The organism is Paraburkholderia sp. BL18I3N2 (genome assembly GCF_003001875.1).
GTDB lineage: Bacteria > Pseudomonadota > Gammaproteobacteria > Burkholderiales > Burkholderiaceae > Paraburkholderia > Paraburkholderia phytofirmans.
The window spans coordinates 115,344-167,701 of the sequence record NZ_PVNC01000018.1; the positions used below are offsets into that span (position 1 = coordinate 115,344).

The following is a 52,358-nucleotide window of genomic DNA, read 5'->3' on the forward strand; positions in this document are numbered from 1 at the left end:
ATGTGTAACCATAGTAATTACATTTAGTCCGACTGTCAAACGATGTGGCGATCCAGCCGGCACGTCACTTGTCCATCTGCTTTTGCGCATCACCCGACTCGCCCGATGACGAGGAAGCCGCAGCATTCGTCGACGACGCCGAGCTTTGCACCGACCATTCCTGGAGCTTGCGCCCCGCCGATTCAAGCCCCTGCCCGGTCAGCGCCGCGGCCTTGCCGAGCTGCGCATTGGTGGCGCTCGCCGCGCTCTGCAGATTCGCTTGCGCAGTCGAAGCCAACGCGTTGGGATCGATATTGATCGTGGGCGCCGAGGCCGAGTCGAGGTTCTGCTGCGCGGCGGACTTGGTCGCGTCGACCTGCTGGCCGACGTAGCTGGCCGCCTGATCGAGCTTCTGACCGGCGACCTGGGCTGCGTCGTTGAGCTTGCCGGCGACCTGCCCGGCGGACGCGTCGTTCTTCTGACAGGCGGCGAGGCCGCCGAACACGACGGCAACGAACGCGGCACGGCGCAGCAAGGATGAACGGATGGATGAAATCATGAGTGTGTATGAGCCGCGTCGAGCGGCTTCCGCATGCGAAAACGCGCCAATGATACGCCGTTGCGCTGCACGCGCGTCTTAACCGGCATCTGGAAGCCCGTTCGCTCTCGACTGCGGCACGCGCTCAGCCTTGTGCCGGCGCTGAGTTCCGCGGAGACGAGGCGCACGCCTTCGATCGTGTCCATTGCATGATCCGTCGCGGTTCTGTCAAACGTAGTGGAGTAGACTGCGTGAGCTTATGAACGTCGATGACGTGAGCGTCAAAGAGCATTCGCTGTGTTCCGTTGATCAATTGGAGGCATACGATGGCGGCAAAGAAGATTCTGTTTCTGACCGGCGACTTCGCCGAGGATTACGAAACGATGGTGCCGTTTCAGGCGCTGCAGGCAGTCGGCCATGTGGTCGACGCGGTCTGCCCGAACAAGAAGGCGGGCGACCGGATCAAGACCGCGATTCACGATTTCGAAGGCGATCAGACTTACACTGAAAAACCCGGCCATCAATTCACGCTCAACGCCACTTTCGACGACGCCGACCCGCGCCAATACGACGCGCTGGCGATCGCCGGCGGCCGCGCGCCGGAGTATCTGCGGCTCAATCACAAGGTGATCGAGCTCGTGCGGCAATTCGCCGAAGCCGGCAAGCCGATCGCGGCCGTTTGCCACGCGGCGCAATTGCTGGCCGCCGCCGACGTGATCCGCGGCAAGCGCATTTCCGCCTACCCGGCCTGCGCCCCCGAAGTGAAGCTCGCGGGCGGTGAATACGCCGACATTCCCGTCGACGCCGCGATCACCGACGGCAATTTCGTCACCGCGCCTGCGTGGCCCGCACATCCCGAGTGGCTGCGTCAATTCCTCGTGCTGCTCGGCACGCGCATCGAACTCTGATTTGTCTGCCTGATCCATCGGCGAGCGCGTTGTCCTTCGGCAACGCGCGCTCGCTAAAACTCGCCTGAATTGAGAGTAGTCCGATAGTTCGTAGGGGAAGGCTTTCCTATAGTCGCCGGCTGACTTAGGAGAGTTTTTTCAATGGAACTGACCGACTGGATCGTCACGCTCGCCGTCGTGTTGATGGCAATTGCTTTTTTCTGCGGACGCACGCCGGCCAACTGGTCGTGCGAAAGCCGCGCGCGCCGTCTGGCGGGCACGCGCATGCTGGCTCAGGCCGCGTGTTCGGTATGGGCCGCGCTGCTGATCGCCGCGCGCGGCCTCTTTGTGCTGGACGGGCTGCCCGGTATGCGCCCGGCGCCGCTGGAAGCCCTGACGGGCGTTGCGATCCTGATAGCCTGCGGCTGCTACTGGTCGATTCGCGGCAGCAGACTGCTCAAGCCACGCCGTCTCTTTACCGCGTAACGGCTACGGCGCACTGACGCCGGGCCGCGCGTCCGCCGCCTGCGCGGCGTCGCCATCGCTTCCCCTCCTTCGATCGCGATCTTCCAGGCCGGGGCGGGCATCGCGAACGGCTTGAACACTCGTCACCGCCAGTGGCGCCGGCGTGCCGACGGCCTGCTGCGCAATCCGCGCCCCGGCTTCAGGCAGCGACAGATAGAACGTCGTGCCCACACCTTCTTTCGACTCCGCCCACACACGTCCGCCGTGCCGCTCCACCACGCGGCGCACGAGCGCGAGTCCGATGCCCTCACCCGCCGCCACGTTGCCGTGCAAGCGCTGAAACGCGTTGAATAGCCGCGGCAAGGCGACCGCCGGAATGCCCAGGCCGTTGTCCCGCACGTAAAAGATCCGCAGCGAGTGCACGCCCGGCGGTGCCGGCGTCGTGCCGATCTCGATCCGGCCTTCCCGCGACGGGTCCAGATAATTCACCGCGTTGCCGATCAGGTTCGCGAACACCTGTTCCAGCGCGGTGGGGTCGCCCCACACGGCGGGCAATTCGTCCACGCTGACCTGAGCGCGGCGCGCGCGGATCGAGCCTTGCATCGCGTCGATGACGCGCGGCACGATATCGCGCACCTCGACCTTCTGCTGCCGGTACTCCACCCGGCCGACGCGCGAGAGGCGCAACAGCGCGTCGATGATGTGCGAAGCGCGCAGCACCGCCGTCTGCAGGTAGTGCAATGCTTCGCCGATGTCCTCGTCGACCACTCGCTCGATGCGCTGCCGCGTCTGCGCCGCGAGCGACGACTCGCGCACGGCGGCGCGCAGTTCGTCGCACGAGCGAATCAGTTCCTTCGAGAAGCCTTGCAGGTTCACCAGCGGCGCACGCAGATCGTGCGACACGCTATAGACGAACATTTCGTTTTCCTGGGTCTGCTGACGCAAGTTCTCGTTGATCCGCGCCAGTTCGCCGGTGCGGCGCGCAAGATCGGCCCGGAAGCGCGCCTGGATACGCTCGGATTCAAGCAGGCGCCGGCTGGTCTCGTGCAAGGTCAGATCGAGGCGCGCAATCTCGTCGTGGCCGGGGCCGATCGGCGCCAGCGGTTCATTGCCCGCGAGGCGCCCGGCGTTGTCGGCGAGGACCGCGAGCCGGCCGCGCACGCCGCGCGTGAACAACCAGACGGCCAGCGCGACGAACAGCAAGGAGCCGAACACGGCCGCCACCACCAGGGTTTGCTGCCGCTCGCGGGCGGCGTCGGCGGCATTCGAACGCAGTGTATCGAGACGCCGCTCTTCCGCCTGGAACGCCGCGACTTGCTGACGAAAACGGTCGAGCACATCTGACGGCGCGAGCTCGCGGAAGCGCGCGAGCACGTCGCGCCGCCGGCCCGAATGCAGCATGTCCTGGATGCGATCCGACCATTGCCGGTAAGCCTGCACCGACTGACGGACCTGAACCACGCGCTCGACTTGCGCCGGATTGTCGGCGACCAGTTCGGCCAGTTGATCGATGCGCCGGTCGACGTCCACCCACACCGACACCGGCGTGGAAAAACGGGCGTCGTTGGCAAGCACCGCGCCGCGCAGCGCCACCGACTCGCCCAGCACCGGATCGAGAATCGCGCTGGTCTGGCGCAGCACGTCCTGGCCATGGATGGCCCAGCGTTCGGCCTGTGCCGCATCCGATTGCGCCTTGACCAGTCCGGACAATAGCGCCAACTCGAAGAGGGCCGGAATCGCGATCAGCAACAGGCCTTTGGTGGTCAGTCTCATGCGTGCGCATTGGGGGTCGGTGGCCCTGCAGATCATGCTCGGGGACGGCACATTATGTCGGCGATTGTGCAGGAAACAAAGAGTGCACGCCATTAACCAGGCATGCGCCGCCAGCGCGCGCGCCAAGCGTACGCAAGACGTCAGCCTTTTGAATTAAGCGTAACTAAAATCGAATAATTTGCCCCGATTTGGGTCGCGCTAGTCGCTGCGACAACTATATGCACATTAATTGTGCGATTTCGTGCGAATTCAGGTGCACACCCGACGGCCAGCGCGTTGGTCGGAATGCACGGTCGATCCCATCCGGTGCCGATTTGCACCTTGTCGGCGCGGTTTGCGCACAAGTTTGGCCCGCTTCTTGCATTCACTGCCCGCTTTTTTGGCATACGCAGGACATATCGATGGAAAGTCTGAAAACCGGCACCGACACCCTCTTTCTTCTGCTCGGTGCCGCGATGGTACTCGCCATGCACGCGGGCTTTGCGTTTCTTGAACTCGGGACGGTGCGCAAAAAGAATCAGGTCAATGCGCTGGTCAAGATTCTGGTGGACTTCTCGGTCTCGACGATCGCGTATTTCTTTATCGGCTACACCATCGCGTACGGCGTGCAGTTCTTCGGCAGCGCCGAGGAGCTGGCAGCGCACAACGGCTATGCGCTGGTGCGCTTCTTCTTCCTGCTGACGTTCGCCGCCGCGATTCCCGCGATCGTGTCCGGCGGCATCGCCGAGCGCTCGAAGTTCAACCCGCAACTCTTCGCGACGTTCGTGCTGGTCGGCTTCATCTATCCGTTCTTCGAAGGGATTGCGTGGAACAACCGGTTCGGCATCCAGGACTGGCTCGCCCACGTGTTCGGCGTGCCGTTCCACGACTTCGCCGGCTCGGTCGTGGTGCATGCGTTTGGCGGCTGGGTCGCGTTGCCGGCCGTGCTGCTGCTGGGCGCCCGTCACGGCCGCTATCACCGCGACGGCGGTATTGCCGCGCATCCGCCTTCGAATATTCCGTTCCTCGCGCTCGGCGCCTGGGTGCTGGCGGTCGGCTGGTTCGGCTTTAACGTGATGAGCGCGCAGACCATCGACAAGATCAGCGGCCTCGTCGCCGTCAATTCGCTGATGGCGATGGTCGGCGGCACGTTGACCGCGTGGCTCGCGGGCCGCAACGACCCGGGCTTCACGTACAACGGGCCGCTGGCCGGACTGGTCGCGGTCTGCGCGGGCTCCGACGTGATGCATCCGCTCGGCGCGCTGGTGACGGGCGGCATCGCCGGGGTGCTGTTCGTTTATATGTTCACCTGCGTGCAGAACCGCTGGCGCATCGACGACGTGCTGGGCGTATGGCCGCTGCACGGTTTGTGCGGCGCGTGGGGCGGCATCGCGGCAGGCATCTTCGGCTTGCGGGGGCTCGGCGGTCTGGGCGGCGTGTCGTTCGGAGCGCAACTGGTGGGCACGGTGGGCGGAATCGCGGTGGCCACGCTCGGCGGCACGCTCGTGTACGGCGCGATCCGGCTGACGGTGGGGCTGAGGCTCGATCAGGAAGACGAGTACAACGGCGCCGATCTGTCGATCCACAAGATTTCGGCGACCTCGGAGTGAGGTCCGACCGGGGCGCCGGCTGGCGTTTTCGGTGCGTGAACGGGTCGCGCCGGCGGCGGGCCGCCCAAGTTGGGTCCGGGCCGGGCGTCCTTGACACTCTCGTCGCGTGAACGTCGCGCCGGCGGCGCGCTAAGATCCATCGCCTGAATCTCGCGAGCGCCGAATGAATATACGGCCCTCCATCGGACAGCGCGCGCCGGCGCCCCGACGGCGAGCGCCCCAACCTGTCCCCACATGCACGCGCGGATGTTAGACTTCCGCGCTGGAGATGGCATTCTCCGTTAACCGCCCTCGTGGCTGATGATGCCTGCTTCGTCCGGCTGAACGCGGAGGCGGCATCGCGCTTCTTGCTCTGCCCGGTTTGTCGACACTCCGGTTTTGCCAGGCCTCCCCATGTATTGGTCCATTCTCGCCGTCGGCATCGGCGGCGCGCTCGGTTCGTTATTCCGCTGGTTTCTGGGCATTCGCCTGAACGGCGTCTTCAGCGGCTTGCCGCTCGGCACTTTCGCCGCCAATGTCATTGCCGGCTACGTCATCGGCGTCGCGGTCGCAGGCTTCGCGCGAGCGCCGCAGATCGCGCCCGAATGGCGGCTCTTCGTCATCACCGGCTTGATGGGCGGCCTGTCGACTTTCTCGACTTTTTCGGCGGAAGTGGTGCAGCGCCTGCAGGACGGGCGGCTCGGCTGGGCGGCGGGCGAAATCGTGATTCACGTGGCCGCTTCGCTTCTGATGACCGTTCTCGGCATTGCGACGGTGTCGCTGCTGTCGCGCTGAAATCGCGGCGAGCTGAAGTGCTCGAGGCGTGTGCGGCGCCGTTTCGCTTCGCCTTTGCTTCGTGAAGCTGAAGCATGTCCCTTTCGGCGTAGCACCAAGCGGTTCCTGCCGACGCGTTTCGCTTTGTGCAGCGCGCTCGCCGTGACGCAAGGCCGAGATTTCGCTACCTATCACAACGGGCCAGCCCAAACGCCAAATCGATATCCTTCATCGTTCGCGTGCGAAATCGCCAACAGGGAAAATCTCCGTTTGCGGCAATTCGATTCGGCCGACGCCCTCTCCATCATCCACTCAAGAAACAGCGGCGGTTGCAGCGCTTTTTGCCCCACGCCAGCGGGCGTCAATTCTAAGCCTACAATCAGCTTGCGATCCGACCAGGCTCGACGTAGAGTGTGCGCTCGACAAACCAGTACATGAGGTGACGGATGTTCAAGTTCCTGGCGTTATGTGTCGCATTGGGTGCCTCCGGCTCCGCCTTCGCTAAAGCCGATTGCCCGGCTCATCCGAAGAACGAGTGGATGAAGGAATCAGATGCGCGCGCCAAACTCGAAGCAGAGGGCTACAAGATCAAGAAGTTCAAGGTCGACGGCAACTGCTACGAAATCTACGGCCACAACAAAGAGGGCAAGAAGGTCGAGATCTACTACGACACCAAGACGCTTGCCGCCGTGAAGTCCGAGATCGACTAATCCCTCGTGCGCGCGATGCCCGTCAAGACCTGGGACATGGGCGTGCGGTTCACGCACTGGACCGTCGCGGGCATCGTCGTGTGGAATCTGTTTGGGCCCACGGATCAGGCGCACCGGGTACTGGGATATATCGCCGCGGGTCTGGTTGCCTGTCGTATCGCGTGGGGGTTTATCGGCACGCGGCACGCGCGATTTTCCGCCTGGTGGCCGACGCCGGCGCATCTGAAAACCTACATGCGCTCGCTGGCCGCGGGCAAGCCGCTGCATCATCTGTCGCACAATCCGCTCGGCGGGCTGATGGCCATCGCCCTCTGGCTGCTGATCCTGGCACTGGCAGCAAGCGGCTGGCTGATGCGCCTCGACGCCTTCTGGGGCGAAGACTGGCCGCATGAGCTTCACACGTATCTGTCAATCGCACTGCAAGTCTGCGTGTGCGTCCATATCCTCGCGTCCTTCGTCATGAGCATCTGGACGCGCGACAATCTGATCCGTGCGATGCTGACCGGCTATAAACGCGATTCCGCCGACAAGCGCTGACAGTTGCAGGTGCTGGCCGATGCTAGCGTCCGTCCACTTCCAGACCCACCACGAACCTCGGACCGACCCATGCACGGGTTCGCACAATCACGCTGGATCAAACTTGCGCCGACACAGCGACGGCTTTGATCGCGCAATGGTCTTTACCTTCGAGACGCCGGAGGAAACAGACACTCTCGTGAAGTTAGTCGATTCGACCACCTTCACATACGCCTTCATTGCGGAAAGGTCCAGTCGCTATTTGCGGAGTATTGCGAGTGCTCGGGCGGCCAATCGATGCTCATAGCAACGCCGGTCCCGATCATCAAAAATTCGAGCTGAAGCGCCCCTTGCATACCGTTGAGGCCGCTCGAAACTTGCGCATTGGCGAATGTTCTTTAGCGGTCTTTCGGTCTTCCGCCACCCTTCGCCCGACGCCTGAAGAGCACACCGAATCCCAGCGCGACAAGCAAGGCGATTATCAAGCCGGCGCTCATGCCCGTCGTGCCGCGCCTCTCATCCGGACCGGAAGCAGCGGAGGCGACAGCAGGTGCAGAGCTCTGCGTTTCAACCGGCTTCGGAAGCGCTACGCCAGCGGCACTCCCCTGGCGCACGAGAGAGGCCTCCGACGTCGGGGAGGCCTGAGATGCAACGGAGGGAGCGGCGTCCGAAATCGGACCGACAGGCGCTATATCAGTGGATGAAGCAACAGCTGGAGCGTGCGTGGCACTAGTATTCGCTTCGGCAGACCTGGCCAGCGCCTTCCACTTTGCGAATACCGTATCAATGCAGTGAACGTCGATGCACGCGTTCCGCGATTGCCTCCACTGAGCGACCTGTGCGGGCGAAAGTTTGCCGCTGCTCAACAGAGCCCGTTGTTGCGCGGAGATATCGTCGTATTCATTGTTCAGGATGGCGTGGTCGCATATGACGCGCTCAGCCGGTTGTCGCGTGGTTGCGCATTGAATATCGCTTGCCCATGCTCCGGTTGGACCCAAAGCCGCCATTGACAGCAGCACTGGCCAAAATCGCTTTAGATGCACCTGCCCTCCTTGAATGTCGTTGCCTTGCTAAAAGTGCGGTCGCTCGTGAATGAAATTTGCCCTTGCCGTGACAGGGTCGCGAGACGCCGACAGTGCCGCCGCAAGAGGCGGCACTCGGAGCAGCTTACCGAATCTGGCTCGCACCCGCTGTTTTCATCTCGCGGTTAAAAGAGACCTCGCCTGCTCAAGAAGAGCGTGTGACGCTGCAAATTCATTGCGTCCCGCCATTGTCAGCGCCGCTTGACCTGTGCGCGCGAACAGATCGTCGTCAGATGTCGCGACGGCATTCAGTTCGGGACCGAGACGGTCGTATCGGCGAAAGAATTCGAGCATTTGCAACGCATCCAATCGCGAATCCTTAGGACCAGCGCTGGCTAGAATCTCGGCGGCTGCAACTAGCTGTCGCGTGGCCTGGAGGAATTCAGTACGGTCCATGACACTTGCCCCATGAGTCACCGTGGTCGATGGTTCGAAGAGTTTAGCGCAAGACCTTCCGACGCTGCCGACAGCGGTGGCTTGGCGAGGCGCTCGCCGCCCCGTTGCGTCGCACACGCTCGTGGTCCCTCCAGAGGCGCAAGAGCCGCCTACACCATCACCTCCGGACTGACGATTGGCAACCTGACCAGCCCCGCGCTTCGCGCAAGTGTTGGCTTTGGCGGCAGCAGGTAAGCCGAAATGTTCGTCCGAACCCAACATTGGGTCCTGCTTTCGCGCGCTCGAACCGGCATCGACCAGGCGTGCAGCCCGGCTGGAATGGCAGCCCGGAAACTAGCACTCAGTCGGCACGATCGTTGCAACTATGGCTGCCTCAACGGAGGTTGCCATCATGTGCGTTTTGCAGGGTTTCGTTAATGCCATTCCGCTGCGTGCGTCTTCACTTGTCGCCGCCGCAGCTATCTCTATTGCGGTGCTCTGCGGCACTGGCATCGCAGCATTTGTTGGACTGCTGCCCGAGTCGGATGACGTTGCCGTCGCGGTGACCGTGACACCGTTAATCGACATGCAAGTCGACGCTTATGTGAAGCGTGTCGCAAGCGCGTATTGAACCGCCAGCCAGAAAACAGGCGAGAACGCCGCGGCCATGCACCCGTCTGCGTGCGAGCTGTCGCGACGTCGATCCCAGTCAGCTGTCAGGAGCGCAGTACGCCTTTCAAGCGCCCCAGCTCAGCGGGTCTCGTGTAAGACCGGTACAGTTCGCCGACTGTGCCGAATGCCAGGGCCGGTTTGAGAGTCGCACCGGGAAGTGCTTGAGTAATCCAGTCAAAGGCATTCATTTCACGTTGAGCAGCATGCACCGCTGCCGTAAGCACAGTGAGCGCTCGTTCCGCGGAGTGCCCACCAAGGTCGACGAAGCAGCTCTCAAACGGATGCTTCGTTATGCTCTCGACGTGTAACGCTGACTTTCGAACGTCCAAATCAACCTCCTTCGCGGATTGCCCATCCTGTATAGCAACTGAATGTGACAATACATCGCGTTGTCCCGCCAACGATTCGACGCGGCTCGCGCGAGTGTTGTGGGTGCGGCGCGGCGCGGCAACCGTTCGGGAGAATGACACGCCGTAGCGCGACGTGAACAGGCGCACACCCCTTTTCGAATCCAGTCACGAGTATTCCTCGTATATACAGTCAGCCCCACGCAATGACGCGTGGCAACTCTGGAGGAATACGCCATGAAATACAGGACTGTGTTCGTCGCTGTCACGCTGTCTGCCGATGCGAGTGCCGATGCCGAAGTAACAGGACACGCAATCGGCGTCAGGCGTTCGAATTCCGCGTAACGCTGTCATTTTCGGTGCCGGGCCACGACTCACCTGCATGCCTCGCATCGGGACGCAGCCAATATCTGCCCTGATTGCGTCGGAGTAGCTGCTTGCGATTCGCCGCTGCGCAACCAGTCAGCTTTTGGCGGCATACGAGACTTCGGCGTGGCTGACGTACGCGCCTGCATCAAAGGAGAAATACCATGGAAAAGTTGGCGACGAAACTTCTGTTCGCGCGCATCGCAGTCGTGTCACTCTGCGCGTGCGCCGCGACGCTTGCGCAGGCTGGCGGGAATGGCAACGGTGGATCTGGCGGCGGCGGTGCTCACGGTGCCGCGACCGCGGGCATGACGTATCACAGCGAGCCCGTCTCGAGCCCCTGGAACCGGGTTCCTGGCGACATGAGCAGAAGCGCGGACACGGCGCATAAAGATATGCCCGGCATGACTCCCAATTACGACACTGCGCCGGATAAAACCGTGCAATGAATGCCTGAAAGTTTGCCGGCGCGAGAAGGTTCATCGTCTGTGCGCCCGGCAACTTGTTTGCAATGACTCGCTACCTCGGGTGGTGATACAACTGCCCGTGGTCGGCTTCGCACATCGACATTTCGCGACGCTGCCGGGCCAGAAGAACGCTACTTACTGGCAACCGGAAGGCGTGATCGCCGGTTGCGCGCACCGCTTTGTTCATATCGCCAACTGCCCCGGTGTGCGCATGAAGTTTTCGATGAGCCGCAGCAAGTCCGTCTCATCCGGCCGCGTACCCCATCGGCTGTATCCCGCAACGGATGCAATGGCGAACCAGGAATGCGGCGGAAACCATTCCGCTCGCACCGTCACGCCGCCGATGATTCGTAGCCGTCCCGTATCGCTGAGAAACTCAGCGTGAATCTTTTCGCCGCCGACGGTTTTGCTGGCGATAACTGGCGTGGACCGAAGCATAAAGCCTCCTGCAATTTCTGGCTGCTAAAAGTGGATGCTCGTGAACTGGCTCTCCCGAAGAAAACGAACATAGCCGGGACGTTTGCATTCACACGCCGAGTCAGCGACGAAGACCAAGGTTTTTGATGACACTGCGCATCGATACGCAAGTTGCGTGCCGGATAGAGCAAACGCTCGATAACCGATCTTTTGCCCGATTTGCATCTGTGCTCCGTCTGGTTCGGGAGCAATTGCCTTTGTCGGATGCACGCAAGTGAGCAGCGAGGCACCCGTTCTGTGCTGAGCAGCGCGCTGCGGAAATGCAACCCAATGTGCCCGCACATCCCTCAACCACTCTATCAATGTCTGAAAAGCGACAGCGCGAGACGTGTACTCTTACGAGTGAGCCGCAACTTCGTTCGTAAAGCCGGCTCCCCGCCGATGACGAATGCCGATACACCAGCCAACGCACGGAAACCGTAGTCGAGCTGCGGCAGGTCCGAACAACTACATAGCGCCGGAGCCCGGCTCCACGGTGCGGTCTGGAGACATCAATGAGCGCAGGCTTTCAACACCCGTTTCTCGCCACCGCAAACAACATTGGGCGAGGCAAAGTCGTCAGCGCCCAGCAGGCCGTCAGACTGATTCGTCCGGGTAACACGGTGGCGACGGGCGGCTTCGTCGGCATTGGCTTCGCGGAAGAAATCGCCGTCGCGCTGGAACAACTGTTTCTCGACTCGGCCGCCGACGATAGCGACGCCCCTCGCAATCTGACGCTGGTCTACGCGGGCGGTCAGGGCGACGGCGCTCGCAAGGGCTTGAATCACTTTGCCCACCAGGGCTTGGTTCGACGGGTTATCGGAGGTCATTGGGGGCTCGTTCCGGGGCTTCAACGCCTGGCCGTCGAAGGCCACATCGAAGCGTATAACCTGCCCCAAGGCGTCATCTCCCAGCTGTTTCGCGATATCGCGGCGCATCGGCCCGGTCATTTGTCCACGGTCGGACTCGATACCTTCGTCGACCCGCGCAACGGCGGCGGCAAGCTCAACGCCCGCACAACGGAGGACCTGGTTAGCCTGGTATCGGTCAACGGCGCCGACTGCCTCCTGTACAAGACATTTCCGGTCGACGTCGCCATCGTGCGGGGCACCACTGCCGATGCAAACGGCAATGTGACGATGGAAAAGGAAGCGCTGACTCTTGAGGCCCTTGCCATCGCAATGGCCGCGCGCAACTCTGGCGGCATCGTGATCGTTCAGGTCGAGCGCATTGCCGAGTCAGGGACCCTGAATCCACGACAGGTCAAAATACCCGGGATTCTGGTCGATTGCGTTGTGGTCGCGAAACAGGAGAACCACTGGCAAACCTTCGCTGAGTCGTACAGTCCCGGTTTTGCGAGCGAGCTTCGCATTGCGACGAGTTCGATTCCAGGCATGGCACTGACAGAGCGGAAAGTCATCGCACGGCGCGCTTCGTTCGAGCTGATGGCCAATAGCGTCGTCAATCTTGGAATTGGCATGCCGGAAGGGATTGCCAGCGTCGCGAACGAAGAGAAGGTGTGCGACCTTTTCACGATGACAACCGAGCCGGGCGTCATCGGGGGTATTCCGGCCGGGGGCTTGAATTTCGGCGCGGCAACCAATACCGACGCCATCATCGACCAGCCCTACCAGTTCGACTTCTACGACGGCGGCGGTCTTGACATTGCATTTCTCGGGCTCGCGCAAGTCGACCGGGAAGGCAACCTCAATGTAAGCAAGTTCGGTCCAAAGCTCGCGGGCGCGGGCGGCTTCATCAACATCTCACAGGCGGCGAAGAAAGTGGTGTTTGTCGGAACCTTCAACGCCGGCAAACTGGACGTCAATATCAAGGACGGGCGTCTGCAAATTCTTCAGGATGGCCTTAGCCAAAAGTTCGTCGACGCGGTGGAACACCGAACCTTCGGCGGCCGTTACGCCAACGAAAGGAAGCAGCCCGTGCTCTACATTACCGAGCGATGCGTCTTTACCCTCACGCCCGACGGACTCGAACTCATCGAGATTGCACCGGGGGTCGATCTCCAGCGAGACATCCTTTCGCAGATGGGCTTCGCTCCGGTCATCAAATCGCCGCCGCGGCTAATGGACGCCCGCATTTTCGACAATAAGCCGATGGGTTTGCGAGCCATGCTGTTGAGGCTGACGCTCAGTGAGCGGTTCAGCTACGACGCCGACAAAAACATGTTGTTCATCAATTTCGAAGGGCACAAGGTCATGACCGTCGACGACGTTGAAGCAGTCAGAGCCGAGGTCGAGCGGGTCCTGTCCGGCCTCAAGGTGCGGCCCCACGCAATCGTCAACTACGACAATTTCTCCATCGCGCCCGAAGTCATCGATGCCTATTCTGAAATGGTGAATGGCCTCGTCGCCCGATATTATTCGGACGTCACGCGTTACACGACAAGCAGCTTCCTGCGCATGAAACTGGGGGACGCGCTGCAGCGGCGCAGTGTCGCTACGTACATTTACGAGAGCCCCGAGGAGGCCTCGTCTCATGAGGCACGTTAGCCCGACGGACGCGCATCGCACTTGATCCTGCGGGGAACCCGCGGCCGCATGCCGGTCCTCCTGGTTGTGTGAGCCAGTTGGCCGGAGAGCGTGACGAATCAACCCGTGTCACCGCCCGCTACCGGCAACACCGTCCCAGTGATATAACCCGCCTCGTCCGAAGCGAGGAACAGGATCGGCGCGGCCTGCTCGTCGATGCTGCCGTAGCGCTTCAGGAAGGTCGATTCGGTGACCTGCTTCACCGCTTCGCCCATCCAGATTTTTTCCTGCTCGCTATCGCCGACAGCATTACGCGGCACACGTCGCAGCGGTGCATCGGTCCCGCCCGGCGCGGTGGCGACCACGCGGATGTTGTGCTCCGCGTATTCCATCGCCAACGATTGCGTCATCGCGTTCACACCGCCCTTCGCCGCCGAATACGGAACGCGGCGGATCCCGCGCGTGGCATTCGAGGACACGTTGACGATCGTCCCGCGTCCGCGCTGTAGCAGATAAGGCAAGACCGCATGGCACGCGTACAGCGTCGGCATGAGGGAGCGCCGGATTTCTGCATCGATCTGCGCAGGCTCGAACTCGGCGAAGGGCCGCATGCGAATCGCGCCACCCACGCCATTGACCAGAATGTCGATGCCGCCAAAGGTGCGCGCGGCGAAGGCCATCGCCGACGCGGCGCCTTCGTACGTCTCGAGATCGGCGACAAACCCTGCTGTATCTGCGCCGCGCGCTTCGGCGGCGACTTCCGACACGAAGTCGGCGCGGTCCACGAACAGCACCTTGCCGCCTTCGGCGGCTGCGCGAAGCGCTACCGCGCGACCGATGCCCTGCGCGGCGCCAGTGACCACCATGACCTTGCCGGCGAATCGTTGCGTGCTCATGCGGTCCTCGGCGCTGCGTTGGGAGTGAACTTCTCGTAGTGGAAGCTGTTGGGCTTCACGCCGTTGTCGTCGAAATGCTTACGCACTGCATCGACCATCGGCGGCGGGCCGCACAGGTACACGTCCACGTCACCGTCGTTGACGGCCTCCGCCGGCATATGCTGCGTGACCCAACCCTTGCGAGGATGAGTCGATTCCGTATCGGCCACGACGGTGCTGTAAGTGAAATTCGGCAGCTTCGCCACGTAGGCTTCGATTGCATCGACCTGCACGAGGTCGAGGTCGCGCGTTACGCCGTAAATCAGATGGACTTTCTGCTGCGAATTCGTGCGAGCCAGCACCTCAAGCATCGACAGGAACGGTGCCAGGCCGGTGCCGCCGGCAAGGAACAACAACGGCCGTTCGACCGCGCGCAGATAGAAGCTGCCGAGCGGTCCGGTCAGTTCCACCTTGCTGCCTGCTTGCGCGGATTCGAGCCAGGTGCTCATCACGCCGCCAGAAATTTTCTTGATCAGAAAGCTGATTTTCGATTCGCCCGGTGCCGACGAAAAAGAATATGAACGGTGCTGACCGCTGCCAGGAACGTCGATGTTGACATACTGGCCCGGCAGGAATACGGGCGCGGCCGCCTCCACATCCAGTTCGAGCACGATGGCCGCATCGTTGTGCGCTTCGACCCTGGTTACGGTCGCGGCGAACTTGCTTTGTTCGGTCTTGCATGCAGTGGACGATGCCGGCACCGCAATGACACAATCGCTTTCCGGCACCATCTGGCAGGTAAGAACGAGACCGCCCTCCTTCTCATCCTCGCTCAGCGCATCTTCGATGTAATCGTCGCCCAGGTCGTAGCTTCCGCTCTCGGCGCGGCACTTGCAGGTGCCGCACACGCCATCCGAGCAATCCATCGGCAGATTGATTTTGGCGCGAAAGGCGGCATCGAGTACTTTCTCGCCCGCCTTGCATGTGACAAAGCGGGTCACGCCGTCTTCAAAATTCAGTGCAATGTTGTAGCTGGACATCTTGCCTCCTGTACTTCTTTATTCCGCGGTGTTTGCGCTCAAACGTGATAGACGTCGAGTACCTGGCGGATGTAGTCGTCCTTCAACACGATGCGCTTATAGCAAATCAACAGTTCATCGTTGACCTTGCGCAGAGTGACGAACATCGTGCCGAAAAACTGGTCGGTGGTTCTGTAACGGTGGCTGAGCGTGTTGAAGTTGTAGCGCACGTCCACTTCGTTCTCGCGCTCGGCCAGCACTTCCACATTGGTGACGTTGTGACTGGTTCGCGGTTCAGGCATCGAGGCACTGCTGCGCTCGGTCTTGATGCGGAACACACGGTCTTCCAGGCCGCCACGGTCCGGGTAATACATCAGCGAAATCTGACTCTCGTGGTCGTCGGTGAGCTGGTCATCGTCATCCCACGCCGGCATCCAGTACGTGACGTCCCCGGTATAACAGGCAAGCCAGTCGTCCCATTGACGGTCGTCCAGCAGGCGCGCTTCGCGGAACAGCACGGCGCAAATTTTCTGGTAATCGAAGCTCATGCCACGGCCTCCCCTTGTTCCTTCCTGAGTGCGTCGCGCATCACATGGACCCAGTACTCGTGCTGACAGACGAACAGGCCCTCGTCTTCGCTGCGCTCGCCTGAAATGAGCGGCTTAAGGCCCATATTTTTTGCATTCGCGTCGGCTCCTTCGACCCACAGCGGCGCGCCGCGTGACAGGTCGTTCCACATTGCCGTGGTGCCGGCATAGCCTGCCTGGCAGGCACGGAATTCTTCGAGGTCATCCGCGGTGCCCATGCCCGAGACGTTGAAGAAGTCTTCGTACTGGCGGATTCGCGTAGCCCGGTCGGATGCGCTCTCGCCCTTCGGCGCAAAACAGAAGATGCTGACTTCGGTCTTGTCCACGCTGATCGGACGCACGACGCGAATCTGCGTGCTGAACTGGTCCATCAGGAACACGTTCGGATACAGACAAAGATTGCGGGTCTGGTTGACGATGAAGTCCCCCTTCACCTCGCCCACACGTGCCTTGATTTCGTCGCGGTATTGATAGACGGGCCGCACTTCCGGGTTCATCGTCTTGGTCCACAGCAGGATGTGGCCGTGCTCGAATCCATACACGCCGGCTACCGACTTGCTCCAGCCGTTCGCATCGACGGCCTTGGTGCCCTCGACCTTGCGCCGGTCCATCGTCGCGGCGTAATTCCAGTGCACGGTGCTGACGTGATAGCCGTCGCAGCCGTTCTCCATCTGCATCTTCCAGTTGCCGTCGTAGATATACGAGGAATTGCCGCGCAACACTTCCAGCCCGTCCGGGGCCTGGTCGACGATCTGGTCGATGATGACCCTCGTCTCGCCGAGGTAGACCTCGAGTGGAATCGCGTCCGCGTTGAGCGTGCCGAACAGGAAGCCGCGATAGCTCTGGAAACGTGCGACTTTTTTCAGGTCATGCGAGCCATTGGTATTGAATTGAATCGGATATTCGGTGGTCTTCACGTCTTTGACTTTCAGCAGCTTGCCGGTGTTGGCAAAGCTCCAGCCGTGGAAAGGACACGTGAAAGTGCCTTTATTGCCGTGCTTTTTACGGCACAGCATCGCGCCTTTGTGTGCGCAGGCATTGATGACCGCGTGCAGTTCGCCGCTTTTGTCGCGAGTGACCACGACAGGCTGGCGGCCGATCCAGGTGGTGTAGTAGTCGTTGTTATTGGGAATCTGGCTTTCATGCGCGAGATATACCCAGTTGCTCTCGAAGATGTGCTTCATTTCGAGTTCGAACAATTCAGCGTTCGTGAAGATGTCGCGGCGGCAACGGAATACACCGTTTTGCTTGTCGTCCTGAACCGCGGTGTGCAGCAGTTCATCGAGTTGCGAGGCTTTGTCGAAAGTTGCGGACATGAGTGCTCTCCTACGCGTGCTCCGGTCATGGAGTACGCGCATCAGTGTCGAAAGATTCTTGCGAAGGATTGAGCGGCAGCAGTGGTACGACGCAGCGGCCGCGTTCAGCGATCAGGCGCTGACAGACACACGCGGACGATGCACGAGCTGGTTATCCTTGCCTTGAATCAGCGGAGTCAACTCGACGTCGAACTGGATTTCCTTGTATGCATCGGTCTTCATTCCCAGCGCAGTGCCGCCGGTCTTTTCAACCACGTGGGGAATCAGATCCTCGCGCGTGGCGTAAGCGAAGTCGTCCCAGATCAACGGATCACCCTCGATGTTGATTTGCGTCGTCAGCTTGCGGGACTTGTCGGCGGTGACGAAGAAGTGCACGTGCGCCGGGCGGTTGCCATGGCGGCCGAGCACGTCCAGCAGTTGCTGGGTCGCGCCATGCGGTGGGCAACCGTAGCCTACCGGCATGAGCGTGCGGAACTCGTACTTGCCGTCGGAGCCGGTGCTGACCGCGCCGCGCAGGTTGAACTCGCTCTGCGCGCTGGTCGGGTCGAAATGCGAATAGAAGCCTTTCGAATTGGCGTGCCAGCATTCGACCAGCGCCCCCGCTACGGGCTTGCCATCCGGGCCGGTTACCGTGCCACGGATCACCAGTGGGCCGGCATCCTCGTCCGGATCGATATCGATTCTCGACACGCCTTCGCGCACCGGCGCACCGGCGACATACAGCGGACCTTCGATGGTACGCGGCGTGCCACCCGTAATTTCAGCCGCCTTGTCTTCCGCGTCCATGCGGATGTCGAGGTATTTCTCCAGACCGAGACCGGCAGCCAGCAGCGCAGCTTCGCCGTCCTGGCCGAGCTTGTTGAAGTAGTGGACGCCGGCCCAGATTTCGTCCGGCGTCATGTCGAGGTCGTCGATGGCCTTGAACAGGTCGCCGAGCAGGCGATTGACGATCTGCTTTGCGCGAGCACCGCCGTCCTGGCTGCCCACGTTGGCAGCAGCCTTCAACAGGTCTTGCACTTCCTGCGTATCGAACACTTTGACGCTCATGTCTGCTCCTGAATCTCTATTTTCCGATGGGGTAAACCCTTGGTTTAGCGCCCGTTCGAATATGCCTGAGAGGTATAATGGGTGCTGAAACAGAGTGTGAATGCAGAATAATGGACGCCGGAAAGCCTCGTCCAACACTGATTTAGTATCGGTCTATATCCACGAGGTATTGAAATGGAACTACGGCATCTTCGCTATTTCGTCGCCGTAGCCGAGGAACGCAATTTCACGCGCGCGGCCCAGCGGCTGAACATGGCGCAACCGCCTTTGAGCCGTCAGATCCAGCAGCTCGAAGAGATTCTCGAGGTGCAGCTATTCCAGCGTGATTCGCGTCCGTTGAAGCTCACCGAAACGGGCAAGTTTTTCTATGCTCACGCCGTCCAATTACTGGCTCAGACGTCCGAACTCGAATCCATGACGCGCCGCGTGGGCAACATCGAGCGCAGCCTCTCCGTCGGCTTCGTGGGCTCGACGTTGTATGGAATGCTGCCCAAAATCATCCGGCGCTTCCGCGACGAGAACACCACCGTCGAACTCAGCCTTCACGAGATGTCGACGATGGACCAGATTCGAGCACTCAAGGACGGGCAGATCGATGTCGGGTTCGGTCGCATTCGGCACGAGGACCCCAACATCCGCCGGGTGATTCTTCGCGAAGAGAAGATGATCGTTGCCTTTCCGGAGGGCCATCCACTCTCACTGGCCAAGCCGGTCCTCGCTCTCAGCGACCTGGTCAACGAAACGCTGATCATTTTCCCCAAGGCGCCGCGCCCCAGTTATGCAGACCAGGTGCTGTCGGCGTTCGAAGACCGCGGTCTCAAGCCTCGCCGGATCTATGAAGTACGGGAGTTGCAAATTGCGCTAGGCCTCGTGGCAGCGGGCGAAGGAATTTCTGTCGTTCCGAGTAGCGTGTACGGTCTTAAGCGAGACGATGTGAGCTACAAGGAACTGGACGACCCTACTCTGGTTTCGCCCATCATCATGAGCATGCGTGCGCTCGACGAGTCGCGCGACATTCGGGAAATGCTTGAACTCATCTATCGGCTGTACGCGGAGGAAAAAATAAGCTTTGCACCCCGTAACGATTCGGGGCAGTGATATCCGCCATACCCCGGAGGTATGGCACTAGACGTCGACGGTGTTGGACAGGCGGTCATTACACACGCAATACTTCAGCAACCCCTCCACTCCAACATTCCCGGTATGAACGTCCAAATCACCTCTGTCGAAGCGATTCTGGTTGATCTCCCAACCATCCGCGCGCATCAGCTTGCCATGGCGACGATGCAGCAACAAACCCTGGTGATCGTCCGTCTGCGCTCGAGCGACGGCATCGAGGGTCTTGGCGAAGCGACTACGATTGGCGGCTTGTCGTACGGGGAAGAGAGTCCCGAGGGCATCAAGCTGACCATCGACACCTATCTCGCACCGGCGATCGTTGGGTTGGACGCAACCAACATCAACGACGCAATGCTCAAGCTGAACAAGGTTGCCCGGGGGAACCGGTTTGCCAAGTGCGCAATCGAGACGGCTTTGCTGGATGCTCAGGGCAAGCGCCTGAGCGTTCCCGTTTCGACGCTTCTTGGCGGCGCTGTCCGCAAGACGCTTCCGGTCCTGTGGACGCTCGCAAGCGGCGATACCCAACGCGACATCGATGAAGCGGAAACGCTGCTCGCCGAACGTCGCCACAATACGTTCAAGCTGAAGATCGGCAGGCGAAGCGTTCGTGATGATGTAGAGCACGTGTCGAAGATTAAAGCCGCACTCGGCGAGCGTGCCAAAGTCACCGTCGACGTCAATCAGGCGTGGAACGAGGCTGACGCGGCGCCAGGAATCGAAGCGCTCGAAGCCGCCGGCATCGACCTCATCGAGCAGCCTACTCCACGAGAGCAGCGCGGAGCACTCGCGAGACTGGCGTCTCGTTTCATCGTACCCATCATGGCCGACGAAGCAGTAACAGGCCCGGAGGACGCCCTCGAACTTGTGCGCGGCGCCTGTGCGGACGTGTTTGCGCTGAAGATCGCGAAGTCCGGCGGAATCTACGGAATGATGCGTACGGCCGCCATTGCGGATGCAGCCGGCGTGACCCTGTATGGCGGCACGATGCTCGAGGGCAGCATCGGGTCGATTGCATCGGCACACGGATTCAGCGCTCTGCCGCAACTTGCCTGGGGAACCGAACTGTTCGGACCGCTCCTGTTGAAGGACGACATCGTCACTGCGCGCCCGCAGTATCGGGACTTCGATCTTCATCTGCCAGAAGGGCCCGGTCTGGGCTTGCATATCGATGAAGAGAAGCTTGCTTTCTATCGACGCGACAAAAATAGCTGAGCGCAGAGTCAGTCCAGCACCGGGCACGACAACCCATTCCAATTAGTGCGCCGGCGAACCTGAGAGACCCCTACTTTTCGAATGAGAAACACATGCTATATCTCGTAAGAATGGATGTACACCTGCCACACGATATGCCCGTGGCCCACGCTGACGAAATCAAGGCGCGAGAAAAAGCGTACTCACAGGAGCTTCAGCGCCAGGGCAAGTGGCAGCAACTCCATCGCGTTGTCGGCGAGTATGCGAACTACAGCGTTTTCGATGTCGATTCGCACGACGAACTGCACACCATCCTTGCAGGCCTGCCGCTGTTTCCGTATATGACGATGAAGGTGACCGCGCTCGCGCGCCACCCGTCGTCTATTGAACGGCATTACGCCGGCGTCGAAAAGTAAAAGCGGGTAATGGCAAGCGTCACAAAGCGCACCATTTGAGGCAGGCGCGCCACGAGGGCCCACGCCATCAAAAACGGGAAACGAACCGATGTCTTTCGCGGTTAGTCCCCAAACGGGTTACCGGTGTCTTTCACTTCGGTATTAAGGTTGTATTCCGCACGCACGGCCTTGAGCACGCCTTCGATGTCGCGCTCGAAACCGACCGCGTTGCCGAAGTGGGTCATGTTCCAGTTGCAGCCTGTCTTGTCAGGTTCTTGCAACTGCGGCCGCGGCACACGAATCTTCACACCATCCTCGACGATTTCTTGCAGCCGATGAATTCGCCGGTTGACTTCCTGCTGAAGCTGCGAGGCATTGAGCGTCTTGCGTATCATCCGACTCTCCTTCCAGTTGTTCGAGCGAGTCTAGCGCAGGTGAGGCATTCCGTGACCTCTGGCGATGAAAGGCAAAGTGCCTGAGAGTGAGCACGATGCGCTGGTTCGTTCGGTTGCGTCGGGAGTCAGAGCGATTGGGACTTTGCTGTCCGGCTGCATTCAGCGGCGGGCGCTTCATCCAGCGTACGGCCGCTATCGACCGGCGACCGCTTCGGGCACGCCAGGTTGCCAGCCGCCACCTAGTGCCTTGAACGCGGCGACCGCCGCGCGCGCCGATTCGGTTTGCGCCTGCACGCGCGCGTCCGACGCGCGCAGCAGGTTATCGTCGGCCTGCAACACCTCGATCAGGCTGACGACACCTTTCTGGTAGGCCGCGAACGAGGCGGCTCGCGCCCGGCCGAGCGAGTTCACACCCTGCGCGAGCACGGCGGCCTGCTCGTCGCGCTTCACGAGTGCCGAGAAGGAATTCTCGACGTCCTCCGTTGCGTGCAATGCGGCAAGCCGGTACGCGGCGAGCATCTCGGCCTGCTGGCCTTTGGCCTCGTTGATCTGCGCATTGATGCGGCCGAAATCGAACAGACGCCAGCGCAGGCCCAGCACGCCGGCGCCCTGACTGGCGCCGCTACTGAACAGGTTGCCGCTGGCCACCGAGGTGGCGCTCCCAATCAGTCCACTGAGCGACAGCTTGGGGTAATACTCAGCGACTGCCACGCCGATACGCGCGTTCGATGCAGCAAGGCGACGCTCGGCCACGATCAGATCGGGCCTACGCCTGAGCAACTCGCCTGGCGATCCGGTGTCTGCGATTCGCGGGGCCGCCGGGATATCGCCGCCCTCGAGGAGTTCCGCCCGATGCGTGCCGGGCTGTGCGCCCAGCATTACGTCCAGCGCGTTCATGGCCGCATCGAGACCGGCCTCCAGCACCGGGATGGATGCCTTCACCTGGGCCAGCGCGCCTTCAGCCTGGCTCACCTGAAGATTGGCCGCCAACCCTTTGCCGTACAAAAGGTTGATGGTCGAGAGCAGATCCTGCTGCGTCTGCAACTGCTTGCGCGCGACCTGCAGACGAGCCTGCAATCCGCGAACGGTGATGTAGATGTCGGCGGTCTGCGCTGTCACAGCCAGGCGCGTGGCCACCTCGCCGGCCTCAGAAGCCTGATAGTCTGCAAGTGCCGCTTCCCGCCCGCGACGCAGGCCACCAAACACATCCAGTTCCCAGCTCGCGCTGAAATTGGCCTCATAGTCGTTGCCGTAGCGATCGAAACCGGGCGTTGAATTCAGGACACGTCCCAGCGGAGTTTCAACCGACTGGTAGACCCGGGCCGCCTGGCCGCTGACATTGCCGGAAGGCAGCAGCGCGGCATTCGCTGCGCCGAGTCCCGCGCGCGCCTGCGCGACACGCGCGGCGGCCTGCGCGAGGTCCAGGTTCTGCTCCAACGCGAGCGTAACGAATCGTGCCAGTTGCGGATCGCCGAAACCCGTCCACCACGTGATCAAGTCTGCACTCTCCGCCGCCTGGCGGTGATCTACCGCGGCCTGCCCCAGGAAATGGTCCGGCATGGCTACGTCGGGACGGCTATAGTCGGGGCCTACAGCGCAGCCCGCCGAGAGGCTGGCAGCAATGACCGCGGCAAGGAGGTGTTTGGGTAGCATGAGCGTCTTTGCGAGATTCTAACCGTGACTATAATACCAAATAGTCACTCGTTGTCCATTTCTGTATGCTTTGTCCATGAAGAAAAACCTTCCCATGCCCTCCGCCGCTCCCGCGCGCGGCCCGGCTGATCACGAAGTGCGGGACCAGATCGTTGCCGCCGCCACCGACCACTTCAGCCGGTATGGCTACGAGAAAACGACCGTCTCCGACCTTGCCAAGGCAATCGGATTTTCAAAGGCCTACATCTACAAGTTCTTCGAATCCAAGCAGGCCATTGGCGAGATGATCTGCGCCAACTGTCTGCAAGAGATCGAAAGCGAGGTCAGGACAGCCGTCGCAGAGACCGATCTGCCGCCGGAGAAGCTGCGACGGATGTTCAAGGTCTTTACCGAAGCCAGCCTCAAGCTGTTTTTCCGCGACCGCAAGCTGTACGACATCGCAGCATCGGCCGCGACGGAAAACTGGCAGGCCGTGCAAGCCTATGAAGCACGTGTTCAGAAGCTACTGCAGGAAGTACTGCAGGAAGGCCGGCAAAGCGGAGACTTCGAACGCAAGACGCCGCTGGACGAAACCGCGATGGCGATCTATCTGGTGTTGCGCCCTTACCTCAACCCACTGCTTCTGCAATACAACCGGGACACAACCGATGTCGCGCCCGCGCAGCTGTCCAGCCTCGTACTCCGAAGTCTGTCGCCCTGACGCGAACACATTTAGTGACGCTTGACTGAAATAGTCACTAGAACCATAATGCAAGCCGTCATCACTTCACCGATGGGACTTTCATGTTCTCGCGTCGCCTCGCCACCTCCGCACTCGCCTGTGCGCTGCCGCTTGCGCTAGCGGCCTGCGGCGAAAAAGCACCGTCTGATCCGCGCACCGAGGTGCCGCTGGTGCGCACGGCCATCGTTCAGCGCGCCGCCCCCGCAGCCCGTTCGTTTACGGGGACCGTCGCGGCACGCGTGCAAAGCGACCTTGGTTTCCGCGTTTCCGGCAAGGTGCTGGAACGGCTTGTCGATGCCGGCCAGACCGTCAAACGCGGCCAGCTGCTGATGCGCCTCGACCCCATCGATCTCAAGCTGGCCGCGCAGGCCCGGCAGGAGGCGGTCACGGCTGCGCGGGCGCGGGCGCAGCAGACCGCGCAGGATGAGGAGCGGTATCGCGACCTGCGCGGCACGGGTGCGATTTCGGCTTCGGCCTACGACCAGGCCAAGGCGGCCGCCGATGCAGCCAGGGCGCAGCTCAGCGCGGCCGAGGCTGACGCCGGCGTGGCGCGCAATGCGACGGGCTACGCCGAGCTGGTGGCGGACGGCGATGGCGTCGTGATGGAAACACTGGCCGAACCGGGCCAAGTCGTCAGCGCCGGACAGCCCGTGGTGCGCCTGGCCCATGCAGGACGCCGCGAGGCTGTGATCCAGCTTCCGGAAACCCTGCGCCCGGTCATCGGTTCGATCGCCCAGGCCGCCCTGTTCGGCGACAGCGGCGCCAGCATGCCAGCCGCGCTGCGCCAGCTCTCGGATACGGCAGATCCCCGTACCCGCACCTTCGAAGCGCGTTATGTGTTGCAGGGTGCGCTGGCCGACGCGCCGCTAGGCGCAACCGTCACGATCGAGATACCGGACGCACGCGTGGCACTCCAGGACGGCATGCAGGTGCCGATCGGCGCGGTGCTCGACGCGGGCAAAGGGGCCGGCGTGTGGGTTGTCAACGGCGAGCCGGCCAGGGTTGCATGGCAGCCGGTGAAAGTCCTTCACCTGGGCGACGACAGCGCGCGCGTGTCCGGTACGTTGAAACAGGGCGACCGCATCGTCGCGCTCGGTGCCCAGTTGCTGCGCGAAGGCGAGCAGGTCCGCGTGTCCGGCCAGGCCGTCGCGATGGCGAACGAAGGAGCACGTCCGTGAGCGAAGGCCGATTCAATCTGTCGGCGCTCGCCGTGCGCGAGCGTTCCATCACCCTGTTCCTGATCTGCCTGATCTCGCTGGCCGGGCTCCTGTCGTTCTTCAAGCTGGGCCGCGCCGAAGACCCGGCGTTCACAATCAAGGTGATGACCATCATCACTGTATGGCCAGGGGCCACCGCGCAGGAGATGCACGATCAGGTCGCCGAGAAAATCGAAAAGCGCATGCAGGAGCTGCGCTGGTACGACCGGAGCGAGACATACACACGGCCCGGCCTGGCCTTCACAACGCTGACGTTGCTCGACAGCACACCACCGTCGGAAGTGCAGGAGGAGTTCTACCAGGCCCGAAAGAAAATCGGCGACGAGGCAGCCAACCTTCCGGCCGGCGTGATCGGGCCGATGGTCAACGACGAATATGCTGACGTCACGTTTGCGCTCTTCGCACTGAAGGCAAGGGGCGAACCGCAACGTCTGCTCGTGCGCGATGCGGAGTCGCTGCGCCAGCGGTTGCTTCACGTGCCAGGGGTGAAGAAGGTCAATATCATCGGCGAACAGGCCGAGCGCATCTACGTCCAGTTCTCGCATGACCGGCTGGCAACGCTCGGTGTGAGCCCGCAGGACGTGTTCGCCGCGCTCAATGGCCAGAACGTCCTGACGCCAGCCGGCTCCGTGGAGACCAAAGGTCCGGAAGTGTTGATTCGCCTGGACGGCGCCTTTGACAAGCTGCAGAAGATCCGCGATACGCCGGTCGTCGTGCAGGGCCGCACACTGAAGCTGTCGGACATCGCCACTGTCGAGCGCGGTTATGAAGATCCGGCGACATTCATGATCCGCAACAATGGCGAACCGGCCTTGCTGCTCGGCATCGTGATGCGCGACGGCTGGAACGGGCTCGATCTCGGCAAGGCGCTGGACAGCGAGGTCGGCGCGATCAACTCCGGGCTGCCGCTGGGCATGAGTCTGACCAAGGTCACGGATCAGGCCGTCAACATTCATTCGGCGGTCGACGAGTTCATGCTCAAATTTTTCGTCGCCCTGCTTGTGGTCATGCTCGTTAGCTTTGTGAGCATGGGCTGGCGCGCGGGCCTGGTGGTTGCCGCCGCCGTGCCGTTGACGCTGGCCGTCGTGTTCGTGGTGATGGCCGCGACCGGCAAGAACTTCGACCGCATCACGCTGGGATCCCTGATCCTGGCGCTGGGCCTGCTGGTGGACGATGCGATCATCGCCATTGAAATGATGGTGGTGAAAATGGAGGAAGGCTACAGCCGTGTGGCCGCCTCTGCCTATGCCTGGAGCCACACTGCCGCCCCCATGCTCTCCGGTACGCTGGTGACGGCCGTCGGCTTCATGCCCAACGGCTTCGCGAGGTCCACCGCAGGCGAATACACCAGCAACATGTTCTGGATCGTCGGCATCGCACTGATCGCATCCTGGGTCGTCGCCGTGGTCTTCACGCCCTACCTCGGCGTGAAGATGCTGCCCGACTTCAAGAAGGTCGAAGGGGGACACGACGCAATCTACGACACGCCGCGCTACAACCGTTTCCGTCAATTGCTCACGCGCGTCATCGCGCGCAAATGGCTGGTTGCCGGTTCGGTCGTTGGCCTCTTCGCCCTGGCCATCCTGGGTATGGGCGTGGTCAAGAAGCAGTTCTTCCCGATCTCCGACCGTCCCGAAGTGCTGGTCGAAGTGCAGATGCCCTATGGCACGTCGATTTCACAAACCAGTGCCGCTACCGAAAAGGTGGAGGCATGGCTGGCTAAACAGAAGGAAGCCAGGATCGTCACCGCGTACGTCGGGCAAGGTGCACCGCGCTTTTTCCTGGCCATGGGACCGGAACTGCCCGATCCGTCGTTCGCGAAGGTCGTGATCCGCACGGATAGTCAGGAGGAACGCGATGCATTGAAGGCGCGACTGCGGCGAGCCATCGCCGACGGTCTTGCTCCCGAAGCGCGCGTGCGCGTCACGCAACTCGTGTTCGGGCCATATTCGCCGTTCCCGGTCGCCTATCGCGTCACCGGTCCGGACCCGGACAAGCTGCGTGGATTCGCGGCTGAAGTTCAGCAGGTGATGGAAGCGAGTCCGATGATGCGCACGGTCAACACCGACTGGGGCACGCGCTCGCCGACACTGCACTTCGCCTTGCAGCAGGATCGTTTGCAGGCGGTGGGACTGACGTCGAGCGCCGTCGCGCAACAGTTGCAGTTCCTGCTCACCGGCGTGCCTGTGACCGCCGTGCGCGACGATATCCGAAGCGTGCAGGTGGTCGCGCGTTCGGCCGGCGATGTGCGTCTCGACCCTGCCCGGCTCGGCGACTTCACGCTGGCCGGCGCCAACGGGCAGCGCATTCCACTGTCGCAGGTGGGCAAGGTCGACGTGCGCATGGAGGAGCCGATCATGCGCTGGCGCGACCGCGTGCCGACCATCACTGTACGCGGCGACATTGCCGACAACCTGCAGCCACCGGACGTCTCGACGGCGATCACCCGGCAGCTTCAGCCGGTCATCGCGAAACTGCCCAGCGGTTATAGCATCGAGCAGGCGGGCTCCATCGAGGAATCGGCCAAGGCGACGACCGCCATGTTGCCGCTGTTCCCGATCATGCTGGCGATCACGCTGGTCATCCTCATTCTCCAGGTTCGCTCAATTTCCGCGATGGTGATGGTGTTCCTGACGAGTCCGCTCGGTCTCATCGGTGTCGTTCCGACATTGATCCTGTTCCGGCAGCCTTTTGGTATCAATGCGTTGGTCGGTCTCATCGCGCTCTCGGGCATCCTGATGCGCAACACGCTGATCCTGATCGGGCAGATTCACCAGAATGAACATGCCGGACTGGATCCGTTCAATGCGGTCGTCGAAGCCACTGTGCAGCGCGCGCGCCCGGTGATCCTCACGGCCATGGCGGCGATCCTGGCCTTCATCCCGCTGACGCATTCGGTGTTCTGGGGAACGCTCGCTTACACGCTGATCGGCGGCACGTTCGCCGGGACGATCCTCACGCTGATGTTCCTCCCGGCCATGTACACAATCTGGTTCAGGATCCGCCCCGGCAGCCCCGCAAGTTCGCACGAGAGCCGGCACCCGCAGTCATCGCATGCAGAACCGATGACGCAGGAAGCGCTCGACGCGCGTTGAAATTTCATTCATTCACCAAACGGAGCTGTTCATGTCGAATTCCACGGTTGTCGTTGTGACCGGCGTGTCATCGGGTATCGGACGCGCCGCCGCCGAGAAGTTCGCGAGCCGAGGTTGCCGCGTGTTTGGCACGGTGCGCAGCATCGCAAAAGCGGCGCCTATCTCCGGAGTCGGGCTCGTCGAGGTGGATGTTCGCGACGATGCTTCGGTCCAGGCCGGAATCCAGTCCGTCATCGAACGCACCGGGCGAATCGACGTACTCGTCAATAATGCGGGAACGAGCCTGATCGGTGCCGTGGAGGAAACGTCGACTGCCGAGGCATTGTCGCTGTTCGATACCAACGTCTTCAGCATTCTGCGCACGACGCAGACAGTACTTCCCCATATGCGGGCACAACGCGGCGGAAGGATCATCAATGTCAGTTCCGTGCTCGGGTTCCTGCCCGCCCCCTACATGGGACTCTATTCCGCGTCCAAGCATGCCGTCGAAGGGCTGACCGAGACCCTGGACCATGAGGTGCGCCAGTTCGGTATCCGGGTAACGTTGGTCGAACCATCCTTTACCAGGACCAATCTGGACATCAACGCCCCTGTGGCAAGCTTGAAAATCGCCGACTATGAGCGCGAGCGGGTGCTTGCATCGAGCGCAGTCGTCAACAGTGTCAAAGGCGCCCCCGCGCCCGACGGCGTAGCGAAGACAATAGTTGAAGCGGCGCTCGGCACCTGGCGTATGCGTCGCACACCGGCCGGCGAAGCGTCCCTGTTGCGCAAATTGCGGCGCTTCATGCCCTCCGGCCCCGTCGATGCGAGCTTGAGGAGAACATTCGGGCTTGCGTGAAGTGCTCTGCCTGCCGCAAGGCGGCCTGTGCATCACGTTCGCGAGCCCGCCCCGCACCGACGAGTGATTAGTTTCAGGCGTTCACGGTCATGACAACTCCGGCGCCTTGCAACGATCCGCGCGCGGCAGCACGGAACTCTTTGCACCCCAGTCCATACGCATCCGGAACCGCAGATATGGAAAGTCAGAAGTGCGAGTCGTCGATGCCCGCAATCGGAGAGATCTCCGCTCTCGCGCTCAACCACTATTTCGCGCAGCGCGCAATGCGTGCTTTCTGGGCTCATTTCGACGAAGCACTCCAGGACGCCGAGATTAACGCATCCCAGTTTTGTATGCTCGCCTTGCTGAATCACCGAGGGCCGCTGGTTTTCGGCGATATGGCAGCGGAACTGGCAATGGACCGATCGAATCTGTCGGCCAATCTTGCACCGTTGTTCCGCCGCAAACTTATCTCGTCAGTCACTCAAAAAGGAGATCGACGTAAACGTCAGCTCGTCATGACGACCGAGGGACAAAAAGCTGCCGTTTCCGCAACGATCCCCTGGTTGCGGGCCTATCAGAACACGTTTGAGTTTGTGAGGCTAATTGATCTGAATTCGATGCGCGATCTATTCTTCACTCTTCGAAAATTCAATCAGGAATGCAATTGACCTGGATCTCGAGCGCCGATCATGTCGCTCAGACGATCTCAATTGCCAGCGCCGTGGCCTCGCCACCACCGATGCACAGACTCGCGACGCCTCGCGTCTCGCCTCGCTGGCGCAGTGCGCTCAGCAGCGTCACGATAAGGCGCGCGCCCGTTGCGCCGATCGGATGACCGAGCGCGCAAGCACCTCCATGCACGTTCACGCGCTCGTGCGGAAGCGACAACTCGCGCATGGCCGCCATCACAACCACGGCAAATGCCTCGTTGATTTCCCACAGGTCGACATCGGCCGCCCGCCACCCCACCTTTGTTAGCAACTTCTGAATCGCACCCACGGGCGCAGTGGTGAACCAGGCCGGCTCCTGAGACTGCGTCGCGTGCCCACGGATAACGGCCAACGGCGTTAAACCACGCTCGTTCGCGGTGGACTGGCGCATCAGCAGCACGGCCGCTGCACCATCGGCGATCGAGGCCGAACTCGCCGCCGTGACCGTGCCGTCCTTCCCAAAGGCGGGTTTGAGGCTGGGGATCCTGGCGAGATCTGCCTTCGCTGGCGCTTCGTCCTCGTCAATCAGTTTCTCGCCGCCGCGGCCCGGCACGGCAACTGGCGTAATCTCCCACCGCAACAGGCCGTCACGCTGCGCCTGTTGTGCGCGCAGCGTGGAGGTGGAAGCAAAGGCGTCTTGCGCCTCGCGCGTGAAACCGAAGTGGCGCGCGCAGTCCTCGGCGAAAGTGCCCATAAGACGGCCGCGGGAGGCGAGGCTGTAGTGATCCTCAAGACCGTCGAAGAACATGTGGTCCAGCACCTGGCCGTGTCCCAGGCGCTGGCCCGAGCGGGCCTTGGGCAACAGGTAGGGCGCGTTGCTCATGGATTCCATGCCGCCGGCCACGATCACTTGCTGACTCCCACTCAACAGCAGATCGTGCGCCAGCATCGTTGCCTTCATGCCCGAGCCGCAGACCTTATTGATCGTGGTGCACCCCGCCGAGAGCGGCAAACCGGCGCTTAGCGCAGCCTGGCGTGCGGGCGCCTGCCCCAGGCCCGCCGGCAGCACGCAGCCCATGAGTATCTCGTCCACCCACTCTGGCTGCAGCCCTGCGCGATCGAATGCGGCACGGATGGCGCTGGCGCCGAGTTGCGGCGCCGTCAGCGACGCGAAGTCGCCCTGGAAGCCGCCTAGCGCCGTGCGTGCGGCACCGACGATAACGACGGGATCATTCGAGGTCGAAGAGGCAAGCATACGAGTCTCCATTCGCCGCTCCGCGGCGGCGTTGCAAGGGGTTTGGAAAGTTTTGCAGTTCACGGGTCATCTGAGCCCTTCCGGGTTCGGCGACTCGACGAACTAAAGCGAGGCAGTAGCCGGAACAATGACGTGCGCTCAAGGCGCCGAGTTCACCTTGCCGCCATACGGATGGCGCCATCAAGGCGGATCACCTCGCCGTTCAGATAGGTGTTCTCGAGAATGTGCAGCACAAGGCCCGCGAATTCTTCTGGCCGACCAAGGCGCGCGGGAAAGGGGACCATCTTCCCAAGAGCGTCTTGCACCTCGGTGGGCATGCCTTTGAGCATCGGCGTCTCCATGATTCCGGGCGCGACCGCAAGCACGCGAATACCATTGCGGGCCAATTCCCGCGCGATAGGCAGCGTCATCGCCACGACACCGCCTTTGGAGGCCGCATAGCCTGCTTGCCCAATCTGGCCATCGAACGCGGCGACTGAAGCAGTATTGATGATCACCCCTCGCTCGCCATCGGTCTCGGGCGTGTTTCTGGCCATGCAGGCTGCGGCCAGCCGTACCATGTTGAAAGTGCCGATCAGGTTGACCTGAACAGTGCGCGCGAAACTCTCTAGCCGGTGCGGGCCTTCGCGTCCAAGCACTTTCTCGGCGGGGGCAACGCCCGCGCAATTGATCAGCCCATGAAACGCGCCGACGGTGTCGCAAAACGCGTTCAACGCACGCTCGGCGCTCGTTGCGTCGGATATGTCGGCCTTGGCGAAGTGGGCATTGCGGCCGAGTTCCGCCGCCAGCGCAGTGCCGGCGTCCTGGTCCAGGTCTACAAGCAGCACCGAGGCGCCCCGCTCCACCAGACGGCGCGCCGTGGCGGCGCCCAGCCCTGAGCCGCCACCCGTGATGACGAATCCTTTGTGTTGAATCTGCACCGCTGTCTCCCCAAAGTAAGTATCCGGACGCGCAACGGCCAGGCTCGTGCTTCGCCGGAAGCACTGGATTCCGAAGCCATGGATGCCACTTGCATGGCTCATGTGATATGGCCGCCATGCTGTATGACCTTGTCCAACAGTGCCACACTCGCGACGACGAACTGAGCGGCCATGGTAAGCGGCAGGCGAGCGTACGCACATGCCCATAGACCTCTTCATGCGTGTGCCCGTCGGACATATTGAGCGGGGCATGGATCGCCCGCCGGCGTTCTTCGGCCGATGACCGCCCGCGTTCAGTCGCATAGCAGGTTTGACTTGCGCCCGACAGCGATTAACATCACCACACTTTCTGTGGGTACGCCTGACTATGAATGACACTCAAGACAAGGGCACAACCTCTATCAGCCTGGTACGCGAGGCAATCCTCGCGGCGACACAACGGAATCTCGATGTGTCGGCCGTCCTCCAGCACGCTGGAATCGCGGCGGAATTGTTGAATGCGCCGAGAGCCCGTGTACCGGCGTTGGCCTTTTCGCGTCTATGGGCGGCTCTGGCTGACTTGATGGACGACGAGTTCTTTGGCCTCGACAGCCACGCGCTGCGCCGGGGTAGCTACGCTCTGATGTGTCACGCGGTGCTGCATGCGGACAATCTGGAACACGCGCTGCGTCGCATGCTGAAGTTCCTGCGAGCGGTTCTCGACGACATTCACGGGGAGTTGCGCTGCGAAGGCGATCATGCGGTGATCATCCTGCATGACGATGGGCGGACACGCCGGCTCTTTGCCTACGGGACGTGGTTCATCCTCGTGCATGGTCTTGCATGCTGGCTCGCACGCAGACGGATCCCACTGATCGAGATGCGGTTTCGCGCCTCCCCACCAATCGATGACAGCGACTACCGCATGCGCTTCTGCGAGGATGTGACGTTCTCAGCAGAGGAGACCCTGATCCGCTTCGATCGCAGTTTCCTCGGCCTCAAGCTGTCCGGCACAGAAGCGAGCCTGCGTGTGTTCCTGGAAAATGCGCCAGCCAATATCCTGGTCAAGTATCGCAATGAATCGAGCACTACGGCCCATGTCAGGCGCCGACTAAGAAACCAGGCCCCCGACGACTGGCCGGACCTCGACGCGCTATCGCGATTACTGAATCTATCCGCGGCCACGTTGCAACGCCGCCTGCTAGCCGAAGGCACGAACTACCGGCAACTGAAAGACGAATTGCGCCGTGACATCGCAATCGAGTTGTTTTCCAGCAGTTCTCTCACAGTCGCCGAAGTCGCTGCGCGGACTGGCTTTCAGGAAACCAGTGCTTTTCACAGGGCTTTCAGGAAGTGGACCGGGGCCAGCCCGGGAATGTACCGCCACGGCAAGGCCAACTCTTAACGTTAGAACTCGTACCGTTGTCATAGCGGAATTCGAGCGTTCCGACTTGCTTGTACGTCTGAGTTGTCCAAACGGTTCGATCCTCGTTTCCGAACGCGCGTTGGCACAACGAAAGCCCAACGTGTCCACAGACCTCATGCAAACTGAAGTCGGCGGACATGGATTGGCGTGCCAGCCAGGCTGACACTACAGTCGCGTCCGGCAAATCAGAACAAGCCTCGCACCGGTTGCGCAGAGTATTCATAGCTGGCTCCGCAAGAGCCCCGCACTTGATCGCCACCGCAAAATAAGTGAAGCGTCATCGCTTATTGGGGCAGCAGTTTTCTCGCCACCACGTCACCGAATCAGCGGTGGCAAATAACAATTGCCCTCGATGAGCAGCACATTGCGGTAGCAAAAAAATATATGGAGACGAGAATGAGAACCCGGTTCAGAATTCGCCGAAGCCCGGCTATTGTGAGTGTTCTATTCGCAGCATTAGCCGTTACCGTATCTGGCTGCGGCGGCAATGACGCCGCACCGGCAAACGTCGCGGCCGTGACGCCAGCCGCGAAGTGCAGTGCGTTGGCTGGTATGACCGTTCCTGCCACCTCTATTGGGTTGCCGACAACCGGTGCCACTATCGTGTCCGCGACGCTCGTTGCCGATACCGATTCTGGTAACAGCAATGGCGAGTATTGCAAAGTGCTCGGAACTATTCACCCGGTCGATTTCAATGCGCCCGATATTCGGGCGGAGGTGGACCTTCCGACTAACTTCAACGGAAAAGTTGTTCACTTTGGTGGCGGGGGATTTGACGGCACCATAGCCAATACCGAGGGCTCACCCGCTGACGGGTTCTTACTCGGGGCAGAGCCCGCGGGGGTCAGTACGCCGTTGCGCAGGGGTTACGTAACGGTGGGAAGCGACAGCGGGCATGAGGGTAACGCCCTGGACGGTTCGTTTGCGGCAAACGATGAGGCACTCGCCAACTACGCAGGCGACCACATCAAGAAGACTCATGATTTCGCAGCCTACATTGCAAAGGCGCGATATGGCTCGGACTTCGTGCACAGTTATTTTATTGGTGGTTCGAGCGGTGGACGACAGGGTTTGATTGCGGCACAACGGTTCCCGCAAGACTATGACGGTATCATTTCGACCTTTCCCGCGTCGGGAATAACAGGACTATGGCTCCAGATGGGCAGGATCTCGCGCGCTCTGCTGGCACCTGGAGGCTACATCACGCCTGCGAAAGGCAAGGCCGTTATCGCAGCCGTCATGAAGCAATGCGATGCTCTGGATGGCGTCGCCGACGGCATGATCAGTAACCCTGCAGCATGCGCGTTCGATCCAGCAGTGATTCGCTGCGCCGGCGGAGGCGACACCGGTGATAGTTGCTTGTCAGACGCGCAAATCAATACGCTAACCACCGCTGGCACACCGCTTAACCTTAGTTTCAATCTGGCAAACGGCATACAGACATTCCCAGCGTATAACGCGTTCACCGGCGCGGACTTTTGGTCCACTAGTTTGGCCTGGGGCACCTCAGCCGCAGATGCAACAGTGGAGCCCGGGGTGATCGGCAAGAGCGCGTTTTATTACACGTTTCCAAATGACATGCTCCGGTTTGCGGTCGCTCGCGACGCTGCATCAAGCATTCTGAATTTTAATCCCGCCAACCCGGGATCATTAACCTCGCGCGTCCAGGCGGTAAGCGCACTCATGGACAGCACCAGCACTGATTTGAGTCAATTCCAGAGCCGCGGCGGCAAGATCATTCTCCAGCACGGACAATCGGACCAGTTCATTCCGGCGCAATTGTCGATTGATTTCTATAACCGGCTGGTATCCCGATTCGGGCAGGGGCCACTTAGCCAATTTCTGAAGTTCTACCTAGTTCCGGGCGCGGCCCACGGCTCCGGCGGACAATTCAATGGTTCATATGACGGTCTGACGGAATTGGACAACTGGGTGACGAAAGGAATGGAGCCCAAAAATCTGACTATCACGGATTTGGCTCCGCCAACAGCGGGCCGTACCAGGCCCATGTGCGAATACCCACAGTGGCCCAAATACATCGGTGGCGACCAGAATCTGGCGGCGAGCTTCATGTGCTCGAATTAGTCAGGTTCGCCGTGCTCGCAATCGGCTGTGCCGGGCGGTTGCGTTCCGCGCGGAGTTTTCAGCGCTGACGCAACCGGGTGGGCACGTTCCAGCCCGATGCAAATCACCAGCCCTTCAACGACCTGCAACGGCATCCGGCTTACGGCCACACTGAGCGGGCTCACCGCATTTCGTTGCACAGGAACCTTGCGTCGATTCGTTGCTCGCGGAGCCTGCGTTATATAGCGCGGCTCGACTATCGCGCCGAGCTTATCCGCGCCGTCCGTCTTTGCGCCCGTACTCAGACGGGTAGACGAATGGCCACTGCCATGCGGACAGTCGCAACGGGGTCATGGTTTGTCCGGGGGACTGCCGCAATCCGTCCTCACGAGAACCGATTTCTCCAACTGGAAATCAATGCCCTCGCCTAACGGAGATTTGGCGCTACCGCCGGTGGCGTAACGCCGCAAACCTGGGTGTTCGGTGACCTCATGCATGTTGAAGTTCACGGACATGGACTGCCAATCACGTCCGCCTGACACTGGTGGCAGCACGACAGCGGCGGTCGATTGGGGCGCGATAGAGGCGCCCCATCGATGGTGCCCACAGCTCGCGCGGATTTCACGCACGAGATTAAAACCAAGGAGACGACATGAACCAGATAGACGTGTATTCACTCGCCGGCCGGGCCAGATTCAATAGCTTTCATACCCTTGTCCTGTTCTGGTGTGTCTTGATGTTGATACTCGATGGCTACGATCTTGCCGTCGTCGGCGCGGCGCTGCCATCGATCATGAAAGACATGCACATCGGCGCGACCAGCGCGGGCATCATGGCCGGCTCGACACTTGTCGGGGTCATGCTCGGGGCCATTTTCCTTGGCACGCTGGCGGACCGTTTCGGACGACCAACGATGATGTGCGTTTGCGTGGCCCTTTTCAGTCTTTTCACGGCGGCCGCCGGGTTGACGAGCGATCCGATCAGTTTCAGCGTGACGCGCTTTGTCGCCGGCCTGGGCATCGGCGGAGTCTTGCCGATTGTCACCGCGCAAATGGCGGAGTTTTCGCCCAATGCGTTGCGTACCCGATTGGTCACGCTCGTGTTCGCAGGCTATTCGATTGGCGGGATTCTGGTGGCGCTGACTGCAAAGCAGCTTATCGACAGCTACGGCTGGCAATCGGTCTTTTTTGCCGCGGGCCTGCCCGTGCTGTTGATCCCATTCATCATCAAAACCATGCCCCATTCAATGATTTTCCTGCTCAGAAGCGGCCGGCACGACGAACTGCGCACAGTCATGAAGCGGCTGGTGCCCGACTATCCGTCGAGCGGTCGAGAGCAGTTTGCAGGAGCTTCGTCGGACAAAGCCAGCGACGCTTCGGTGCGACGACTCTTCCAGGATGGCCGCGGCTTCAGTACCACGATGATATGGGTCGCGTTCATGACGGGCCTCTTCATGGTCTACGCGCTCAGTTCGTGGTTGACCAAGCTGATGGCCATGGCTGGGTATAGCCTGGGTTCAGCTTTGAACTTCGTGATCGTCTTCAACGTCGGCGCGATCGCCGGTGCGATCTTCGGCGGTTGGCTCAGCGACAAAGTCAACATCAAGCGGGTGCTGATTGCGTTCTACATCGTCGGGGCGGTTGCGCTGTCGCTGATGGGCTACACGAAGTCGACCGTAGCGTTGTTTGCCGTCGTATTCGTTGTCGGCGCATCGACGCTCGGTACGCAATTGCTCGCCTACGCCTATGCGGGTGACTTCTATCCTCATGCGATCCGGTCTACGGGTGTTGGCTTTGCTTCCGGCGTGGGCCGGATCGGCGCGATCGTGGCTCCGGTGCTCATTGGTTGGCTCGTCTCCCTGAAGCTGCCGCTGGAACAAAATTTCATGGCAATCGGCCTGGCTGGCCTCATCGGCGCGGCGGCGGTGACGCTGATCAACCAGACACGTGCCGATTCGCATCGCTCAAGCAGCGTGCCTGTTGTCGCGGTTCAGGGCGGCGCGGGGCGCTGACATTTCCGCCATATGCAGCTTCGTGGCCGAGATTCTTGCCAACCACGCGGCGCGTATGGGCGTTACCCTCAACAAACGCTACATGATTCATGTGCAGCGCAACTTTCAATCCCGGCATCGAAATGGACCGTCTATCTCCTCTTCCCTTGAACTCGTTTGCCGACGTGAACCGAGCCGTCGATTGGGCGCTCGTCACGCGGCGCAGCGTCCGTGCTTTCCTGCCCACGCCGGTTCCTCGCGAGCAGATCGAGTCCATCCTCGACGTGGCTCGCTTCAGCGCAACCGGCGTCAACATCCAGCCCTGGCATGTGCATGTCGTGACAGGCGCAATGAAGTCCCGCCTGTCTGCCGCCATCAACGAGATCAATGACGATCCCGTCCGCAGCTCCGACCTGGACGAGCCCTATGACTACTACCCGCGCGAATGGATCGCACCATATGTGGACCGCCGGCGTGAGGTTGGTTGGAACCTGTATGGCCTGCTGGGCATCGAGAAGGGTGACAAGGAGCGGATGCACGTCCAGCACGGTCGCAACTACAACTTCTTCGATGCACCCGTGGGCCTGTTTTTCACGGTTGACCGGATCATGCGTGAAGGAAGTCTGCTGGACACGGGCATGTTCCTGCAAAGCGTCATGATCGCCGCCCGCGCGCGGGGCCTCGACACGTGTCCGCAGGCGGCTTTCAACAAGTTCCACCGTGTCATCGCCAACGAACTGTCCATTCCCGAGAACCACATGTTGGTGTGCGGAATGAGTCTGGGTTATGCGGATCCCAACTGCATCGAGAACACTCTGGTCACAGAGCGCAGTGCGGTCGGCGATTTCACTACTTTCTACCAAGAATGAATGGAGACAAAGTCATGAGTGCAACGGCCTATTCTCGAGGACTTGAGAAGAACGCGGCGAACCACGTTCCATTGACGCCCTTGACCTTCCTTGATCGAACCGCCGACGTCTATCCGAATCGAACCGCGATCATTCATGGCGACTTCCGGCAGACATGGGCGAAGACGCGCGAGCGTTGCTATCGCTTCGCGTCGGCGCTCGTTCAGTTGGGCATCGAACCGGGAGACACGGTGTCGATCATTGCGCCGAACACCCCGGCCATGCTTGAGGCCCACTTCGGCGTGCCGCTCTCGGGGGCGGTTCTCAATGCCATCAATTGCCGACTCGATGCTGACGGTGTCGCCTTCATTCTGCGCCACGGCGAATGCAAGCTCCTGCTCGTAGACCGCGAATTTGCACCGCTCGTCGAGAAAGCATTGCAGTCAGTTCCCAATCCGCCGCGCGTGATCGACATCAACGATCACGAAGCGCCCGATGGCCCCGCCATCGGGGAAACTGATTATGAGTCGCTGCTGGCGAGCGGTGATCCGGCATTTGCGGGCCGCCGCCCGCTCGACGAGTGGACGCCCATTGCATTGAACTACACGTCCGGGACGACCGGGGATCCGAAGGGCGTCGTTCCGAGCCACCGCGGCACGTATCTGATGAGCCTGCTGCAGATGACGAACTGGCCGCTCCCGCGTGCACCGGTTTACCTGTGGACGCTTCCCATGTTCCACGCGAACGGCTGGTGCTTCACATGGGCGATTACTGCCGCGGCGGGAACGCACGTCTGTTTGCGCAAGGTGAATGCCGCGAATATTCTCTCCGCCATCGCCGAGCACGGTGTCGATCATTTTTGTGCGGCGCCGATCGTGCTCTCAGGCATTGCGAGCATGCCTCAATCGGAACGGCAGCCGCTGCCGCGCCGCGTGCGAGTCCTTACCGCCGGCTCACCGGCGCCGGCAGCGGTTCTGGAGGCTGTCGACGCAATGGGTTTCGACGTCGACCACGTCTTTGGCATTACCGAGATCTGCGGCACGCCCATCAGCTGTGCCTGGCACGACGAGTGGGATACGTTGTCGCCGGAGCATCAAGGGCGACTCAAAGCGCGACAAGGTGTACGCGCGGCGGCGTTCGAGAAAATGTCGGTCGCCGATCTCGCGACGCTTGAGCCGGTGGCCGCCGATAGCAAGTCTTGCGGCGAGGTTCTGGTCCAGGGCAATACGGTAATGATGGGATACTTCAAGAACCCCGAAGCAACGGCAAAAGCTTTCGGCGGCGGTTGGTTTCATACCGGAGATCTTGCAGTCGTTCATCCAGACGGCTACATCCAGATCACCGACCGCTCCAAGGACGTCATCATCTCGGGTGGAGAGAACATTTCGTCCGTGGAGGTCGAGGAGGTGATTTATCGCATGTCGGGCGTGCTCAACGCGGCCGTGGTCGCTCAGCCGGATGACAAATGGGGCGAGACGCCTTGTGCATTCATCGAACTGAAGCCGGATGCCTCCGACATAACGGAGCAGGATGTCATCCTGTTCTGCCGCGAGCGACTGGCGCATTTCAAATGCCCGCGCCGTGTGATTTTCGGCGAATTGCCCAAGACTGCTACAGGCAAGATCCAGAAGTTTCGTCTGCGAGAGCAAGCGGGCAGCCAGGTGGCGATCACGAGGTTGGCGGGATAGCGCTGTTGGTCCGCTTAGCGCCCCATGCGCTGTCTCGCCGGATGATGTCGTTGTGTCGATCGTTTGAGAACGACAATACGGACTGGTCCTTTGGACACGGCCGCGCACAGTTCATCATCAGGGGACTGATATAGCTTCGGCAGTTCGGCGACGTTCTATCAGAGGCGACTAGCCATATTCAGCGCCACGGCCAGATACAGAAACCTTTCGCCAGTCGGTACATAGGCCGCGTCGGCGACCCGCAGCCGCGGGCAAAAAAAAGGCGTCACGTTGCCGTGACGCCTTAAAAAGTTCTAGCCATTCCGAGGGCCGTGCTAGAACCTGAGAGACGGTATTCGAAAGTTTGGCCTGCGATGCGCGCCTGTACAGAACGCGACATGGACTGTTACGGCGGACTATGAGAAGACACTCGACACAGACATTCGTGCGGGCCACGGCAGGTTCGAAACTTCAAAATGCGGAACCTGAAACCGTCTTTCGAAATGAGATTCCATTTTTTATGGTTATGCTGACTAAGTCAAGCAAAATCTAAAGAAGCTTCATTCGTCGCGGAAAAATATTCCGATACAATGAATCTTCTGATGAAAAATCACTCCGATGCCCCATTTTGGGACCGCGACCGGCGCTTGAGAGACGGTCGTCGGCAGGGCTGCGAAGAAAGAAATTGAAATAAAGTTCCAAAAAAACACATGAACCGACCCACGCCCTCCCGAACCGCGGCAGACCCGGCCAGAGACAAAGACGGCTCCGGCGACGAAGTGACCGCCCTCGCGCGCGGCCTGACCGTGCTGCGCTCGGTCGCCGCCGCCGACGCGCCGCTCAGCAACCGCGAACTGACCGAGCTGACCGGCATTCCCAAACCCACCGTGTCGCGAATCACCGCCACGCTGGTCAGCGCGGGCTTCCTGTTTCGCCTGCCCGATAGCGAGCGGTTCGTGCTGACCTCGTCGGTGCTGGAGTTGAGCAACGGCTTTCTGCGCAACTTCGACATCCGCGCTCGCGCCCGGCCGTTCCTGATCGAACTGGCCGAACGCACGGCGTTGTCCGTCCATCTGGCCGTGCGCGACCGCCTCGACATGGTGGTGATCGACGCGATCCGGCCGCGTTCGGCGGTGCTGGTGTCGCGCCTCGAAATCGGCTCGCGCATGAATCTGAGCCGCACCGCCATCGGCCGCGCCTATCTGGCCGCGCTCGAAGAGCCGGAGCGGGAAAAACTGCTGATCGGCTTGCAGGCGGCTGAAGGCGACGACTGGGGCCACGTTGGCAGCCGGCTCGACAGCGCATTACAGGAAACCATCGAGCGCGGCTTCGCGATCGCCACGGGCGAATGGTACGACGGACTGAACGCAATCGCACTCGGTTTCACAGGACCGTCGGGCGAACGCTACGCGGTCAATTGCGGCGGCTCAGCCGACCAGTGCCCGCGCGACTGGCTGATCTCGCGCGCCGCGCCAGCGCTGCTCGAGTGCGTCGCCAGAATCGTGCTGGAGATCGGCGGCACGCCGGGGCGCCGCCTCGATACCTGAACCGGACGCAAGTTCGCCGGCGAGCGGCGAAGGTTTTGCAAGCAATCCTGTAACCTTCGTAATCAAAAGAAAAATACGCGGGTGGACTGTTACAGAGCCCGCGACGTAGGATCATGCCTTCCTGTCGCGGGACGCGCGCGCCCGGCTTGCCGTTTCTCCTTCAATAACGCTCAGGCCGCCTGTTTCGATGCCGCATTGCGTTAACATCTCTGTCCCGCGCCTTGGGTAGGATCGCGCTGAACGAGCGCGGTGTACCCGTTGTCGAAACCGCCTGTCATGCCATTCGCGTACCGGCCCGCCGAACTGTCGAAACGGCACGAACGCGCGAGCGGCTCACATCCAAGCCAGTCACCTGACCGAACCGATGGACGAACAACAAAAGCATTCGGAAACCACACGCCCTGTTCCTCCGGCTTCCCAACCGTCCTCCCGCGGCGGCCCCGCCGGCACATCGACCCCGCCGCCAGGCGTGGTGAAGCGGCATCGCGGCCGCAATCTCGCGTTGATCGTCGCCGCCCTGGTCATCCTCGGCGTCGTGCTGTGGCGCTGGCATCCGTGGGGCGGTCCCGGCGGCGGCGCGAGCGGCGCGGCCGGCGCCAGCGACGCGAGCGGCGCCCGCGCCGGGCGTGCTGGCCGCAGCGGCGCGATGGGCAACATGCCGCAGCCGGTTCACGTAGCGGCCGCGACGCAGGGCGAAATGCCGGTGGTGCTAACCGCCCTCGGCACGGTCACGCCGCTGGCCAACGTCACCGTGCTGCCGCAGTTGAGCGGCGTGTTGCAGGAGGTGTATTTCAAGGAAGGCCAGATGGTCAAGAAGGGCGACGTGCTGGCCCAGATCGACCCGCGTCCGTACCAGATTTCGCTCGACAACGCGCAAGGCACGCTCGCCCGCGACGAGGCCCTGTTGCAAACCGCCCGCCTCGACCTGAAGCGCTACCAGACGTTGCTCTCGCAAGACTCCATCGCCAGCCAGCAGGTGGATACGCAGGCCTCGCTAGTGCGGCAATACGAAGGCACGGTGAAGTCCGACAAGGCCAATATCGACACTTTCAAACTCGATCTCGTGTATGCGCGTATCACCGCGCCGGTGTCGGGACGCGTCGGTCTGCGCCAGGTCGATCCGGGCAACTACGTGACGCCGAGCCTGACCAACGGCCTCGTGGTGATTACCCAGTTGCAGCCGATCAGCGTGATCTTCACGACCTCCGAAGACAATCTCCAACAGATCATCCAGCGGACCCAGTCGGGCGCGAAGCTCTCGGTCACGGCATATGACCGCAGCAACACCACGTCGCTCGAAGGCGGCATGCTCGAAACGCTGGACAACCAGATCGACACCACCACCGGCACGGTCAAGCTGCGCGCGATCTTCCAGAACAGCAAGAACCTGCTGTTCCCGAATCAGTTCGTGAATGCGCGCCTGCTGGTCGATACGATCAAGGACGCCGTGATCGTGCCCACACCGGCCGTGCTCAACGGCTCGATGGGCCCGTTCGTGTACGTCGTGAAGGCGGATAACACGGTGACCGTGCGGCCGGTCAAGGTCGGCCCCGTGGATGGCGAACGCACGAGCATCAAATCCGGCCTGACGGTGGGCGAGCGCGTCGTGATCGACGGTTCGGACCGCCTGAAGGAAGGCGCGAAAATCACGATTCCGGCCGACAAGCCGCGTGGCGCATCGGGTGCCCGTGGGGCAAGCGGCGCGGCCGCCGCATCGGGCGCATCCGGCGCCCACGCTCATCATGGCAAACACGCGGCGCAAGCCTCGCAATAAAGGCACGGCACTTACCGCATGAATCCATCTCGCGCCTTTATTCTGCGTCCCGTCGGCACCGCGCTGCTGATGGCGGCGATCATGCTGGTCGGTCTCGTCGCGCTGCGCTTCCTGCCGCTCTCGGCGCTGCCCGAGGTCGACTACCCGACGATCCAGGTGCAGACCTTCTATCCGGGCGCGAGCCCGGACGTGATGACCTCATCGGTCACCGCGCCGCTCGAGCGTCAGTTCGGGCAGATGCCGTCGTTGAATCAGATGTCGTCGCAAAGCTCGGCCGGCTCGTCGATCATCACGCTGCAGTTCAGTCTCGATCTGCCGCTCGATATCGCGGAGCAGGAAGTCCAGGCCGCCATCAACGCGGCCGGCAATCTGCTGCCGTCGGACCTGCCCGCGCCGCCGATCTATGCGAAGGTCAATCCGGCCGACGCGCCGATCATCACGCTCGCGATCACCTCGAAAACACTGCCGCTCACGCAGGTGCAGGATCTGGCCGACACGCGTCTCGCGCAGAAGATTTCGCAGGTGGCGGGCGTAGGTCTGGTGAGCCTGTCGGGCGGCCAGCGCCCGGCTGTGCGGATTCAGGCGAACCCGCGCGCGCTCGCCGCGTATGGTCTGAATCTGGACGACTTGCGCACCACCATCTCGAACCTGAACGTCAACACGCCGAAGGGTAACTTCGACGGCCCCACGCGCAACTACACGATCAACGCGAACGACCAGTTGACCGACGCCGACGCCTACAAGAGCGCCGTGGTCGCCTATAAGAACGGCCGCGCGGTGATGCTGACCGACGTCGCCACTATCGTGCAGGGCGCGGAAAACACCAAGCTCGGCGCGTGGGTCGACGGCACGCCCGCGATCATCCTGAACGTGCAGCGTCAGCCGGGTGCGAACGTGATCCAGGTGGTGGACAGCATCAAGAAGCTGCTGCCGCAGTTGCAGCAGGCGCTGCCCGCCGCGCTCGACGTGGAAGTCGTCACCGACCGCACTACCACGATCCGCGCCTCGGTGCGCGACGTGCAGTTCGAACTGGCCATGTCGGTCGTGCTGGTCGTGCTGGTCATGTACCTGTTCCTCGCCAACGTCTACGCGACCATCATTCCAAGCCTCTCGGTGCCGCTCTCGCTGATCGGCACGCTCGCCGTGATGTACCTGTGCGGCTTCTCGCTCGACAACCTGTCGTTGATGGCGTTGACCATCGCGACCGGCTTCGTGGTCGACGACGCGATCGTGATGATCGAGAACATCGCGCGTTACGTGGAGGAAGGCGAAGCGCCGCTCGAAGCCGCGTTGAAGGGCTCGAAACAGATCGGCTTCACGATCATTTCGCTGACGGTCTCGCTGATCGCCGTGCTGATTCCGCTGCTCTTCATGGGCGACGTGGTCGGCCGGCTGTTCCACGAATTCGCCATTACGCTCGCCGTGACGATCGTGATCTCGGCGGTCGTGTCGCTCACGCTCGTGCCGATGATGTGCGCCAAACTGCTGCGCCACACGCCGCCGCACGAGAGCCACCGTTTCGAAGCCAAGGCGCATCGCGCGATCGACTGGGTGATCGCGCGTTACGCGGTCGCGCTCACATGGGTGCTGAACCGGCAACGCTCCACGCTGGTTGTCGCGGTGCTGACGCTGGTGCTGACCGGCGTGCTTTATGTATTCATTCCGAAGGGCTTCTTCCCGGTACAGGACACGGGCGTGATCCAGGCGATCACGCAGGCGCCGCAGTCGGTATCGTATGCGTCGATGGCCGAGCGCCAGCAGGAACTCGCCGCGCAGATCCTGAAGAATCCGGATGTGGAGAGCCTGACCTCGTTCATCGGCGTGGACGGCAGCAATATCACGCTGAACAGCGGCCGCATGCTGATCAACCTGAAGCCGCGCGACGACCGCAGCAATACCGCGAGCGAAGTGATCCGCCAGTTGCAACGTGACGTGGCGCATATTCCCGGCGCGTCGCTGTACATGCAGCCGGTGCAGGATCTGACAATCGACTCGACCGTCAGCCCGACGCAGTACCAGTTCATGCTGACCGATCCGAACATCGGCGAATTCACTACGTGGGTGCCCAAGCTGGTCGAACGTCTGAAGCAGTCGCCCGAGCTGGCCGACGTGGCCACCGACCTGCAGGACAACGGCCAGTCGGTCTACATCGAAATCGACCGCGCCACCGCGTCGCGTTACGGCATCACGCCGGCCACTGTCGATAGCGCACTGTACGACGCGTTCGGTCAACGCATCATCTCCACCATCTTCACGCAGTCGAACCAGTACCGCGTGATTCTGGAAGCGCAGCCGGAGATGCAGCACTACACCGAATCGCTGAAGTCGATCTATCTGCCCTCTTCCACCTCCACCGGCGGCCAGGTGCCGCTGTCGTCGATCGCGCGTTTCATCGAGAAGCCCGCGCCGCTGCTGGTCACGCACCTGAGCCAGTTCCCGGCCACCACGGTGTCGTTCAACCTCGCGCCGGGTTCGTCGCTCGGCGCGGCGGTCAAGGCAATCGATCAGGCGGAGAAGGACATCGGCTTGCCCGCATCGTTCCAGACGCGCTACCAGGGCGCGGCCCTGGCGTTCCAGGCGTCGCTCTCGAACGAACTGTTCCTGATTCTCGCGGCGATCGTCACGATGTATATCGTGCTTGGCGTGCTGTACGAGAGCTTCATCCATCCGATCACGATTCTCTCGACGCTGCCTTCGGCAGGTGTGGGCGCGTTGCTGGCGCTGCTGATCACCGGGCATGATCTCGACATCATCGGCATCATCGGGATCGTGCTGCTGATCGGTATCGTGAAGAAGAACGCGATCATGATGATCGACTTCGCGCTCTACGCCGAGCGCGAGGAAGGCAAGCCGCCGCGCGAAGCGATCTACCAGGCGTGTCTGTTGCGCTTCCGGCCGATTCTCATGACCACGCTCGCGGCCCTGCTCGGCGCGCTGCCGCTGATGCTCGGCACCGGCGCCGGCTCCGAATTGCGCCGTCCGCTGGGTATCGCGATTGCGGGCGGGTTAATCGTCAGCCAGTTGCTGACGCTCTTCACCACACCGGTGATCTACCTCGCGTTCGACTCGCTCGGCCGCCGCGCGCGTGAGCGCTTCAATCGCGGTGGACCATCCAAAGGCGCCACGCCGCCCGTCACCGATGCCGGGAACTGAGCGATGAATCTGTCGCGTCCGTTTATCTCCCGCCCGGTCGCCACCACGCTGCTGGCGATCGGCATCGCGCTGGCCGGTGTTTTCGCGTTCACCAAACTGCCGGTGGCGCCGCTGCCGCAAGTCGATTTTCCGACCATTTCAGTGCAGGCCACGTTGCCGGGCGCGAGTCCCGATACCGTGGCGACCAGCGTCGCCAGTCCGCTCGAACGGCATCTCGGCTCGATTGCCGACGTCACCGAAATGACCTCGCAGAGTTCGGTCGGCTCGACGCGCATCACCATGCAGTTCGGCCTGAACCGCGACATCGACGGCGCCGCGCGCGACGTGCAGGCCGCCATCAACGCAGCGCGCGCCGATCTGCCGGCGAGCTTGCGCAGTAATCCGACGTACCACAAGGTCAATCCCGCCGACGCCCCGATTCTGATTCTGGCGCTCACCTCGAAAACGCTCACGGCCGGCCAGTTGTACGACTCCGCGGCCACCGTGCTGCAACAGTCGCTGTCGCAAGTGGAAGGCGTCGGCGAAGTGGATGTGAGCGGCTCGGCCAACCCGGCCGTACGTGTCGAACTGGAGCCGAATGCGCTCTCGCACTACGGCATCGGTCTGGAAGACGTGCGCGCGGCGCTTGCCGCCGCCAACGCGAACAGCCCGAAAGGCTCGATCGAATTCGGTCCGAACCGCGTGCAGATCTATACCAACGACCAGGCCAGCAAGGCGTCGCAATACAAGGATCTGGTCATCGCCTATCGCAACGGCGCGGCGGTGAAGCTTTCCGACGTGGCCGAAGTGGTCGATTCGGTCGAAGATCTGCGCAACCTCGGCCTCTTCAACGGCAAGCGTTCGGTGCTGGTGATTCTGTACCGCCAGCCGGGCGCGAACATCATCGACACCATCGACCGCGTGACGGCGATGCTGCCGCAACTGCACGCGTCGCTGCCTGCCGACGTCGACATCGCGCCGGCCGCCGACCGCTCCACCACGATCCGCGCCTCGCTGAAAGATACCGAGCGCACGCTGGTGGTCGCGGTGGCGCTGGTTGTGATGGTGGTGTTCCTGTTCCTGCGCAACTGGCGCGCCACGCTGATTCCGAGCGTGGCCGTGCCGATCTCCATTATCGGCACGTTCGGCGCGATGTACCTGCTCGGCTTCTCGATCGACAACCTCTCGCTGATGGCCTTGACCATCGCGACCGGCTTCGTGGTCGACGACGCGATCGTGGTGCTGGAGAACATTTCGCGGCATATCGAGAACGGTGTGCCGCGCATGAAGGCGGCCTTCCTCGGCGCGCGCGAAGTCGGCTTCACCGTGCTGTCGATCAGTATTTCGCTGGTCGCCGTGTTCCTGCCGATTCTGCTGATGGGCGGCATTGTCGGGCGCCTGTTCCGTGAATTCGCGCTGACGCTCTCGCTCGCGATCGGCGTGTCGCTGATCGTCTCGCTCACGCTCACGCCGATGATGTGCTCGCGCCTCCTGCGCGAGCCGCACGAGCAGAAGGAAGAAGGACGTTTCGGCCGCTGGCTGGAACGCGGCTTCGCGTCGATGCAGCGCGGTTATGAGCGCACGCTCGGCTGGGCGCTGCTGCATCCGCGCCTGATCGTGACGATTCTGCTGCTGACCATCGGCCTGAACGTGTGGCTGTACATCATCGTGCCGAAGGGTTTCTTTCCGCAGCAGGACACGGGGCGGCTGGTGGGCGGCATTCAGGCCGACCAGGCCACCTCGTTCCAGTCCATGAAAGGCAAGTTCGCGCAGATGATGGAGATCGTCGGCAAGAATCCAGCGGTGGAAAGCGTGGCCGGCTTCACAGGCGGACGGCAGACCAATTCCGGCTTCATGTTCGTGACGCTGAAATCGAAGTCCGAGCGCAAGGACTCCGCCGATCAGGTGATCCAGCAACTGCGCGCGCCCCTCGGCGACGTAGCCGGCGCGCGGACCTTCCTGCAAGCGGTGCAGGACATTCGCGTCGGCGGACGGCAATCGAACGCGCAGTACCAGTTCACGCTGCTGGCCGATTCGACGTCTGATCTGTACCTGTGGGGACCGAAGCTCACCGAGGCGCTGCAGGCGCGCCCCGAACTCGCTGACGTGAATTCCGACCAGCAGCAAGGCGGCCTCGAAGCGATGGTGACGATCGACCGGGCCACCGCCGCGCGCCTCGGCATCAAGCCGGCGCAGATCGACAACACCTTGTACGACGCGTTCGGCCAGCGTCAGGTATCTACAATCTACAACCCGTTGAATCAGTATCACGTTGTGATGGAAGTCGCGCCGAAGTACTGGCAGAGCCCGGACATGCTGAAGCAGATTTACATCAGCACCTCGGGTGGCAGCGCGAGCGGCGCGCAGACCACCAATGCCCCGGCGGGCACGGTGACAACGGCGACCGCCGCCGCGACCACGACGTCGACGAGCGCGACGACGGGCGGCACGGCGGGCACGACTGCTTCGAGCGCGGCGAGCATTGCCGCAGACTCCGCGCGCAATCAGGCGATCAATTCGATTGCGGCGAGCGGCAAGTCGAGCGCTTCGTCGGGTGCGGCGGTGTCGACCGCGAAGGAAACCATGGTGCCGCTGTCGGCGATCGCGAGTTTCGGGCCGGGCAGCACGCCGCTCTCCGTGAACCACCAAAGCCAGTTCGTGGCCTCGACGATTTCGTTCAATTTGCCGCCCGGCGTTTCGCTATCGACTGCGACCCAGGCAATCTACGACACGATGGCGCAGATCGGTATGCCGGGGACGATCCACGGCAGTTTCCAGGGGACGGCGCAAGCGTTCCAGCAGTCGATGTCCGATCAGCCGATCCTGATTCTGGCCGCGCTGGCCGCCGTGTATATCGTGCTGGGGATGCTGTATGAGAGCTATATCCATCCGCTGACGATTCTGTCGACGCTGCCTTCCGCGGGTGTCGGCGCGTTGCTGGCGTTGCTGCTGTTCAAGACGGAGTTCAGCATCATCGCGTTGATTGGGGTGATTTTGCTGATCGGCATCGTGAAGAAGAACGCGATCATGATGGTGGATTTTGCTATTGAAGCGTCACGGCAGGGATTGTCGTCGCGCGATGCGATTCATCAGGCTTGTTTGCTGCGGTTCCGACCGATCATGATGACGACTTTTGCCGCGTTGCTGGGGGCTTTGCCACTCGCGTTCGGGCGGGGTGAAGGGGCCGAGCTTCGGGCGCCGCTGGGGATTGCTATTGTGGGTGGGCTGATTGTCAGCCAGATGCTGACGCTCTATACGACGCCGGTTGTGTATCTTTATATGGATCGGATTCGGGTCAGGTGGGAGGCCAGGAAGGGGCGGCGCGCTGGGCAGGCGGCTACTTGATGCGGGGGGTGGTTCGGTTTTTTGGTTCCTGACGGCTGAATGACGAAACGACACGAGTAATCGCGCACTTTCCTTCGCAGGTGCCGGTCCACCATATTTCATACCGGCATGAAGGCGTGGGAGGATCGCCATCAGCCTTGCTTGTGTATGCCTCTGTACGTGGACCGGCAGACTGATTCGATCACACGCCGGCGCCAGGCAAGTGCGTTGTATCGTAACTTGACAGGTTGCTAATCGGGCTGGAAACCAGCCGGGAATCGCACGTAGTGAGATGCCCATGACGCGCGACAGGCACACCGTGATCGGTAATCGCGCTGTCGCCCTCGATAATCGCATTGGGTTCGACTTCAGGGTGCAGCGGACATTTCACAAGATCGCCTTCGCGGGCTACACGTCGCCCGCCATAGTGCGTTGTGTCTGAAGTGGTGATGACTTCGCCGGTGGGGTCGGCGAGTCGGTCACGGCTTTTTTTCCTCATCAGTTGTCCCAGAGGAATTTATGAATTCGACGCTCCGGAGGACACGCAATATATAGGGCAGAAAATCACCTGCCGGCTCTTTTAGGAAACGTGACTGACCGTCGCCACATATCGCTATATCCACACGAAATAAACAGAAAGCGTAAAACCGCACACGTTCACTTTCCTCTCCATTGATCTGATCGGTGGTTCTCAGAAAGCCAGTTGCGTTCGTCGTCTGCAACTGATACATGCGCGAAACCGGGCCGGCAAGTCGTTGCTCGCTGCGGTCTTCGTAGTACGGAGCCCACCGTCTCCCGCGCACGTCCCACCTTGATCCATACGACTTAGCTACATCATCAAGCGGTTGGCCCCGATGGCACTCGAAGTTGATCCCGAAATTGCCAAGACTGCTTCGCACAGGTGGTTTATCAGTCCAATAGGAAGCCTTCGCAGGCATGCCGCTTTGCAGATGACCTCCATACAAATCAAGCAGGCGGATAGCACACCCCGCACCCATGTCTACCGAAAGGACAGAGAATTTACCGCTGGTAGACAGTGTGGAAGCAGCCATGCTCACGTTGAAGCTGCAGATAACGATACACATCAACAGTGTGTTTCTAACCTTACATTTCATCATTAGTCTCTTCTCGGTTGCCGACCTTCAGGGAACAAAAGCAGTGTTCCATGTGCGTCTTGGAACCATGGTTCACCCGTCACCGCGAGTGTTTGTGCAAAACCAATGCAGCGGGCGACGTATCCATTAAACGCGACGTTAGGATGACCAACCGCAGCCGGATAATTGACGATTGCAGAAGCGTCGCGGAAGTTTTCGCTGTGATAGTAAATTTTCCTGACTGGCGGGTTGCCGCTTGCTGGGTTGTGCGGATTGGGAGGGCGTGTTGCCAAGACTTCATGACGTTCAAGGCCGATAGTCCGATCAGCGAACTTAGCCATTCCCATCTTTGACCAATAGAAGCCAGCACTATCCGACGGACAAGAAAAGCTGTCCGGGTCTTGAGGCTGCCCTTCTCCTCCGACACTTGAGCGCCATTCGACCATTAACGTCGTAACGCCACTGACGTTATCGGAAATGTAATTTCCCGCATGAGGACGATCAGCGCTTGCATGCTGGTATGCACTGTGCAACTGCATGCGAGTCTGGTGAGAAATCTGGACACCATGGCCCATGAAGTCCCAGTACTCGACATAGTTGTCCGGGCCAGTCAATTGAAGAAAACCGCGGCCGTCCCAAGGGTAATACCACATGTTTTGGTTATTTTCGTAGAGCTTGGTAAGCCATTGCGTTTCCTGTAAAGAGTTTCCAAAAAACGTCGAAATTCTTTGGGGCGTATTGATCCGATATTTCCGCAGTGAAAAATTGATCGATCGTAGATTATGTTGCAAAAATGCGGCGGTTACCGCCAATACGTCTTCGTAATACATTGCGTGATGCGGGCCTTCACGCAAGACCTCTCTCGGAAGGATCTGCTTGAATTCGCTCACACTCAACCATGCGCACATCCTGAAGTGCCGGATAAACGCCGTCGGCGGGAAATGCCACACCTCATTGGCATGAGGCAGATCAGGATCGCTGATGTCTTCCCAGAACGCCAGATCGCGCGCATGGTCCATCAGTTTATTGAAGTCCGCATCTGACAACGGATTGGCCAATGCCTCATGCGGACTCTTCAGCCAGTTATATCGCGCGGCCAGTCCCTCACGACTCCACTCGGATGGAAACCTGCACACGGCGCGCGCCATGCGCTCGCGGATCGCCTCCATCCCGAGGGCACTCACCGCATCGGCGTGGCTCACATGCCCCGCATGATTGACGTCCAGCCAGCGCTTTATCGTCGGCGAATCGCACAGGCTGTCGGGCGTCGGATCATCGTTAATGAAACTCCAGCTGGCCCACTCCGGGAAATCGGCATCGCTATAGACCCGCACGCCTGCTTTGGAAAGATTAATCCACCCATCGCCGTCCGGCGTTTTCACCTTGCGCCAGTGATTCAGACGCGCGCCATAAGGAATCTCGTCACCAATGCAACGCCCGAAACGCAGGACCTCGAAGATCGCACTCGGAGAGGCGACGGGCATGCCTGCCGCAATCGCCGCCAGGGAACTGTCGGTAAATCGTCCATGCAGGGCCATGGCACGTCTGTACAGGTCGTATTCCACATCCCGTTCCGCAGGCATTGCACCGCACACGGACCAGCTCAGATCCACGTTCTGCCTGTAGGTCGTCAGCGTGCAATCCTTCTCATAATGCATGCGCACGACAAGATCACAACTGGCTCCGGCCGGTACGAGAGACGGCTGCGGGTGTAACGTCGCGATTGCCGGCGCGCTGTCATCATCACGGAAAGGGTGCGGCTCATCGGCGAAGAGCT

41 protein-coding genes, 1 pseudogene and 1 riboswitch are annotated in these 52,358 nt (G+C 61.3%); of the genes and pseudogenes, 26 read left to right on the forward strand and 16 right to left on the reverse strand.

The window, feature by feature from the left end:
* Positions 1–64: 64 nt before the first annotated feature.
* Positions 65–538: a hypothetical protein gene (locus tag B0G75_RS31980; protein ID WP_106313999.1), complete on the reverse strand. Its 474-nt coding sequence runs from the start codon at positions 536–538 to the stop codon at positions 65–67.
* Between the two features lie 305 nt (positions 539–843).
* Here B0G75_RS31980 and B0G75_RS31990 point away from each other — a divergent pair, with 305 nt between their 5' ends.
* Positions 844–1,425, forward strand: a complete 582-nt coding sequence (locus B0G75_RS31990; protein WP_106314001.1) for a DJ-1/PfpI family protein — start codon at positions 844–846, stop codon at positions 1,423–1,425.
* A gap of 141 nt (positions 1,426–1,566) precedes the next feature.
* Positions 1,567–1,890, forward strand: coding sequence for a hypothetical protein (locus tag B0G75_RS31995; protein WP_106314002.1), 324 nt, complete (start codon positions 1,567–1,569; stop codon positions 1,888–1,890).
* A gap of 3 nt (positions 1,891–1,893) precedes the next feature.
* Here the strand turns inward: B0G75_RS31995 and B0G75_RS32000 are convergent, their stop codons facing one another.
* On the reverse strand, positions 1,894–3,642 hold the full coding sequence (locus B0G75_RS32000; RefSeq protein ID WP_106314003.1) for an ATP-binding protein: 1,749 nt from the start codon (positions 3,640–3,642) through the stop codon (positions 1,894–1,896).
* A 401-nt stretch (positions 3,643–4,043) separates the two neighbouring features.
* Here B0G75_RS32000 and B0G75_RS32005 point away from each other — a divergent pair, with 401 nt between their 5' ends.
* The 4 genes from B0G75_RS32005 (at position 4,044) to B0G75_RS32020 (ending at position 7,231) form a co-directional block, all read left to right on the forward strand.
* Positions 4,044–5,231, forward strand: a complete 1,188-nt coding sequence (locus tag B0G75_RS32005) for an ammonium transporter (RefSeq protein WP_106314004.1) — start codon at positions 4,044–4,046, stop codon at positions 5,229–5,231.
* Between the two features lie 255 nt (positions 5,232–5,486).
* Positions 5,487–5,548, forward strand: a riboswitch (Fluoride riboswitch).
* Positions 5,549–5,624: 76 nt separating this feature from the next.
* The gene (gene crcB / locus B0G75_RS32010; protein ID WP_106314005.1) at positions 5,625–6,005 is read left to right on the forward strand and encodes a fluoride efflux transporter CrcB; all 381 of its coding nucleotides are present in this window, start codon (positions 5,625–5,627) and stop codon (positions 6,003–6,005) included.
* A gap of 425 nt (positions 6,006–6,430) precedes the next feature.
* Entirely contained in the window at positions 6,431–6,694 is a 264-nt protein-coding gene (locus B0G75_RS32015; protein ID WP_106314006.1) for a PepSY domain-containing protein, read from the forward strand.
* Between the two features lie 15 nt (positions 6,695–6,709).
* Positions 6,710–7,231 carry a cytochrome b/b6 domain-containing protein gene (locus B0G75_RS32020; RefSeq protein ID WP_106314007.1) on the forward strand — a complete coding sequence of 174 codons (522 nt, stop codon included), beginning with the start codon at positions 6,710–6,712 and terminating at the stop codon, positions 7,229–7,231.
* Positions 7,232–8,406: 1,175 nt separating this feature from the next.
* Here B0G75_RS32020 and B0G75_RS32030 read toward each other — a convergent pair.
* Positions 8,407–8,688, reverse strand: a complete 282-nt coding sequence (locus tag B0G75_RS32030) for a hypothetical protein (protein WP_106314009.1) — start codon at positions 8,686–8,688, stop codon at positions 8,407–8,409.
* Positions 8,689–9,079: 391 nt separating this feature from the next.
* On the opposite strand from B0G75_RS32030, the gene B0G75_RS32035 reads away from it, so the two are divergent.
* Together B0G75_RS32035 and B0G75_RS32045 are read left to right on the forward strand one after the other, a co-directional pair.
* Positions 9,080–9,298 carry a hypothetical protein gene (locus B0G75_RS32035; RefSeq protein WP_106314010.1) on the forward strand — a complete coding sequence of 73 codons (219 nt, stop codon included), beginning with the start codon at positions 9,080–9,082 and terminating at the stop codon, positions 9,296–9,298.
* Between the two features lie 918 nt (positions 9,299–10,216).
* Positions 10,217–10,501, forward strand: a complete 285-nt coding sequence (locus tag B0G75_RS32045) for a hypothetical protein (protein ID WP_106314012.1) — start codon at positions 10,217–10,219, stop codon at positions 10,499–10,501.
* 201 nt (positions 10,502–10,702) lie between these two features.
* Here the strand turns inward: B0G75_RS32045 and B0G75_RS32050 are convergent, their stop codons facing one another.
* Positions 10,703–10,957 carry a hypothetical protein gene (locus B0G75_RS32050; protein WP_106314013.1) on the reverse strand — a complete coding sequence of 85 codons (255 nt, stop codon included), beginning with the start codon at positions 10,955–10,957 and terminating at the stop codon, positions 10,703–10,705.
* A gap of 533 nt (positions 10,958–11,490) precedes the next feature.
* Here B0G75_RS32050 and B0G75_RS32055 point away from each other — a divergent pair.
* Positions 11,491–13,482, forward strand: coding sequence for an acyl CoA:acetate/3-ketoacid CoA transferase (locus B0G75_RS32055; RefSeq protein ID WP_106314014.1), 1,992 nt, complete (start codon positions 11,491–11,493; stop codon positions 13,480–13,482).
* A 98-nt stretch (positions 13,483–13,580) separates the two neighbouring features.
* Here the strand turns inward: B0G75_RS32055 and benD are convergent, their stop codons facing one another.
* The 5 genes from benD to catA form a co-directional block, all read right to left on the reverse strand.
* Entirely contained in the window at positions 13,581–14,357 is a 777-nt protein-coding gene (gene benD / locus B0G75_RS32060) for a benzoate diol dehydrogenase BenD (protein ID WP_106314015.1), read from the reverse strand.
* Positions 14,354–15,376, reverse strand: coding sequence for a benzoate 1,2-dioxygenase electron transfer component BenC (gene benC / locus B0G75_RS32065; protein WP_106314016.1), 1,023 nt, complete (start codon positions 15,374–15,376; stop codon positions 14,354–14,356). The genes benD and benC overlap by 4 nt, the downstream gene beginning before the upstream one ends.
* Before the next feature lie 38 nt (positions 15,377–15,414).
* On the reverse strand, positions 15,415–15,903 hold the full coding sequence (gene benB, locus B0G75_RS32070; RefSeq protein ID WP_106314017.1) for a benzoate 1,2-dioxygenase small subunit: 489 nt from the start codon (positions 15,901–15,903) through the stop codon (positions 15,415–15,417).
* Positions 15,900–17,258, reverse strand: coding sequence for a Rieske 2Fe-2S domain-containing protein (locus B0G75_RS32075; RefSeq protein WP_106314018.1), 1,359 nt, complete (start codon positions 17,256–17,258; stop codon positions 15,900–15,902). The genes benB and B0G75_RS32075 overlap by 4 nt, the downstream gene beginning before the upstream one ends.
* Positions 17,259–17,369: 111 nt before the next feature.
* Complete coding sequence (catA, locus tag B0G75_RS32080; protein ID WP_106314019.1) at positions 17,370–18,305, reverse strand: catechol 1,2-dioxygenase; 936 nt, start codon at positions 18,303–18,305, stop codon at positions 17,370–17,372.
* 174 nt (positions 18,306–18,479) lie between these two features.
* On the opposite strand from catA, the gene B0G75_RS32085 reads away from it, so the two are divergent.
* From B0G75_RS32085 to catC, 3 genes are all read left to right on the forward strand, one after another.
* The gene (locus B0G75_RS32085; protein ID WP_106314020.1) at positions 18,480–19,403 is read left to right on the forward strand and encodes a LysR family transcriptional regulator; all 924 of its coding nucleotides are present in this window, start codon (positions 18,480–18,482) and stop codon (positions 19,401–19,403) included.
* Between the two features lie 105 nt (positions 19,404–19,508).
* A complete protein-coding gene (locus tag B0G75_RS32090) occupies positions 19,509–20,636 on the forward strand; it encodes a muconate/chloromuconate family cycloisomerase (RefSeq protein ID WP_106314021.1) in 1,128 nt (375 codons plus the stop codon).
* Positions 20,637–20,728: 92 nt separating this feature from the next.
* Positions 20,729–21,031, forward strand: coding sequence for a muconolactone Delta-isomerase (gene catC / locus B0G75_RS32095; protein ID WP_106314022.1), 303 nt, complete (start codon positions 20,729–20,731; stop codon positions 21,029–21,031).
* A 101-nt stretch (positions 21,032–21,132) separates the two neighbouring features.
* Here catC and B0G75_RS32100 read toward each other — a convergent pair whose 3' ends face one another.
* Positions 21,133–21,405 (reverse strand): hypothetical protein, encoded by a 273-nt coding sequence (locus tag B0G75_RS32100; RefSeq protein ID WP_012432609.1) that lies wholly within the window; start codon positions 21,403–21,405, stop codon positions 21,133–21,135.
* Between the two features lie 192 nt (positions 21,406–21,597).
* Entirely contained in the window at positions 21,598–23,058 is a 1,461-nt protein-coding gene (locus B0G75_RS32105; RefSeq protein ID WP_106314023.1) for an efflux transporter outer membrane subunit, read from the reverse strand.
* Positions 23,059–23,134: 76 nt separating this feature from the next.
* On the opposite strand from B0G75_RS32105, the gene B0G75_RS32110 reads away from it, so the two are divergent.
* The 5 genes from B0G75_RS32110 to B0G75_RS32130 all read left to right on the forward strand — a co-directional run bounded on the left by B0G75_RS32110 (position 23,135) and on the right by B0G75_RS32130 (position 29,579).
* A complete protein-coding gene (locus tag B0G75_RS32110; RefSeq protein ID WP_106314024.1) occupies positions 23,135–23,758 on the forward strand; it encodes a TetR/AcrR family transcriptional regulator in 624 nt (207 codons plus the stop codon).
* 83 nt (positions 23,759–23,841) lie between these two features.
* On the forward strand, positions 23,842–24,957 hold the full coding sequence (locus B0G75_RS32115) for an efflux RND transporter periplasmic adaptor subunit (RefSeq protein WP_106314025.1): 1,116 nt from the start codon (positions 23,842–23,844) through the stop codon (positions 24,955–24,957).
* Positions 24,954–28,091, forward strand: a complete 3,138-nt coding sequence (locus tag B0G75_RS32120; RefSeq protein WP_106314026.1) for an efflux RND transporter permease subunit — start codon at positions 24,954–24,956, stop codon at positions 28,089–28,091. Before B0G75_RS32115 ends, B0G75_RS32120 begins: the two co-directional genes overlap by 4 nt.
* A gap of 31 nt (positions 28,092–28,122) precedes the next feature.
* Entirely contained in the window at positions 28,123–28,929 is an 807-nt protein-coding gene (locus B0G75_RS32125) for an oxidoreductase (RefSeq protein ID WP_106314027.1), read from the forward strand.
* A gap of 176 nt (positions 28,930–29,105) precedes the next feature.
* A complete protein-coding gene (locus B0G75_RS32130; RefSeq protein ID WP_106314028.1) occupies positions 29,106–29,579 on the forward strand; it encodes a MarR family winged helix-turn-helix transcriptional regulator in 474 nt (157 codons plus the stop codon).
* Between the two features lie 28 nt (positions 29,580–29,607).
* Here the strand turns inward: B0G75_RS32130 and B0G75_RS32135 are convergent, their stop codons facing one another.
* Both B0G75_RS32135 and B0G75_RS32140 read right to left on the reverse strand, forming a co-directional pair.
* Entirely contained in the window at positions 29,608–30,816 is a 1,209-nt protein-coding gene (locus B0G75_RS32135; RefSeq protein ID WP_106314029.1) for an acetyl-CoA C-acyltransferase, read from the reverse strand.
* Positions 30,817–30,968: 152 nt separating this feature from the next.
* Entirely contained in the window at positions 30,969–31,736 is a 768-nt protein-coding gene (locus B0G75_RS32140; protein WP_106314048.1) for a 3-hydroxyacyl-CoA dehydrogenase, read from the reverse strand.
* A gap of 367 nt (positions 31,737–32,103) precedes the next feature.
* On the opposite strand from B0G75_RS32140, the gene B0G75_RS32145 reads away from it, so the two are divergent.
* From B0G75_RS32145 to B0G75_RS32185, 9 genes are all read left to right on the forward strand, one after another.
* Positions 32,104–33,120, forward strand: a complete 1,017-nt coding sequence (locus B0G75_RS32145) for an AraC family transcriptional regulator (protein WP_106314030.1) — start codon at positions 32,104–32,106, stop codon at positions 33,118–33,120.
* 417 nt (positions 33,121–33,537) lie between these two features.
* Positions 33,538–35,226, forward strand: a complete 1,689-nt coding sequence (locus tag B0G75_RS32150) for a tannase/feruloyl esterase family alpha/beta hydrolase (RefSeq protein ID WP_106314031.1) — start codon at positions 33,538–33,540, stop codon at positions 35,224–35,226.
* A 631-nt stretch (positions 35,227–35,857) separates the two neighbouring features.
* Positions 35,858–37,216, forward strand: coding sequence for an MFS transporter (locus B0G75_RS32155; RefSeq protein ID WP_106314032.1), 1,359 nt, complete (start codon positions 35,858–35,860; stop codon positions 37,214–37,216).
* 122 nt (positions 37,217–37,338) lie between these two features.
* Entirely contained in the window at positions 37,339–38,064 is a 726-nt protein-coding gene (locus B0G75_RS32160) for a nitroreductase (RefSeq protein ID WP_181309398.1), read from the forward strand.
* A 14-nt stretch (positions 38,065–38,078) separates the two neighbouring features.
* The gene (locus B0G75_RS32165; protein WP_106314034.1) at positions 38,079–39,731 is read left to right on the forward strand and encodes an AMP-binding protein; all 1,653 of its coding nucleotides are present in this window, start codon (positions 38,079–38,081) and stop codon (positions 39,729–39,731) included.
* A gap of 689 nt (positions 39,732–40,420) precedes the next feature.
* Complete coding sequence (locus tag B0G75_RS32170; RefSeq protein ID WP_106314035.1) at positions 40,421–41,257, forward strand: IclR family transcriptional regulator; 837 nt, start codon at positions 40,421–40,423, stop codon at positions 41,255–41,257.
* Positions 41,258–41,621: 364 nt separating this feature from the next.
* Complete coding sequence (locus B0G75_RS32175; RefSeq protein ID WP_106314036.1) at positions 41,622–43,031, forward strand: MdtA/MuxA family multidrug efflux RND transporter periplasmic adaptor subunit; 1,410 nt, start codon at positions 41,622–41,624, stop codon at positions 43,029–43,031.
* Positions 43,032–43,049: 18 nt separating this feature from the next.
* Positions 43,050–46,184 carry an MdtB/MuxB family multidrug efflux RND transporter permease subunit gene (locus B0G75_RS32180; RefSeq protein WP_106314037.1) on the forward strand — a complete coding sequence of 1,045 codons (3,135 nt, stop codon included), beginning with the start codon at positions 43,050–43,052 and terminating at the stop codon, positions 46,182–46,184.
* Between the two features lie 3 nt (positions 46,185–46,187).
* Positions 46,188–49,508 (forward strand): efflux RND transporter permease subunit, encoded by a 3,321-nt coding sequence (locus B0G75_RS32185; RefSeq protein WP_106314038.1) that lies wholly within the window; start codon positions 46,188–46,190, stop codon positions 49,506–49,508.
* Positions 49,509–49,689: 181 nt separating this feature from the next.
* Here B0G75_RS32185 and B0G75_RS32190 read toward each other — a convergent pair whose 3' ends face one another.
* The 3 genes and pseudogenes from B0G75_RS32190 to B0G75_RS40885 form a co-directional block, all read right to left on the reverse strand.
* Positions 49,690–49,986 carry a PAAR domain-containing protein gene (locus tag B0G75_RS32190; protein WP_106314039.1) on the reverse strand — a complete coding sequence of 99 codons (297 nt, stop codon included), beginning with the start codon at positions 49,984–49,986 and terminating at the stop codon, positions 49,690–49,692.
* Positions 49,967–50,539, reverse strand: a complete 573-nt coding sequence (locus B0G75_RS40340) for a hypothetical protein (protein WP_146142558.1) — start codon at positions 50,537–50,539, stop codon at positions 49,967–49,969. Before B0G75_RS40340 ends, B0G75_RS32190 begins: the two co-directional genes overlap by 20 nt.
* Positions 50,540–50,604: 65 nt before the next feature.
* Positions 50,605–52,358: pseudogene (locus B0G75_RS40885) on the reverse strand (hypothetical protein); the annotation flags it as partial.

Coding starts and splice junctions, on each gene's coding strand:
- B0G75_RS32190 (WP_106314039.1), bottom strand. CDS start 49,986: ATGAGGAAAAAAAGCCGTGACCGACTCGCCGACCCCACCGGCGAAGTC.
- B0G75_RS32085 (WP_106314020.1), top strand. CDS start 18,480: ATGGAACTACGGCATCTTCGCTATTTCGTCGCCGTAGCCGAGGAACGC.
- B0G75_RS32015 (WP_106314006.1), top strand. CDS start 6,431: ATGTTCAAGTTCCTGGCGTTATGTGTCGCATTGGGTGCCTCCGGCTCC.
- benC (WP_106314016.1), bottom strand. CDS start 15,376: ATGTCCAGCTACAACATTGCACTGAATTTTGAAGACGGCGTGACCCGC.
- B0G75_RS32100 (WP_012432609.1), bottom strand. CDS start 21,405: ATGATACGCAAGACGCTCAATGCCTCGCAGCTTCAGCAGGAAGTCAAC.
- crcB (WP_106314005.1), top strand. CDS start 5,625: ATGTATTGGTCCATTCTCGCCGTCGGCATCGGCGGCGCGCTCGGTTCG.
- benB (WP_106314017.1), bottom strand. CDS start 15,903: ATGAGCTTCGATTACCAGAAAATTTGCGCCGTGCTGTTCCGCGAAGCG.
- B0G75_RS32005 (WP_106314004.1), top strand. CDS start 4,044: ATGGAAAGTCTGAAAACCGGCACCGACACCCTCTTTCTTCTGCTCGGT.
- B0G75_RS32030 (WP_106314009.1), bottom strand. CDS start 8,688: ATGGACCGTACTGAATTCCTCCAGGCCACGCGACAGCTAGTTGCAGCC.
- B0G75_RS32075 (WP_106314018.1), bottom strand. CDS start 17,258: ATGTCCGCAACTTTCGACAAAGCCTCGCAACTCGATGAACTGCTGCAC.
- B0G75_RS32150 (WP_106314031.1), top strand. CDS start 33,538: ATGAGAACCCGGTTCAGAATTCGCCGAAGCCCGGCTATTGTGAGTGTT.
- B0G75_RS32045 (WP_106314012.1), top strand. CDS start 10,217: ATGGAAAAGTTGGCGACGAAACTTCTGTTCGCGCGCATCGCAGTCGTG.
- B0G75_RS32125 (WP_106314027.1), top strand. CDS start 28,123: ATGTCGAATTCCACGGTTGTCGTTGTGACCGGCGTGTCATCGGGTATC.
- B0G75_RS32055 (WP_106314014.1), top strand. CDS start 11,491: ATGAGCGCAGGCTTTCAACACCCGTTTCTCGCCACCGCAAACAACATT.
- B0G75_RS32175 (WP_106314036.1), top strand. CDS start 41,622: ATGGACGAACAACAAAAGCATTCGGAAACCACACGCCCTGTTCCTCCG.
- catC (WP_106314022.1), top strand. CDS start 20,729: ATGCTATATCTCGTAAGAATGGATGTACACCTGCCACACGATATGCCC.
- B0G75_RS32020 (WP_106314007.1), top strand. CDS start 6,710: ATGCCCGTCAAGACCTGGGACATGGGCGTGCGGTTCACGCACTGGACC.
- B0G75_RS32090 (WP_106314021.1), top strand. CDS start 19,509: ATGAACGTCCAAATCACCTCTGTCGAAGCGATTCTGGTTGATCTCCCA.
- B0G75_RS32050 (WP_106314013.1), bottom strand. CDS start 10,957: ATGCTTCGGTCCACGCCAGTTATCGCCAGCAAAACCGTCGGCGGCGAA.
- B0G75_RS32110 (WP_106314024.1), top strand. CDS start 23,135: ATGAAGAAAAACCTTCCCATGCCCTCCGCCGCTCCCGCGCGCGGCCCG.
- B0G75_RS32180 (WP_106314037.1), top strand. CDS start 43,050: ATGAATCCATCTCGCGCCTTTATTCTGCGTCCCGTCGGCACCGCGCTG.
- B0G75_RS32135 (WP_106314029.1), bottom strand. CDS start 30,816: ATGCTTGCCTCTTCGACCTCGAATGATCCCGTCGTTATCGTCGGTGCC.
- B0G75_RS32170 (WP_106314035.1), top strand. CDS start 40,421: ATGAACCGACCCACGCCCTCCCGAACCGCGGCAGACCCGGCCAGAGAC.
- B0G75_RS32000 (WP_106314003.1), bottom strand. CDS start 3,642: ATGAGACTGACCACCAAAGGCCTGTTGCTGATCGCGATTCCGGCCCTC.
- B0G75_RS31990 (WP_106314001.1), top strand. CDS start 844: ATGGCGGCAAAGAAGATTCTGTTTCTGACCGGCGACTTCGCCGAGGAT.
- B0G75_RS40340 (WP_146142558.1), bottom strand. CDS start 50,539: ATGGCTGCTTCCACACTGTCTACCAGCGGTAAATTCTCTGTCCTTTCG.
- B0G75_RS32155 (WP_106314032.1), top strand. CDS start 35,858: ATGAACCAGATAGACGTGTATTCACTCGCCGGCCGGGCCAGATTCAAT.
- B0G75_RS32145 (WP_106314030.1), top strand. CDS start 32,104: ATGAATGACACTCAAGACAAGGGCACAACCTCTATCAGCCTGGTACGC.
- B0G75_RS31980 (WP_106313999.1), bottom strand. CDS start 538: ATGATTTCATCCATCCGTTCATCCTTGCTGCGCCGTGCCGCGTTCGTT.
- B0G75_RS32130 (WP_106314028.1), top strand. CDS start 29,106: ATGGAAAGTCAGAAGTGCGAGTCGTCGATGCCCGCAATCGGAGAGATC.
- B0G75_RS32165 (WP_106314034.1), top strand. CDS start 38,079: ATGAGTGCAACGGCCTATTCTCGAGGACTTGAGAAGAACGCGGCGAAC.
- catA (WP_106314019.1), bottom strand. CDS start 18,305: ATGAGCGTCAAAGTGTTCGATACGCAGGAAGTGCAAGACCTGTTGAAG.
- B0G75_RS32185 (WP_106314038.1), top strand. CDS start 46,188: ATGAATCTGTCGCGTCCGTTTATCTCCCGCCCGGTCGCCACCACGCTG.
- benD (WP_106314015.1), bottom strand. CDS start 14,357: ATGAGCACGCAACGATTCGCCGGCAAGGTCATGGTGGTCACTGGCGCC.
- B0G75_RS32105 (WP_106314023.1), bottom strand. CDS start 23,058: ATGCTACCCAAACACCTCCTTGCCGCGGTCATTGCTGCCAGCCTCTCG.
- B0G75_RS32160 (WP_181309398.1), top strand. CDS start 37,339: ATGGACCGTCTATCTCCTCTTCCCTTGAACTCGTTTGCCGACGTGAAC.
- B0G75_RS31995 (WP_106314002.1), top strand. CDS start 1,567: ATGGAACTGACCGACTGGATCGTCACGCTCGCCGTCGTGTTGATGGCA.
- B0G75_RS32035 (WP_106314010.1), top strand. CDS start 9,080: ATGTGCGTTTTGCAGGGTTTCGTTAATGCCATTCCGCTGCGTGCGTCT.
- B0G75_RS32115 (WP_106314025.1), top strand. CDS start 23,842: ATGTTCTCGCGTCGCCTCGCCACCTCCGCACTCGCCTGTGCGCTGCCG.